55 protein-coding genes (2 of these 55 only partly in view) are annotated in these 54876 nt (G+C 65.9%); 28 read left to right on the top strand and 27 right to left on the bottom strand.

Features of this window, described 5'->3' with window-relative positions:
* Positions 1-578, bottom strand: partial view of an APH(6) family putative aminoglycoside O-phosphotransferase gene (locus ACSYAO_RS10005; protein ID WP_049460784.1) — the 5' portion only. 235 nt of this gene lie to the left of the window's left edge; the window shows 578 of its 813 coding nt (coding positions 1-578); the start codon lies at positions 576-578; the stop codon falls past the left edge of the window.
* Between the two features lie 138 nt (positions 579-716).
* Here ACSYAO_RS10005 and clpA point away from each other — a divergent pair, with 138 nt between their 5' ends.
* Positions 717-3002, top strand: coding sequence for an ATP-dependent Clp protease ATP-binding subunit ClpA (gene clpA, locus ACSYAO_RS10010; RefSeq protein ID WP_049460782.1), 2286 nt, complete (start codon positions 717-719; stop codon positions 3000-3002).
* A 72-nt stretch (positions 3003-3074) separates the two neighbouring features.
* Here the strand turns inward: clpA and ACSYAO_RS10015 are convergent, their stop codons facing one another.
* The 4 genes from ACSYAO_RS10015 to ACSYAO_RS10030 all read right to left on the bottom strand — a co-directional run bounded on the left by ACSYAO_RS10015 (position 3075) and on the right by ACSYAO_RS10030 (position 5858).
* Complete coding sequence (locus ACSYAO_RS10015; RefSeq protein WP_049460780.1) at positions 3075-3455, bottom strand: hypothetical protein; 381 nt, start codon at positions 3453-3455, stop codon at positions 3075-3077.
* A gap of 203 nt (positions 3456-3658) precedes the next feature.
* Positions 3659-3877 (bottom strand): translation initiation factor IF-1, encoded by a 219-nt coding sequence (gene infA, locus ACSYAO_RS10020; protein ID WP_005409596.1) that lies wholly within the window; start codon positions 3875-3877, stop codon positions 3659-3661.
* Between the two features lie 86 nt (positions 3878-3963).
* A complete protein-coding gene (aat, locus tag ACSYAO_RS10025; RefSeq protein WP_049460792.1) occupies positions 3964-4704 on the bottom strand; it encodes a leucyl/phenylalanyl-tRNA--protein transferase in 741 nt (246 codons plus the stop codon).
* 65 nt (positions 4705-4769) lie between these two features.
* Entirely contained in the window at positions 4770-5858 is a 1089-nt protein-coding gene (locus ACSYAO_RS10030) for a GNAT family N-acetyltransferase (RefSeq protein WP_440566976.1), read from the bottom strand.
* A 227-nt stretch (positions 5859-6085) separates the two neighbouring features.
* On the opposite strand from ACSYAO_RS10030, the gene ACSYAO_RS10035 reads away from it, so the two are divergent.
* Positions 6086-7594: an N-acetylmuramoyl-L-alanine amidase family protein gene (locus tag ACSYAO_RS10035; RefSeq protein ID WP_053092856.1), complete on the top strand. Its 1509-nt coding sequence runs from the start codon at positions 6086-6088 to the stop codon at positions 7592-7594.
* Between the two features lie 99 nt (positions 7595-7693).
* Here ACSYAO_RS10035 and trxB read toward each other — a convergent pair whose 3' ends face one another.
* The gene (gene trxB / locus ACSYAO_RS10040; protein ID WP_005416486.1) at positions 7694-8665 is read right to left on the bottom strand and encodes a thioredoxin-disulfide reductase; all 972 of its coding nucleotides are present in this window, start codon (positions 8663-8665) and stop codon (positions 7694-7696) included.
* 233 nt (positions 8666-8898) lie between these two features.
* Between trxB and ACSYAO_RS10045 the strand changes: the two genes are divergently transcribed.
* The 5 genes from ACSYAO_RS10045 (at position 8899) to ACSYAO_RS10065 (ending at position 16189) form a co-directional block, all read left to right on the top strand.
* Positions 8899-11259 carry a DNA translocase FtsK gene (locus tag ACSYAO_RS10045; protein WP_076738922.1) on the top strand — a complete coding sequence of 787 codons (2361 nt, stop codon included), beginning with the start codon at positions 8899-8901 and terminating at the stop codon, positions 11257-11259.
* Positions 11260-11298: 39 nt separating this feature from the next.
* Positions 11299-13242: a DUF3857 domain-containing protein gene (locus ACSYAO_RS10050; RefSeq protein ID WP_099562509.1), complete on the top strand. Its 1944-nt coding sequence runs from the start codon at positions 11299-11301 to the stop codon at positions 13240-13242.
* Between the two features lie 111 nt (positions 13243-13353).
* Entirely contained in the window at positions 13354-13992 is a 639-nt protein-coding gene (gene lolA, locus ACSYAO_RS10055) for an outer membrane lipoprotein chaperone LolA (RefSeq protein ID WP_005413289.1), read from the top strand.
* A 364-nt stretch (positions 13993-14356) separates the two neighbouring features.
* Positions 14357-15655, top strand: coding sequence for a replication-associated recombination protein A (locus ACSYAO_RS10060; protein ID WP_224481979.1), 1299 nt, complete (start codon positions 14357-14359; stop codon positions 15653-15655).
* A gap of 144 nt (positions 15656-15799) precedes the next feature.
* On the top strand, positions 15800-16189 hold the full coding sequence (locus ACSYAO_RS10065; RefSeq protein ID WP_005413291.1) for a DUF805 domain-containing protein: 390 nt from the start codon (positions 15800-15802) through the stop codon (positions 16187-16189).
* A 73-nt stretch (positions 16190-16262) separates the two neighbouring features.
* Here ACSYAO_RS10065 and ACSYAO_RS10070 read toward each other — a convergent pair whose 3' ends face one another.
* On the bottom strand, positions 16263-16637 hold the full coding sequence (locus ACSYAO_RS10070) for a hypothetical protein (protein WP_043033556.1): 375 nt from the start codon (positions 16635-16637) through the stop codon (positions 16263-16265).
* A 320-nt stretch (positions 16638-16957) separates the two neighbouring features.
* Here ACSYAO_RS10070 and ACSYAO_RS10075 point away from each other — a divergent pair, with 320 nt between their 5' ends.
* From ACSYAO_RS10075 to ACSYAO_RS10115, 9 genes are all read left to right on the top strand, one after another.
* Positions 16958-17986 carry an alpha/beta hydrolase gene (locus tag ACSYAO_RS10075; RefSeq protein WP_059034410.1) on the top strand — a complete coding sequence of 343 codons (1029 nt, stop codon included), beginning with the start codon at positions 16958-16960 and terminating at the stop codon, positions 17984-17986.
* 122 nt (positions 17987-18108) lie between these two features.
* The gene (locus tag ACSYAO_RS10080; protein ID WP_076738925.1) at positions 18109-19485 is read left to right on the top strand and encodes a YncE family protein; all 1377 of its coding nucleotides are present in this window, start codon (positions 18109-18111) and stop codon (positions 19483-19485) included.
* Between the two features lie 51 nt (positions 19486-19536).
* The gene (locus ACSYAO_RS10085; RefSeq protein ID WP_060380375.1) at positions 19537-20586 is read left to right on the top strand and encodes a heme/hemin ABC transporter substrate-binding protein; all 1050 of its coding nucleotides are present in this window, start codon (positions 19537-19539) and stop codon (positions 20584-20586) included.
* Positions 20583-21626, top strand: a complete 1044-nt coding sequence (locus ACSYAO_RS10090; RefSeq protein ID WP_076738926.1) for a FecCD family ABC transporter permease — start codon at positions 20583-20585, stop codon at positions 21624-21626. The genes ACSYAO_RS10085 and ACSYAO_RS10090 overlap by 4 nt, the downstream gene beginning before the upstream one ends.
* Positions 21623-22384, top strand: coding sequence for a heme ABC transporter ATP-binding protein (locus ACSYAO_RS10095; RefSeq protein WP_076738927.1), 762 nt, complete (start codon positions 21623-21625; stop codon positions 22382-22384). Before ACSYAO_RS10090 ends, ACSYAO_RS10095 begins: the two co-directional genes overlap by 4 nt.
* A gap of 64 nt (positions 22385-22448) precedes the next feature.
* On the top strand, positions 22449-23198 hold the full coding sequence (locus ACSYAO_RS10100) for a hypothetical protein (protein WP_076738928.1): 750 nt from the start codon (positions 22449-22451) through the stop codon (positions 23196-23198).
* A 468-nt stretch (positions 23199-23666) separates the two neighbouring features.
* Positions 23667-25703: an elongation factor G gene (gene fusA / locus ACSYAO_RS10105; protein ID WP_060380914.1), complete on the top strand. Its 2037-nt coding sequence runs from the start codon at positions 23667-23669 to the stop codon at positions 25701-25703.
* A 251-nt stretch (positions 25704-25954) separates the two neighbouring features.
* Entirely contained in the window at positions 25955-26227 is a 273-nt protein-coding gene (locus ACSYAO_RS10110; RefSeq protein WP_005409616.1) for a hypothetical protein, read from the top strand.
* Positions 26228-26337: 110 nt separating this feature from the next.
* Positions 26338-27093 carry a SapC family protein gene (locus ACSYAO_RS10115; RefSeq protein ID WP_005409617.1) on the top strand — a complete coding sequence of 252 codons (756 nt, stop codon included), beginning with the start codon at positions 26338-26340 and terminating at the stop codon, positions 27091-27093.
* Here the strand turns inward: ACSYAO_RS10115 and ACSYAO_RS10120 are convergent, their stop codons facing one another.
* The 12 genes from ACSYAO_RS10120 to ACSYAO_RS10175 all read right to left on the bottom strand — a co-directional run bounded on the left by ACSYAO_RS10120 (position 27094) and on the right by ACSYAO_RS10175 (position 38932).
* Positions 27094-29400, bottom strand: a complete 2307-nt coding sequence (locus ACSYAO_RS10120; protein WP_076738929.1) for an ATP-binding protein — start codon at positions 29398-29400, stop codon at positions 27094-27096. It lies immediately after the preceding gene.
* 2 nt (positions 29401-29402) lie between these two features.
* The gene (locus tag ACSYAO_RS10125; protein WP_224119204.1) at positions 29403-30260 is read right to left on the bottom strand and encodes a response regulator transcription factor; all 858 of its coding nucleotides are present in this window, start codon (positions 30258-30260) and stop codon (positions 29403-29405) included.
* A 30-nt stretch (positions 30261-30290) separates the two neighbouring features.
* Positions 30291-30839, bottom strand: a complete 549-nt coding sequence (locus ACSYAO_RS10130) for a GNAT family N-acetyltransferase (protein WP_224481980.1) — start codon at positions 30837-30839, stop codon at positions 30291-30293.
* A 54-nt stretch (positions 30840-30893) separates the two neighbouring features.
* A complete protein-coding gene (locus ACSYAO_RS10135) occupies positions 30894-31427 on the bottom strand; it encodes a lipocalin family protein (RefSeq protein WP_076738930.1) in 534 nt (177 codons plus the stop codon).
* Between the two features lie 8 nt (positions 31428-31435).
* A complete protein-coding gene (locus ACSYAO_RS10140; protein ID WP_049397267.1) occupies positions 31436-32509 on the bottom strand; it encodes an SAM-dependent methyltransferase in 1074 nt (357 codons plus the stop codon).
* Entirely contained in the window at positions 32506-33291 is a 786-nt protein-coding gene (locus ACSYAO_RS10145; RefSeq protein ID WP_012480154.1) for a DUF1295 domain-containing protein, read from the bottom strand. The genes ACSYAO_RS10140 and ACSYAO_RS10145 overlap by 4 nt, the downstream gene beginning before the upstream one ends.
* Positions 33288-33833 carry a DUF2878 domain-containing protein gene (locus ACSYAO_RS10150; RefSeq protein ID WP_012480155.1) on the bottom strand — a complete coding sequence of 182 codons (546 nt, stop codon included), beginning with the start codon at positions 33831-33833 and terminating at the stop codon, positions 33288-33290. Before ACSYAO_RS10150 ends, ACSYAO_RS10145 begins: the two co-directional genes overlap by 4 nt.
* A gap of 1 nt (position 33834) precedes the next feature.
* On the bottom strand, positions 33835-35094 hold the full coding sequence (locus ACSYAO_RS10155) for an SAM-dependent methyltransferase (protein ID WP_012480156.1): 1260 nt from the start codon (positions 35092-35094) through the stop codon (positions 33835-33837).
* Entirely contained in the window at positions 35091-35858 is a 768-nt protein-coding gene (locus tag ACSYAO_RS10160) for a DUF1365 domain-containing protein (RefSeq protein WP_012480157.1), read from the bottom strand. Before ACSYAO_RS10160 ends, ACSYAO_RS10155 begins: the two co-directional genes overlap by 4 nt.
* Positions 35855-37132: an NAD(P)/FAD-dependent oxidoreductase gene (locus ACSYAO_RS10165; RefSeq protein ID WP_076738931.1), complete on the bottom strand. Its 1278-nt coding sequence runs from the start codon at positions 37130-37132 to the stop codon at positions 35855-35857. The genes ACSYAO_RS10160 and ACSYAO_RS10165 overlap by 4 nt, the downstream gene beginning before the upstream one ends.
* 1 nt (position 37133) lies before the next feature.
* Positions 37134-38084 carry an acyl-CoA desaturase gene (locus ACSYAO_RS10170; RefSeq protein ID WP_043033535.1) on the bottom strand — a complete coding sequence of 317 codons (951 nt, stop codon included), beginning with the start codon at positions 38082-38084 and terminating at the stop codon, positions 37134-37136.
* 80 nt (positions 38085-38164) lie between these two features.
* The gene (locus ACSYAO_RS10175) at positions 38165-38932 is read right to left on the bottom strand and encodes a hypothetical protein (protein WP_005409628.1); all 768 of its coding nucleotides are present in this window, start codon (positions 38930-38932) and stop codon (positions 38165-38167) included.
* A gap of 134 nt (positions 38933-39066) precedes the next feature.
* Here ACSYAO_RS10175 and ACSYAO_RS10180 point away from each other — a divergent pair, with 134 nt between their 5' ends.
* From ACSYAO_RS10180 to ACSYAO_RS10190, 3 genes are read left to right on the top strand one after another with little or no spacing between them, the layout of a single operon-like run.
* Entirely contained in the window at positions 39067-39690 is a 624-nt protein-coding gene (locus ACSYAO_RS10180; protein ID WP_005409629.1) for a sigma-70 family RNA polymerase sigma factor, read from the top strand.
* Entirely contained in the window at positions 39687-40361 is a 675-nt protein-coding gene (locus tag ACSYAO_RS10185) for a ChrR family anti-sigma-E factor (protein WP_005409630.1), read from the top strand. The genes ACSYAO_RS10180 and ACSYAO_RS10185 overlap by 4 nt, the downstream gene beginning before the upstream one ends.
* Before the next feature lie 11 nt (positions 40362-40372).
* Entirely contained in the window at positions 40373-41065 is a 693-nt protein-coding gene (locus tag ACSYAO_RS10190; protein ID WP_005409631.1) for a hypothetical protein, read from the top strand.
* Between the two features lie 2 nt (positions 41066-41067).
* On the opposite strand, the gene ACSYAO_RS10195 is transcribed toward ACSYAO_RS10190, so the two are convergent.
* From ACSYAO_RS10195 to ACSYAO_RS10205, 3 genes are read right to left on the bottom strand one after another with little or no spacing between them, the layout of a single operon-like run.
* Positions 41068-43467 (bottom strand): hybrid sensor histidine kinase/response regulator, encoded by a 2400-nt coding sequence (locus ACSYAO_RS10195; RefSeq protein WP_076738932.1) that lies wholly within the window; start codon positions 43465-43467, stop codon positions 41068-41070.
* Positions 43460-43930: a response regulator gene (locus ACSYAO_RS10200; RefSeq protein ID WP_005409633.1), complete on the bottom strand. Its 471-nt coding sequence runs from the start codon at positions 43928-43930 to the stop codon at positions 43460-43462. The genes ACSYAO_RS10195 and ACSYAO_RS10200 overlap by 8 nt, the downstream gene beginning before the upstream one ends.
* Positions 43927-46164: an ATP-binding protein gene (locus ACSYAO_RS10205; RefSeq protein WP_012480164.1), complete on the bottom strand. Its 2238-nt coding sequence runs from the start codon at positions 46162-46164 to the stop codon at positions 43927-43929. The genes ACSYAO_RS10200 and ACSYAO_RS10205 overlap by 4 nt, the downstream gene beginning before the upstream one ends.
* Before the next feature lie 251 nt (positions 46165-46415).
* Here ACSYAO_RS10205 and ACSYAO_RS10210 point away from each other — a divergent pair, with 251 nt between their 5' ends.
* On the top strand, positions 46416-46709 hold the full coding sequence (locus ACSYAO_RS10210; protein ID WP_005413314.1) for a hypothetical protein: 294 nt from the start codon (positions 46416-46418) through the stop codon (positions 46707-46709).
* A 10-nt stretch (positions 46710-46719) separates the two neighbouring features.
* Here ACSYAO_RS10210 and ACSYAO_RS10215 read toward each other — a convergent pair whose 3' ends face one another.
* Positions 46720-47205, bottom strand: a complete 486-nt coding sequence (locus tag ACSYAO_RS10215) for a TspO/MBR family protein (protein WP_044571331.1) — start codon at positions 47203-47205, stop codon at positions 46720-46722.
* A gap of 72 nt (positions 47206-47277) precedes the next feature.
* Positions 47278-49473: a hypothetical protein gene (locus ACSYAO_RS10220; RefSeq protein WP_076738933.1), complete on the bottom strand. Its 2196-nt coding sequence runs from the start codon at positions 49471-49473 to the stop codon at positions 47278-47280.
* A gap of 133 nt (positions 49474-49606) precedes the next feature.
* Between ACSYAO_RS10220 and ACSYAO_RS10225 the strand changes: the two genes are divergently transcribed.
* Positions 49607-50086 (top strand): GNAT family N-acetyltransferase, encoded by a 480-nt coding sequence (locus ACSYAO_RS10225; protein ID WP_076738934.1) that lies wholly within the window; start codon positions 49607-49609, stop codon positions 50084-50086.
* 22 nt (positions 50087-50108) lie between these two features.
* Here ACSYAO_RS10225 and ACSYAO_RS10230 read toward each other — a convergent pair whose 3' ends face one another.
* Genes ACSYAO_RS10230 through ACSYAO_RS10240 form a run of 3 tightly spaced genes read right to left on the bottom strand, consistent with a single transcriptional unit; the run spans position 50109 to position 51784 of the window.
* On the bottom strand, positions 50109-50633 hold the full coding sequence (locus ACSYAO_RS10230; RefSeq protein ID WP_224481987.1) for a sensor histidine kinase: 525 nt from the start codon (positions 50631-50633) through the stop codon (positions 50109-50111).
* 24 nt (positions 50634-50657) lie between these two features.
* On the bottom strand, positions 50658-51227 hold the full coding sequence (locus tag ACSYAO_RS10235; protein ID WP_224481995.1) for an RsbRD N-terminal domain-containing protein: 570 nt from the start codon (positions 51225-51227) through the stop codon (positions 50658-50660).
* A 32-nt stretch (positions 51228-51259) separates the two neighbouring features.
* On the bottom strand, positions 51260-51784 hold the full coding sequence (locus tag ACSYAO_RS10240; RefSeq protein WP_414574374.1) for a DUF3693 domain-containing protein: 525 nt from the start codon (positions 51782-51784) through the stop codon (positions 51260-51262).
* A gap of 132 nt (positions 51785-51916) precedes the next feature.
* Between ACSYAO_RS10240 and ACSYAO_RS10245 the strand changes: the two genes are divergently transcribed.
* The 7 genes from ACSYAO_RS10245 to ACSYAO_RS10275 form a co-directional block, all read left to right on the top strand.
* Entirely contained in the window at positions 51917-52147 is a 231-nt protein-coding gene (locus ACSYAO_RS10245; protein ID WP_329916220.1) for a hypothetical protein, read from the top strand.
* Entirely contained in the window at positions 52140-52334 is a 195-nt protein-coding gene (locus ACSYAO_RS10250) for a hypothetical protein (RefSeq protein ID WP_329916219.1), read from the top strand. Before ACSYAO_RS10245 ends, ACSYAO_RS10250 begins: the two co-directional genes overlap by 8 nt.
* Complete coding sequence (locus tag ACSYAO_RS10255; RefSeq protein ID WP_329916218.1) at positions 52324-52458, top strand: hypothetical protein; 135 nt, start codon at positions 52324-52326, stop codon at positions 52456-52458. The genes ACSYAO_RS10250 and ACSYAO_RS10255 overlap by 11 nt, the downstream gene beginning before the upstream one ends.
* Complete coding sequence (locus tag ACSYAO_RS10260; RefSeq protein WP_329916217.1) at positions 52448-53545, top strand: replication initiation factor domain-containing protein; 1098 nt, start codon at positions 52448-52450, stop codon at positions 53543-53545. The genes ACSYAO_RS10255 and ACSYAO_RS10260 overlap by 11 nt, the downstream gene beginning before the upstream one ends.
* A 13-nt stretch (positions 53546-53558) precedes the next feature.
* On the top strand, positions 53559-53858 hold the full coding sequence (locus ACSYAO_RS10265) for a single-stranded DNA-binding protein (protein ID WP_329916216.1): 300 nt from the start codon (positions 53559-53561) through the stop codon (positions 53856-53858).
* Between the two features lie 209 nt (positions 53859-54067).
* The gene (locus ACSYAO_RS10270; RefSeq protein ID WP_329916215.1) at positions 54068-54205 is read left to right on the top strand and encodes a major capsid protein; all 138 of its coding nucleotides are present in this window, start codon (positions 54068-54070) and stop codon (positions 54203-54205) included.
* 119 nt (positions 54206-54324) lie between these two features.
* On the top strand, positions 54325-54876 hold the 5' portion of the coding sequence (locus ACSYAO_RS10275; RefSeq protein ID WP_329916214.1) for a virulence factor TspB C-terminal domain-related protein. Its footprint extends 378 nt past the window's final position; the window shows 552 of its 930 coding nt (coding positions 1-552); the start codon lies at positions 54325-54327; its stop codon lies off the right edge, out of view.

The following is a 54876-nucleotide window of genomic DNA, read 5'->3' on the forward strand; positions in this document are numbered from 1 at the left end:
ATCGTCGTGTAGTCGAACGCACGGTCGCCCAGCAGCCGCTTCGGGTCGATCGCCAGCCAGCCGCGCGCGCCGAAATCGAGCACGTTGTCGTGGTGCAGGTCGCCATGCAGGGGCCGGACCTCGCGCTCTTCCTGCAGCAACCCCTCCGCCAGTGATCTGCACTGTTCCAGCAGTGGCTGCAGCGCAGCCCTTGGCTGCAGCAGATCGGCGAACCATGTACGCAGCCAGACCAGTTCCGCTGGCGGCGCGCTCCGTGGCCGGTGCAGCCGTTGCAGGACCTGGCACAGGATCGTGGTGCAGGCCTCATCGTCGCCCTCGATCGAGCGTTGCCGCAGCGAGTCGCCGCCGGCACGCTCGATCAGGATCGCCGGCCCGGCGTGGGCCAGCAGGCGGGCAGCGCCGTCGCCGTCCCACCAGCGCAGCAGGCGATGGCTGTTCTGCTCCTCCGCTTCGCTGCTGATCTTCAGCATCGCCGGCGTGCCGGCAGCGGTCAGCACCGGCCAGAGCCGGGCATGGGCCGTTTCGATGGCCGGGCCATCACGCCGCAATCGCCAGCGGCTCAGGTAGGGTTCGCTCATGCCGGTTGAGGTCTTCTGGAGTGAACGAAGATCAAGCGTTCTGCAGTGCTAACGCCATCTGAACGCAGCAATCCGCTAGGGTGATGGAAATCGCGTAGTCAGGCCGCATATTGTTCCCATCTGCCGCCGGAGTAATCCATGTTCAGCAAAGACCTCGAACACACCATCGGCCAGTGCTACAAGCGCGCCCGTGAGGCCCGGCATGAGTTCATGACGGTCGAACACCTGCTGTTGGCACTGCTCGACAACCCGTCCGCCCAGGCCGTATTGAAGGCCTGTGGTGCCGACGCCGAACGCCTGCGCCAGGAGCTGGAGCAGGCCATCGAGGCCTCCGTGTCGCGCCTGGCCGAAGATGACGGCCGCGATACACAGCCGACCCTGGGCTTCCAGCGCGTGCTGCAGCGGGCCGTGTACCACGTGCAGTCCTCGGGCAAGAAGGAGGTCACCGGCGCCAACGTGCTGGTCGCCATCTTCGGCGAGAAGGACTCCCACGCCGTCTACTACCTCAACCAGCAGGATGTGACCCGGCTGGATGTGGTCAATTACCTGTCCCACGGCATCGCCAAGCTGGGCGAGGAAGGCGAGCAGCCGTCCTCCTCCTCCGACGGCGAGGGCCGCATGGAAGGCGGGGAGGGTGAGCCGAAGGGTGATGCCCTGACCGAGTTCGCCAGCAACCTCAACGAACAGGCCCGGTCCGGCCGCATCGATCCCCTGGTCGGTCGTGGCGACGAGATCGAGCGCACCATCCAGGTCCTGTGCCGTCGCCGCAAGAACAACCCGCTGTACGTGGGCGAGGCCGGCGTGGGCAAGACCGCCATCGCCGAGGGCCTGGCGCGCCGCATCGTCGAGGGCTCGGTGCCCGACGTGCTTGCCGACGCGGTGATCTATTCGCTCGACCTGGGCGCGCTGGTGGCCGGCACCAAGTACCGTGGCGACTTCGAGAAGCGCCTGAAGAGCGTGCTGACCGCACTGAAGAAGGTGCCCAACGCGGTGCTGTTCATCGACGAGATCCACACCATCATCGGTGCCGGTTCGGCCTCGGGCGGCACCATGGATGCGTCCAACCTGATCAAGCCGGCGCTGGCCTCCGGCGAGCTGCGCTGCATCGGTTCGACCACTTTCCAGGAATACCGCGGCATCTTCGAGAAGGACCGGGCACTGGCCCGCCGCTTCCAGAAGATCGACATCGTCGAGCCGACCGTTGGCGAGACCTACGAGATCCTGCAGGGCCTGAAGTCCAAGTACGAGCTGCACCACGGCGTGACCTACTCCGACGAGGCGCTGCAGGCGGCGGTTGACCTGTCGGTGAAGCACATCGGCGACCGCCTGCTGCCGGACAAGGCCATCGATGTGATCGACGAGGCCGGTGCCCGCCAGCGCCTGCTGCCGGAAGGGCAGCGCAAGGAGCTGATCGACGTCGAGGAAGTGGAGGCGATCGTCGCCAAGATGGCGCGCATCCCGACCAAGCAGGTCAGTGCCACCGACAAGGATGTGCTGCAGCACCTGGAGCGCAACCTGAAGATGGTGATCTTCGGCCAGGACCCGGCCATCGAGACGCTGTCCTCGGCAATCAAGCTGGCACGTTCGGGCCTGGGCAATCCGGAAAAGCCGATCGGCAACTTCCTGTTCGCCGGCCCGACGGGTGTCGGCAAGACCGAGGTGACCAAGCAGCTGGCGCTGCAGCTGGGCATCGAGCTGGTCCGCTTCGACATGTCCGAATACATGGAGCCGCATTCGATCAGCCGCCTGATCGGTGCCCCTCCAGGCTACGTCGGCTTCGATCAGGGCGGCCTGCTGACCGAGAAGATCGTCAAGACGCCGCACTGCGTGCTGCTGCTGGACGAAATCGAGAAGGCGCACCCGGACATCTTCAACATCCTGTTGCAGGTGATGGATCGCGGCGTGCTGACTGATACCAACGGTCGCGAGGCCAACTTCAAGAACGTGGTGCTGGTGATGACCACCAATGCAGGTGCGGCGCAGGCCTCGCGGCGCTCGATCGGCTTCACCAAGCAGGACCACGCCACCGACGCGATGGAGACCATCCGCCGCAGCTTCACCCCGGAATTCCGCAACCGCCTCGACGCGGTGGTGCAGTTCCAGGCGCTGGGCTTCGAGCACATCCTGCGCGTAGTCGACAAGTTCCTGATCGAGCTGGAGATGCTGCTGCAGGACAAGCACGTCAGCCTGTCGGCCACGCCGACCGCGCGCGACTGGCTGGCCCACCACGGCTTCGACCCGCTGATGGGTGCGCGTCCGATGGCCCGGGTGATCCAGGACAGGATCAAGCGTCCGCTGGCCGACGAGCTGCTGTTCGGCAAGCTGGTCAACGGCGGCAAGGTGAGCATCGATGTGCGCGACGACGAGCTGGTGGTCGAAACCCAGGCCGAACCGGAGCGCCTGCTGCCGGTCACGGTGGAATGAACTGACCCCCGGCCGGTTTCGGCGGACCTGAAATGACAAGGGCGGCTTCGGCCGCCCTTGTTGTACGCGACGTCAGCGGCTGCGCTGGCGGGCTTTCTTCTTGAAGGTGGCCTCGTCAACTGGTTCGATCTGCGACACGATGCAGCGGCTGGAATCGGTGTTCAGCTGGCTGCGGCCGGCAGCGCACAGCAGACCCTGCTGGCCGTCCGTAGCGAAGCTCAGTTTCCGCGAGTAGCCTGCCGCCGAGCAGTCGTCCTGGAAATGCACGACGTAGTGGTCCTGGCCATTGCGCAGCAGGATGTTGCGCGAGGCGCCGGCGCGCACCAGTTGCTGGTCGCTGCCCAGCTGGACGCAGTCACTGGAGGTGGAAAGAGTGTCGGCGGCGTGCACGGGCGCTGCGCTGGCGGACACGGCAAGGGCGACGAGCAGAGCGGTCAGCGGGAGCATGTTCATGGCGGGGCAGGGGGGTGGCGGTCCGGACTGGACCGGGTCCCACGATGCTGCTATGGATGCAGATGCGAATCTGCCGCAAGCAGGGCTGACCGACGTCACGGTGAGTTCGGTCACGATGACCTCCGGCAGGGCCGGATTGCAGGCATGACAAAAGGCCAGCAACCAGGGCTGGCCTTGTCGAAGTGGCGCAGCGCGCCGACCGCTTACTTCATGCGGTAGGTGATACGACCCTTGGTCAGGTCGTACGGGGTCATTTCAACCTTGACCCGGTCACCGGTGAGGATGCGGATGTAGTTCTTGCGCATGCGGCCGGAGATGTGGGCGATGATTTCGTGCCCATTTTCCAGACGAACGCGGAAAGTGGTGTTCGGCAGCGTCTCGCTGACGGTGCCCTCGAACTCGATGGAATCGTCTTTCGACATGTAGTCCTGTGCGGTTCAGAAAACGGCCACGCTGGGCCTAAGGCGCGGTATTTTACGCGTGACCGGCCCAGCTTGCAAAGTTTGTGTTAACCGCCGGCCAAATGCCGGGCTGGCAAGCGTCCGACGGCCTGTGTCCACGAGCCTTCACGGCTGTCACGGCGCACGGCCTGGCGCACGTGCTGCAGGAATTCCGCGCGCGGCAGGTGTTCGGCGCCCATCCGCAGCAGGTGCGGATTTTCCACCTGGGCGTCGATCAGCTCCCAACCCCAGCCGTGAAGCGTGGACGCCAGTGCCGCCAGCGCGATCTTGGAACCACCGCTGGCGCCACTGAACATGCTCTCGCCGAAGAACATTGACCCGATGGCTACCCCGTAGATGCCGCCGACCAGCGACTGACGGTCCCAGACTTCGAAGGAATGGGCGAAGCCGAGGTCGTGCAACTGGCTGTAGGCCTCGACCATGGCCGGGCTGATCCAGGTGCCGTCCTGGCCGGGCCGAGGTGCCGCCGCACAGGCGCGCATCACCTGGCTGAAGGCGGTGTCCGCGCTGACCTCCCATGTACTGCTGCGCAGCTGGCGGCGGAAGCGGCTGGACAGGTGCACGCCGTCGGTGCGGAACACCATGCGCGGATCAGGCGACCACCACAGGATCGGCTCGCCCTCGCTGAACCACGGAAAGATGCCGCCTGCGTAGGCGTTGAGCAGACGCGCTGGATGCAGGTCACCACCCACCGCGAGCAGGCCGTCGGGCTGGCGCAGGGCGGTCTCGGCAGGAGGGAAGGGAGCGTCCGGCGCATCGGCCAGGCGCCAGGGCAGCTGGCGGGTCATGCCGGCATTGTAGTCGTCGCGGCCCCGCGCGAATGCCGTGGTAGATGCCAACGCTGGTTGGCTGGTCACCCGTCCGCGCGAAATGGGCTGTGCCCCAACAGCTCCTGCCGGTACCGCCGCACATCGCGCCGCTCCTGCCGGCACCACTCCTGCAGCGCCTCGGCGAAATCCGCGTCGGCCACCCAGTGCCGGCTGCGTACCAGCGTCGGCAGGAAGCCTCGCGCCAGTTTGTGCTCGCCCTGTGCGCCCGGCTCGAAACGGCTCAGCCCTTCGCGCAGGCAGTATTCGATGCCCTGGTAGTAGCAGGCTTCGAAATGCAGGCCGGGCAATGTGGCGCCACCCCAGTAGCGACCGTACAGCGTGTCACCACCGCGCAGGCAAAGTGCGCCGGCGATTGGCTGGCCTTCCTGCTCGGCCAGGAACAGCACCAGCCCACGTCCCAATGAAATGGCCAGATGGCGCAGGAAAGCCTCGGTCAGCGCCGGGGCATTGCCGTACTCAAGGAAGGTCTGCAGGTAGAAGCGATACATCGCCTGCAGGTCGGCGCGGCTGGCCTCGTCGCCATGCACCACGCGGAACGTGATGCCCTGGCGGGTGACCTTGGCCCGTTCCTGGCGGATGTTCTTGCGGTGCTTGTGGTTCATCGCGCCGAGGAACTGGTCGAATGTCGCCCAGTCACCCGGGTTCTGCCACTGGAACTGCACGTCCTCGCGCAGCAGCCAGTCATCGCCGAACAGCGCCTCGTCCGCTGCGGTGTGGAAATTGATATGGGCCGATGACACCTCCAGTGCTGGCAGTGCATCACGCAACACCGAAAGCAACGCGGTGCGATCTGAATCGTGACGGGCCAGCAGGCGCGGCCCGGTGACCGGCGAGTACGGCACCGCGCCCAGCCACTTCGGGTAGTAGTCGCGGCCATGGCGGGCATAGGCGTTGGCCCAGGCATGGTCGAACACGAATTCGCCGTGGGAGTTGGTCTTCAGGTAGCCCGGAATGGCGCCGATCAGGCGCTCGCCCTCCCACAGCGTGAAGTGCCGGGGCTGCCAGCCCCAGTCCTCGCGCAGGCAGCCGTGCTGTTCCAGGCCTGAGAGGAAGGCGTGGCTGACGAACGGGTTCTGGCCGTCGTGCAGGGCGTCCCAGTCCGTGGCGGGAATGGACTACAGGGAGTCGAGGAAGCGGGGGGAGGGCATGGTTGGCAAGGATAGGCCAGGTGGATCACGAATGGTGTTGGCGGGGCTGGGTTGGTTTGTTTCGGTTGGAGGTGAGGAAAATTTGAATTCTCCATCCGTGTGCGCTGGGTTGCGGAATGCCTGAATTCGAAAGGACAGAGTGAGCTGCGCCGCTGGAGCGGTGCATTCACGCTTTGCATGGAGTAGCCAAAATGAACCAGAAGCTTCGCCTTGGATCCCTTTCTGTTCTGCTGTCTCTTGTGGGCGGCGGACTGTTGATCAGCCCCGCGCAGGCCGTTGACGCTCCTCGTGCGGTGGAGCAGGACACTGGGCTCGACATCCTCTTGACCCAGAAGGCGCGCGACATTCTGGAGCGCGTTCGTCTTGTGGATGGCCAGGCGCGCAGTCGCCGGGTTGAGGTATCAGCAGATATCGCCAACGGTGTAGTGACCGTGGCGCTGGAGCGGGTCTTCCTTCCTGCCGATTACGGGCCGTCGTTCGAGGATCAGCGAAGCGAGATCAGTTTTGGACTACTGCATTGGGCCGAGCGGGCGGCTCCGTTCAGTCGTGTCGTTTTTCTGTATGACGGGAAAGAGATCGAATACTACTTTCCTGAGATAAAGGCTGCGGACGATGCGGCGCGGGAAGCGGGGGAAGCGCTGCGGCGGACGCGTGGAACGCCTGGGTCCGGGATGGCGTTTGTCGCAGCCGGGCATGGGTATTTCTACAGCTACAAGGACAACCGGTGGGTGACCTCAAGGGATGAATGGAATGGCGTCTCGGAGGGGCTCTTGACTCCGTCGTACGCCGCGGACCTGAAGGCGATGATCGAGCAAAGGAGCCAAATGCCTGTCATCCGCCCGCGCGTTCAGATCACGGGAACGACTCATCCTCCGAGTGGTGAGGAGTGGTGGACCATAGCTGCGCGCTACGCGATTGCCGAGCAGTATCCGGCCGAGACAAAGATATGGAACACGTACGCAGGCAGTACGCTTTGGGATCGGGAGGAGCGTGAAGACATCAACAGTCGGCCGCTTCTCGCAAACCACCACGGAGCTGAGGTGGCGATTCATCTGCACAGCAATGGAGAACCCTCGGGGGCCGCGCGCGGTACTCGTGTGATCGTGCAACCTGGTAGGCCGATGGATGCTGCTCTTGCAGAGAGTGTCCTGTGCTCGATGAAGGAGCTGATCCACTCGCTACCTGAGTATGCGGCATTCACCGTGGCTCCCGCTCCGCACGCGCTGGACAAGGGGGAGAACCGAGAGGCGCACATGCCATCGATCATCGTAGAGACGGCGTTTCACACGAATCCGGATGATGCCAAGGCGCTGCAGGACCCCGTCTTCCGCTTGGCGTCGATGAAAGGGGTGGAGAAGGGCTATCGCCTGTGGGCATCAGGAAAGACCTGCGAGCCCCTGGCATTGCATCCGGTGCCGGATACCGACGTGCCGATCCAAGCGGCCCGGGACATTGAACTTGGATATGCCGGGAATCCCCAGTATCCGGTGTCGGTTGAGCTCTCGCTGGCGTCCTGTTCGGAGGAAGGTGCGTGCACTCCATCGGCGACGACGTTCGATGACCCTGCCAAACCGCTGACCATCAATCTCGCCTGCAATGGCCCAGACCCGGGTGTCGCGCGCTGGAGTGCTGTACTGCGCGACGCGGATGGCGTTGCCACGGCACCGGTCGAGTTCTCGCAGGCGTGCGTACGGGCGTGAGGGCAGGCTTCGGTCTGCCAGGCATGGCCTGGCACTACTGAAAGCACAAAGGCCGGCGCTCTCGCGCCGGCCTTTGGTCGGGGTCGAGCATGGCTCGACTCAGCTGGCCTTGCCCTGTGCGTCCAGGTAGCGCTCGGCGTCCAGTGCGGCCATGCAGCCGAAGCCGGCCGAGGTGATCGCCTGGCGGTAGTGCTGGTCGGCTACGTCGCCGGCGGCGAACACGCCTTCCACCGAGGTCTGGGTGGCGTTGCCGCCCAGGCCCGAGCGGATTTCCAGGTAGCCGTTGTTCATCGCCAGCTGGCCGTCGAACAGGGTCGTGTTCGGATGGTGGCCGATGGCCACGAAGAAACCGTGTGCGTCGATGTCGCGGGTGCTGCCGTCCAGGGTGGACTTCACGCGAACGCCGGTCACGCCGGCATCGTTGCCCAGCACTTCCTCCACCTGGTGGTGCCAGACGGTCTCGATCTTGCCTTCGGCGACCTTCCTGAACAGCTTGTCCTGCATGATCTTCTCCGCCTTCAGGGTGTCGCGGCGGTGGACCAGGTAGACCTTGCGGGCGATGTTGGACAGGTACAGCGCCTCTTCGACGGCGGTGTTGCCGCCGCCGACCACGACCACGTCCTGGTCGCGGTAGAAGAAGCCGTCACAGGTGGCGCAGGCGGAGACGCCGCGGCCCTTGAAGGTCTCTTCGGTCGGGATGCCCAGGTACTTGGCGGTGGCGCCAGTGGCGATGATCAGTGCGTCGCAGGTGTACTCGTGACTGTCGCCGATCAGCTTGAACGGGCGCTGCGACAGGTCGGCGGTGTGGATATGGTCGAAGATGACCTCGGTCTCGAAGCGCTCGGCGTGCGCCTGCATGCGCGCCATCAGGTCCGGGCCCATCAGGCCGTGGGCGTCACCCGGCCAGTTGTCCACCTCGGTGGTGGTCATCAGCTGGCCACCCTGCTGCAGGCCGGTGATGACGACCGGCTTCAGGTTGGCACGGGCGGCGTAGACGGCGGCGGTCCAACCGGCCGGGCCGGAACCGAGGATGACGAGGCGCTGGTGGCGGGAGGGCAGGCTGGTGCTCATGTAAACTCGCGAAAAGGTAGATGGGACAAGGCGCTGGCGATGTTTGCGCAGCATCCATGGCTGCTCATAGAGTGGCGGCTGGGGCAGGGCGATTCAAGCCGATGAACAGAACGCCGTCATCCAGCGGTGGTTCCGGGCCTCGGATTGCCTTGCCGGACGTCGCATAACTGAAAACTGACGCCGTCTCATTTATTATCAATCACTAACAGCGCATTCCAAAGGTATGGTCTAAGGTGGCGAAGCAGGTCCCTGAACGCTCCAAGTCGGACGACAGCAAGGCGTCACGTCGCACGGCCGCGGCGGCGACGACCGACAATCCACGCCGCCAGCGCCTCTGGCGCGATCTGGGCCTGATCGCCATCGCGCCGGCCCTGCTGTATCTGGCGGCCAGTCTGTTCACCTATTCAGCCACGGATCCGGGCTGGTCGCATACCGGCAGCGTGGTCGCGCCGGTGCATAACCTCGGCGGCCGCGCCGGGGCCTGGATTGCCGACGTGCTGCTGCAGCTGTTCGGCTACATCGCTTTCCTGTTGCCGGTGGTGCTCGGCGCACTGGCGTGGATCGCCATGTTCGGCCTCAAGCGCGAGAGCAAGGGCGAGAACGATCTGGACCCGGCGCTGCGCCTGGTCGGTCTGGTCGGTTTCCTGATCGCCGGCACCGGCTTCCTGCACGTGCGCCTGTTCAGTGGCGATGTCGCCAGTGCCGGCGGCATTCTCGGCAAGCTGGTGGGCAATTCGCTCACGGTGGGCTTCGGTGCGCTGGGCGCCAACCTGTTCGTGCTGGTATTGCTGCTGGCCTCGATCACCCTGGCCACCGGGCTGTCCTGGTTCACGGTGATGGAGAAGATCGGCCGTGGCGTAATGTCGCTGGCACCGCTGCTGGAGCGCAAGAAGGAAGAAGTCAGCGAGTGGAAGCAGACCCGGGTGATGCGCGAGGAGCGCCAGGAAGTGCGCAAGGCCGACGCCGAGGTGCGCGCCAAGCGCGAGCCGGTAAAGATCGAACCGCGCCCTGAGCCGGTGATCGAGAAGAGTGATCGCGCCAAGCGCGATACCCAGATTCCGATGTTCCGTGGCGTCAACGGCGATGGTTCCGACCTGCCGCCGCTGGCGCTGCTGGATGATCCCAAGCCACAGCCGAAGGGCTACGACGAAGAGACACTGGAGACCCTGTCGCGGCAGATCGAGTTCAAGCTGAAGGACTTCCGCATCGATGCGCAGGTGGTCGGCGCCAATCCCGGCCCGGTCATCACCCGCTTCGAGATCGAGCCGGCACCGGGCATCAAGGTCAGCCAGATCAGTTCGCTGGACAAGGACATCGCGCGCGGCTTGTCGGTGAAGTCGGTGCGCGTGGTCGACGTCATTCCGGGCAAGTCGGTGATCGGCCTGGAAATCCCCAACGTCACCCGCGAGATGATCTTCCTGTCCGAGCTGCTGCGCTCGAAGGAATATGACAAGTCGGCCAGTGTGCTGACCCTGGCGCTGGGCAAGGACATCGCCGGTCGCCCGACCGTGGCCGACCTGGCACGCATGCCCCATCTACTGGTGGCCGGTACCACCGGTTCGGGCAAGTCGGTGGCGGTCAACGCGATGGTGCTGAGCCTCTTGTTCAAGGCCTCGCCGAAAGACCTGCGGATGCTGATGATCGACCCGAAGATGCTCGAACTGAGCGTCTACCAGGGCATCCCGCACCTGCTGGCACCTGTGGTCACCGACATGAAGGAGGCCGCCAACGGCCTGCGCTGGTGCGTGGCCGAGATGGAGCGCCGCTACAAGCTGATGAGCGCAGTGGGCGTGCGCAACCTGGCCGGCTTCAACAAGAAGGTGAAGGAAGCCCAGGACGCAGGACAGCCGCTGATGGACCCGCTGTTCAAGCCGAACCCGGAGCTGGGCGAGGCGCCGCGCCCGCTGGAAACGCTGCCGTTCATCGTCATCTTCATCGACGAATTCGCCGACATGATGATGATCGTCGGCAAGAAGGTGGAAGAGCTGATCGCGCGCCTGGCACAGAAGGCGCGTGCGGCCGGCATCCACCTGATCCTGGCCACGCAGCGCCCGTCGGTGGACGTGATCACCGGCCTGATCAAGGCCAACATCCCGACCCGTATCGCCTTCCAGGTCAGCTCCAAGATCGACTCGCGCACCATCCTCGACCAGTCCGGCGCGGAAACACTGCTGGGCCACGGCGACATGCTGTACCTGCCGCCGGGCACCGCGCTGCCCGAGCGCGTGCATGGTGCGTTCGTGTCCGACGATGAAGTGCATCGCGTGGTCGAGCACCTCAAGGCGATGGGCCCTGCCGACTATGTCGACGGCGTGCTGGACGAAGTGCAGACGATGGGCGACGGCGTGGTCGTCGGCGCCACCGGCCTGCCCGAGAACAGTTCGTCCGGCGACGAGTCCGACCCGTTGTATGACGAAGCGCTGCGGGTGGTCACCGAGACCCGCCGTGCATCGATTTCCGGCGTGCAGCGCCGGCTGAAGATCGGCTACAACCGTGCAGCGCGACTGATCGAGGCCATGGAAGCGGCCGGCGTGGTCAGCCCGCCCGAGCACAACGGCGACCGCACGGTGCTGGCACCGCCGCCGCCGAAGTAGGACCCGACGTATCCCCCACGACGTCCAAGGAACCGACGCATGCTTCACCCCGTACCAAGCGCGCTGGCACTGGCGCTGGCAGCCTTCCTGGCTGCCGGCCCGGCACTGGCAGACACCGCCACCTCCGCGCCCGCCACGGCGCCGCCTTCCACCAGCGGCGATACCGAAGCCAGCAATAACTTCAGCATTGTCCGTTACCGCGCCGACTACCAGGTGCGGCCGGATGCCGGCAATGTGCAGACCGAAACCTACGAAGTGCTGCTCAAGACCAAGGCCTCGGTCGAGCAGTTCAGCCAGGTGCGGCTGAGCTACAGCGAGAAGATGGAAACCCTGGAGGTGCTTGGCGCCTACACCATCACCGCCGACGGCCAGCGCCGTGACGTGCCGGCCGACCGCATCTACACCCAGGAAAGCTACTCCAGCGCCTCGGCGGCGATGTATGCCGACCGCAAGGTGCGGGTGATCGTGTTTCCGAACCTGGCCCCGGGCACCCGCCTGTACTACCAGGTGCGCCGCACCCAGGCCACGCCGCACTTCCCGGGCTATTTCGGCCTGTGGGAGACCTTCAATGTGTTCACCGAGTACGAGGACGCCGAAGTCACCCTGAGTGCGCCGGCCAACCTGCCGATGTTCATCGACAGCCGCGGCGTGCAGGGCAGCGATCGGCCGACGGTGAAGAATGGCCAGGCGCAGTGGCGCTGGCGCTACCAGCGTCGCGAGGCGATGTCGGCGCAGAACTGGTCGGCGGCGGGCTGGGAGTTCGGTCCGAACATCATGGCCAGTACCTATCGTGACTGGTCGCAGATGGGTCGCGCCTACCAGCTCAAGGCGGGCCCGGCGGCTGAGGTGACCCCGGCGCTGCAGGCGTTGGCTGATGAGATCACCGCGGGTATCAGCGACCGCCGCGAGCAGGCTGATGCGCTGTATCGCTGGGTTGCGCAGAACATCCGCTACGTGGCGGTGTACCTGGGCAATGGCGGGCTGGAGCCGAACAGCGCGCAGAGCATCCTCGACAACCACTATGGTGACTGCAAGGACCATGTGACGATCCTGGAGGCGCTGCTGGCAGCCAAGGGCATCGCCAGCTCGCCGGTGCTGATCGGCGCCGGCGGCGGCCCGACGCTGCCGAAGATTCCGGTGCTGGGCCGCTTCAACCACGCCATCACCTACATTCCCGAGTTTGATCTGTACCTGGATTCGACCACCGCGTGGGCGCGCTTCGGTCAGCTGCCGGAAGGTGATCTGGGTGCGCCGGTGATGCGTACCCGCGACGCCACGCTGGCACGCACCCCGGCCAACACGCCGGAGCGTAACGCCACCTCGATGGAAGTACGTTTCACCTTCGACGCCAACGGCAACCTGCGTGGAGAGACCATTCCGAAGCTGGGCGAGAACGCCGAGATCGGCATGCGCGCCCAGTTCTCCCAGCTCAACGCGCAGAACCGTGCGCGCGCTGAAGAGCAGATCATGGCCGCCTCCGGTTTCGATGGGCGAGGGCAGCTGCAGATCCAGGGCGTGCCGGTCGATCTGACCCGGCCGTTTGGCTATCGCATGGCGTTCCAGGCCGAGGACTACGCCGACTTCAGCGTGGCCGGCGGCATGGCCGTGCCGGACCCGCCGGGTGGCGAGTCGGTGCGTGGCTTGTACGCCACCGCCTCGGCGCCGGCCAACGAGACACCGTTCTACTGCAATGCCAGCCTGCGCGAGGAAACCTATCGCCTGCAGTTCCCGGCCAATGCGCCGATCATCGCCATCCCGGCCAGCCAGCGTTTCGCCAATGCCGCCGGCGAGTACCGGGTGGACTGGAGTCGCGAGGGTCAGGAGGTGATCGTGCACCACCGCTTGCAGCAGAATGCAGTGCGTGGGCCAGAGGCGTTGTGCCAGCCGCAGGACTATCCGGCGTTCCGCGCGCTGTATCGCGAAGTGCGGCGTGGCTTCCGCGGCCAGGTGCTGTACGGCAAGCTGCCGGGATCCGGTGGCTGAATCGCCGATGGACGTTCAGGGCGGCATAATGTCGCCCTGATCGCCCATTCATCTTTCCCCGGGCACACTGGCAACCACCTTTCCTGGCGCCCGCGCCCACAGGATTCCCGCATGAACTTCCGCTTCCGCCGTTTCCTTGCCACCACCACCCTGGCCGTGGCCTGCGCCGCCGCCGGCAGCGCCTGGGCTGGCGCCCGCGATGACCTGAAGACCTTCACCAGCGGCCTGAAGGGCCTGGATGGCCAGTTCAGCCAGCAGGTGTTCGACAGCCGCGGCAAGGTGAAGGAATCGACCAGTGGTCGCGTGGCCCTGTCGGCGCCGCGCCTGTTCCGTTGGGAATACGTGCGCCCGCACGAACAGCTGATCGTGGCCGACGGCAAGAAGGTCTGGATGTACGAGCCGGACCTGGAGCAGGCCACCGTGCGCGAGCAGGGCAAGGAAGAGCAGAACAGCCCGCTGACCGCGCTGATCAACCCGGCGCTGCTGGAGCAGCAGTACGACGTCAGCGAAGAGGCCGCGCAGCGCGACGGCCTGCAGTGGCTGTCGCTGTCGCCGAAGCGCGAGACCGAAGCCAGTTTCCAGTACGCCGCGCTGGGCTTCAACGCCCAAGGCCTGGCCAAGATGGAAATCACCGATGCGGTTGGCCAGCGTACCGTGATCAGCTTCAGTGGCTGGAAGCGCAATCCGGGCTTCGCGGCCGGCACCTTCAGCTTCACCCCGCCGAAGGGCACCGACGTCATCGGTAATTGATGGCGGACGCCGGGCATGGCCTGGCCCTACCTGCTCGGGTGGGTGCCAACCGGCACCGCCTTGGTGGGTGTCAACCTTGGTTGACATGCTTTTGATCTGCCGGCCAGCGGCCGGCACTACCGAATCCTGTGGCCCGGCGCCAACTGCTCTGGTGGGTGCCAACCGGCACCGCCTTGGTGGGTGTCAACCTTGGTTGACACGCTGTTGATCTGCCGGCCAGCGGCCGGCACTACCAGACATCGCGTCCCGCCCGCCGGGCACGGCCCGGCGCTACCGTTGGGCGGCGCGGTACAATGACCGGGTGCCAAGACATCGCTCCACTTCATTCCCCGGACCCGATCTGCTGAGCGTCGATCGGGAACACATGCGCCCGCTGGCCGAGCGCATGCGCCCCCGCACCCTGGATGAAATGGTCGGGCAGAAGCGCCTGCTGGCGCCGGACAGTGCGCTGCGCCGCGCGGTCGAATCCGGTCGCGTGCATTCGATGATCCTGTGGGGGCCGCCGGGCTGCGGCAAGACCACGCTGGCGCTGCTGCTGGCCGAGTACGCTGATGCGGAATTCCGCGCCATCTCTGCCGTGCTGTCCGGCCTGCCGGAGGTGCGCCAGGTGCTGGCCGAGGCCGCGCAACGCTTCGCCGAAGGCCGCCGCACCGTGCTGTTCGTGGATGAGGTGCACCGCTTCAACAAGGCGCAGCAGGATGCGTTCCTGCCGCATATCGAGCGCGGCACCATCCTGTTCGTCGGTGCCACCACCGAGAATCCATCCTTCGAGCTGAATTCGGCGCTGCTGTCGCGTTGCCGCGTGCATGTGCTGGAAGGCGTTTCGCCGACCGACATCGTCGAGGCGCTGGAACGTGCGCTGGGCGACCGCGAACGCGGCCTGGGCGAGGAGGGCATCGAGGTCGCTCCCGAACTGCTGCTGGAAATCGCCACCGCCGCCGATGGCGACGTGCGCCGTGCGTTGACCCTGCTGGAAATCGCCGCCGAGCTGGCGGGCGGGGAGGGCGGTCGCATCACGCCGCAGACCCTGACCCAGGTGCTGGCCGATCGTACCCGCCGCTTCGACAAGGGCGGCGAGCAGTTCTACGACCAGATCTCGGCGCTGCACAAATCCGTGCGCAGCTCCAACCCGGACGCCGCGCTGTACTGGCTGACCCGCATGCTCGATGGCGGCTGCGATCCGTCTTACCTGGCGCGCCGGCTGACCCGCATGGCCATCGAGGATATCGGCCTGGCCGACCCGCGTGCGCAGAGCATGGCGCTGGAAGCGTGGGACATCTATGAGCGACTGGGCAGTCCGGAGGGCGAACTCGCGTTCGCCCAGCTGGTGCTGTACCTGGCCAGCACCGCCAAGTCGAACGCCGGCTATGCGGCCTTCAACCAGGCCAAGGCCGACGTGCGCGAGAGTGGTACCGAAGAAGTGCCGCTGCACCTGCGCAATGCGCCGACCAAGCTGATGAAGGAACTGGGCTACGGCGCCGAGTACCAGTATGACCACGATGCGGAGGGTGGCATCGCGCTCGACCAGACCGGTTTCCCGGATGCGATGGGCGAACGGGTGTACTACAACCCGGTGCCGCGCGGGTTGGAAATCAAGTTGAAGGAAAAGCTGGATCGTTTGCGCGCCGAGCGCGAGGCTGCGCGCGCCGCGAAGGGCCGCTGACCCGGTTCATGTGGCGTCGAGCCATGCTCGACTGCTTTTCGCAGCACTTCACGGCTCCCGACAGCCGAGCATGGCTTGGCTCTACATTGTCCTGCACGCGTTCATTTGGCACACTGCGCGGCTACTTTTTCAAGGATCGATGCCGTGCAGGAAATGATTCTGCCGTTGAAGCGCTACGCCCAGTTCGAGGGTCGCGCGAACCGCCGCGAGTACTGGATGTACCAGCTGTTCCTGTTCCTGGTCGCAACGGCAGTGATGCTGCTGGCCGGCGTGCTGGCGATCCTCCTGCGCAACAGTGCCGAAGCGCTGGCCGGCATCCTGATCGGCATGGTGGTGCTGCTGTGTGTGATGTGGCTGGCCACGATCGTGCCGCTGATCGCAGTGACCGTACGCCGCCTGCATGACTGCAACCAGTCGGGCTGGCTGTTCCTGCTGGCGCTGGTACCGGGTGGCGGGATCGTGATCATGATCTTCTCGCTGCTGCCGGGCACGCCGCAGGAGAACGTGTATGGTCCGGTGCCTACGGGGCCGTGATGATGCATGAGTCGAGCATGGCTCGACGCTACAGAGGCAAAGAAATGAAGCCGGCATTTTGCCGGCTTCATCTTTACTTGATGGTGCAATCGCCGAAGGACAGGTAATCGGTGCCCGAGCTGAACTGCAGCGTGCAGCTGGCGGTGAAGGTCGCGCCTTCTTCCAGTGCGCCCAGCTTGGCCGCCTGCTGTTCGTCGTCGCTGGTCAGCCGGGCCAGGACATTGCCCTGGTCATCGCCGGCCTCGATCAGCGGCTCGCCCGCCAGGTTGCTGGAAACGCTCAGTGCTACGGCAGTGAATGTCACCGTCTGGTTGAGTTGGTCCATGCCCAGTGACGAATTGCCGGCCTCTTCAAAGGCCTGGTAGAGCGTTGGCAGGTCCTGTGCGGCATGGGCGGCCAGCGGTGCGAGCAGGCCAAGGGAAAGGACGATCAGGGTGGTGCGCTTCAAGGCGTTCTCGCAGTCACGGGATCCATTCCCGTGGGTGGTGGTCAGTAGATCCACGCCATGCGTGGATAGGTTTGGCAAGGACAGGGCGCGGCCGATGGCTCGATCACCCATCCATCCGCAGCCCTGCGAGGGTAGGGCGCTCCTGCGCCCCGCTGCCGGGCAAAATAGTGGATTCAGTGTTTCCGGTGCAACCGGGAAAATGAACGTATCGCGCGCGTGATACACAGTGTGACGTTTGATCGATGTGATAATCATTCGCGTTTAAGGTAGACTGCGGTCCCCTATGAACCGGCGGCCATTGGTCGCTCCTGCCGCCGCTGATGATGCATTTCGTCCCGCCTTCGCGCCGTGGTCCGCTGGCCCGCGGCCTGGCCGCCTTGATGATGGGTCTGCTCCTGGCCACCCCGTACGCCCATGCGCAGCAGCGCAATCCGCTGCAGAAGATCGGCCATACCGTACTCGACGAGCCGGCGGCCAGCTATCGCTTCGAGCATTTCGTGGTGGACAGTCCCGACCAGCAACGCCGCTGGCGGGTGAACCTGGCGATTCCGGCCAAGGCCGGCAAGACGCCATCCCCGGTGCTCTACGCGCTGGACGGCAATGCCGTCGCCATGGTGCTGGACCAGCCGCTGCTGGCCGAACTGGCCGCGCGCAAGGCGCCGCCGGTGCTGGTGCTGATCGGCTACGACAATGACCTGCGCATCGATTCCAAGGCGCGCACCCGCGACTACACCGCGTGGATCGACCGCGCCGACGATGAGAGCGGTACGACCCAGGCGGTCGGCGGTGGTGCTGCGGCCTTCCTGGATGTGATCGAACGCCGCATCAAGCCGGAAGTCGAGCGTCGCGCACGCATCGATACGCAGCAGCAAGCGCTGTGGGGCCACTCGCTGGGTGGGTTGTTCGTGCTCAATGCGCTGTACACCCGTCCCGCCGCCTTCCAGTCCTATCTGGCGGCCAGTCCCTCGCTGTGGTGGAGCCAGGGCGCGGCGCTGGGTGATCCGGAACAGCAGTTCGTGCAGAACGTGCATGGCCAGCCGGCAAAGCTCTGGTTGATGCTGGGCGGTGCCGAGCGTGTTGGCGATCGTGGCAAGCGTGACATGAGCAACCCACGGGTGGTCGCGCACCTGCGCCGCATCGGTGGCGCCACGCCGGATGCGGCGATGCAGTTGTCAGAACGGTTGGCCAAGGTGCCGGGCATGAGCGTGCAGTACCGCGAGTTCCCGGGGCTGGGACACGGCCCGATGCTGCCGGCCTCGTTCCATGCCGCGCTGCATGAACTGTACGGCGTGACCGACCGCAGCGCCGGTGACGGTGCCCCCACGGGTGGTGACAACGCCGCCGAGTGAATCCCTTCGCACGCGATGCCGTGCGACCCCACTACCCAGGCGAGGCTGCCGGCGTGCAGCGGCCCAGGCAACCGATGAATCCCGCGTCACGTGGCGCGGCCTACGTGTGCAAGGAGCCTTCCATGTCGTTCCGTCCGTCATTCCGTCTCACCTCTCTCGCCGCCGGCCTGTTGCTGGCGGTGACCGCCACCGCGCAGCCGGTGTTCGACCAGCCGGCCAACGCCACCTTCAAGGGTGAAGTCGTCTCACGCGGTGAGAACGTGGTTCCCGGCAGCACTGCCGACGTGGTCGGCCGTGGGTTCGTGCCGGGCCAGAAGGTCAGCCTGCTGCGCGGTGACAGCGTGCTCAACGCGCAGCCGCTGGTGGTCGACGCGGATGGCAACTTCAAGGCCCAGTTGAGCATTCCGGCCGACGCGGTGCCGGGCACCCATCCGGTGGTGGTGCGCGCCAGCCAACCGGCTGCGGCCACCGTGCTGAAGCTGCGCGTTTCGCCGCAGCTGCCGCTGTCCGGCCAGGCGCAGTTCGCCACCCAGTCCAACAAGCTGGTGCCGGGCCTGTACCAGTCCGCCTACAGCGCCGCCAGCAACGCAGTGTTCGTGACCTCGGCGGTGGGTCGCCCGCCGGTGACCCAGTCGCAGCTGCTGAAGCTGGACCCGAAGTCGCTGAAGGTGACCAAGGCGATCACCCCGGCGCAAGTGCCGGGCAGCACCAATGGCGCGGTGTACGCGGTCTACGGCGTGGGCGTGGATGACGCCAACGGCAATGTCTGGGTCACCAACACCCGCCAGAACTCCATCGCGGTCTATCGCCAGAAGGACCTGTCGCTGGTCCATCAGTTCCCGGTCGATGCCGTGCCGCACGCGCGCGACGTGGTGGTCGACGGCACGCGCGGCAAGGTGTTCGCTTCTGCCACCGGCGAGGACCACCTGTCGGTGTTCGATGCGAAGACCTTCAAGGAACTGCCGCAGGTGACGCTGGAATCCGGCGTGGACGACGGCAAGTTCACCCCGATGAGCCTGGTGCTGGATGAGAAGGGCGGCAAGCTGTTCACCGTCAGCATCGGCACCCCGGAAGCGGCGGTGATCGATGTGGCCAGCGGCAAGGTCGAGAAGGTCATCGATCTGGGCAATTCGATCAGTGCCTCGGGCGTGGCCTACGACGCGGCACGCAACCGCCTGTACGTGGCCTCGCAGGGCACCGACAACCTGCTGATCGTCGACGTGGCCGCCGGCAAGGTGCTGCACGATGTGCCGGTCGGCGCCGGCGCGCTGAACGTCGCCTTCGATGATGCCTCCGGCCTCGCCTACGTCAGCAACCGTGGCGCTGGCACGGTCACCGTGGTGAACGGTGACGGCAAGGTGGTCGCCAATCTTGATGGCGGCACGCTGCCGAACCACGTCCGCGCCGATGGCAAGGGCAACGTGTTCGCGGTGAACAAGTCGCGCGGCGCTGAAGACCCGAAGGGTGACCGCATCACCCGCATCACCCCGAAGCAGTAAGTCACAGGGCAGGGTGGCGTGCGCGTCGCCCTGCCAGCAAGGAGAATGTGCATGAACATCGCGTCCCGTCTGCGCCTGTGTGCGCTTCCGTTCGCTGTTTCGCTGGCGTTGGCTGCCTGTGGCGGCTCGTCGGCTCCCTCTGATGCCAATACGCCTGCCGAGTCGCCCGCAGCAACGGCGGCCGCTGCGGAAACCGTGCTGCCGGTAGGCTGGCAGCGCGTGGCAGGAGCCGAAATGCCGGCCGTGCACGGCCAGAAGGCGGTGCTGCCGGCCAAGGTGCATTCCGATGATGGCGCCGATATCGAAGTGGCCGACACCAGCCGGATCATCGCCGGTGGCGACGACGTCATCGCGGTGATCGAAGCACTGGGGCTGGGCAAGCAGGTATTTGCCGCGCCGACCAACACCACCACCCAGGCCGGCCTGGCCGCGCCGCACCAGTTCCTGTTCAACCGAACCACTGGCGTGGAGGGCGTGCTGAGCCTGCAGGGCTCGCTGTTCCTCGGCAACAGCCTGCGCCGCCATACCGAACTGGCCAAGAAGCTGCGCGAAGTGGGCGAGCCGGCGGTGGTCATCGATGACCTGCAGCCGGCGCCGGACAAGGTGCGCAAGGTCGCCGCTGCACTAGGGCTGGCCGAGGCAGGGCAAGCACTGGCCACGCAGGTGCAGCGTCAGCTCGACGAGGCTGCAGCGATTGGCAAGGGCCTGGGCCATGCGCCACGACTGATCCACGTGTCGGCCACCGGCGCTGGCGGCTCACCGACTGTTGCCGGTGCCGACAGCGCCTCGGCGCAGCTGATCGCGCTGGCTGGCGGCGTCAACATCGGCACCGAGGCGGGGGTGAAGAACTACTCGCAGCTGAGCAATGAAGGCGTGGTCGCCGCAGCGCCGGAGGTGATCCTGGTGACCGAGCATGACCTGCAGCTGTTCGGCGGTGCCGAGGGCCTGTGGAAGGCGTACCCGACGCTGAAGCAGACCCCGGCCGGGCAGGCCAATCGGGTTTGGGTGATGCCGGACGTGCAGCTGAAGTACACCAGTGTCGGTTCCGGTGCGGGCGCGCTGGCGCTGGCCAAGGCCCTGGCGGCGTTGCCGAAGGCATGAGTCCAGCGGATCGGCGCCGCCGTCGCGGGCGGACGATGTTGCTGGTGGCGTTGCTGGCACTGCTGGGTGCGGTGCTGGCCTCGTTCGCCGTGGGCCCGCTGCGGCTGCCGCCGCTGGAGGTGATGCAGGCGTTGGCGGTGAAGCTGGGGCTGCTCGATCCGCAGGCGGTCAGCGGCCGCGACCTGGCCGTGGTCTGGCAGCTGCGCATTCCGCGTGCCCTGTTGGGCGCGATGGTCGGCGCGTCATTGGCGATGGCCGGCGCCAGCCTGCAGGGCCTGTTCGGCAATCCGCTGGCCGACCCCGGCATCGTCGGTGTCAGCCAGGGTGCTGCGCTGGGTGCAGTCGCAGCCATTGTTCTCGGCGCTGCGGGCGCAGCCGGTTGGCTGGTGCCTGTAGCGGCATTCGCCGGCGGTGCGCTGGCGATCGGCCTGACCTACGCGCTGGCGCGACCCGGCAAAGGCAGTGGCAATGCCACGCTGCTGCTGGTCGGCATCGCGATGGCCGCGTTCTGCTCGGCGCTGATCGGTTTCCTCACCTACATCGCCAGCGAAAGCGAACTGCAGTCGCTGGTGTTCTGGCAGATGGGCTCGCTGGCGCGTGCCAACTGGGCCGATGTGGCGGCGGTGGTGCCCCTGTTTGCCATCGGCGTGTTCGCGTTGCAGCGGTTGGCCACGCCGCTGGACATGCTGGCGCTGGGCGAACGCCAGGCGCAGCACCTCGGGCTGGACGTGACCCGCACGCGGCGTCGCCTGGTGGCGTTCAGTGCGCTGCTGGTGGGCGCGGCGGTGGCCTTTGCCGGTTCGATCAGTTTCGTTGGCCTGGTGGTGCCGCACGTGGCGCGCCTGCTGGTCGGCCCCGGGCATCGCTGGCTGCTGCCGTTGTCCGGCCTGCTGGGCGCGCTGCTGATCGTGGTGGCCGACACCGCGGCCCGCACGCTCGATCCGCCGGCGGAGATTCCGCTGGGCTTGTTCTCGGCCGCGCTGGGCGCGCCGTTCTTCCTCTGGCTGGTGCTGCAGCAGCGCCGCAAGGCGGCGCCATGAGCGTACTGCTGAAGCTGCACGAGGTGGTGGTGCGCCGCCAGCAGCGCGAGATCCTGCATGGCATCTCGCTCGCGTTCGAGCCGGGTACGGTGACCGCGCTGGTTGGCCCGAACGGCGCAGGCAAGTCCACCTTGCTGGCGGTAGCGGCCGGCGACCTGCGCGCCGATGCGGGCGAGGTGAGCCTGTTGGGCAAACCGCTGGCCAGCTACAAGGCCGGGCCGCTGGCGCGCGAGCGCGCGGTAATGCCGCAGGAGCACGGCGTTCGTTTCGCCTTCAGCGTAGAGGAGGTGGTGGCGATGGGCCGGTTGCCACACCCGCCGGACCCGGTCACGGACGAAGCCCGGGTGGAAGCGGCCATCGATGCCGCCGAACTGCAGGCGCTGCGCCTGCGCGAGGTGCAGCAGCTGTCCGGTGGCGAGTCCGCCCGCACCACGTTCGCGCGTGTGCTGGCGCAGGATACGCCGCTGCTGCTGCTCGATGAGCCGACCGCCGCGCTGGACCTGCGCCACCAGGAGCGCACATTGCGTAGCGTGCGTGCCAGTGCCGAAGCTGGTGCGTGCGTGATCGTGGTGCTGCACGATCTGAACCTGGCGGCTGGCTACGCCGATCGCATCGTGCTGCTGGAACAGGGCAGGGTGGCGGCCGATGGCACGCCGCTGCAGGTGCTGACCGAAGACAACCTGCAGCGGGTCTACCAGCAGGATGTGGTGGTGCTGGAGCACCCAAGGCGCGGGGTGCCGCTGGTGGTGGTGACCTGAGCGAGGGCCCGCCAGGTTGCTCCGGGTATCATGATTGCTTCGTCTTCTTCAATGGACTGATGCCATGTTCCGCACCGTTACCTGCAGCGTGCTGCTCGCGGCAATGATTGCTTCCGCTTGCGCTGCCAATGCGGCTTCGACCTCTCAGGTTTCGCTGACCGACGCGGCCGAGAACGCCTCGCTGATCGAGACCCGACATTCCAATAGCGACGGTGCCGCTGTGACGTCGATGAAGACGCAGTACTTCGCCAACGAGGAAATGTCGGTGAGCTGGGACGACCAGCAGGTGCTGGTGCTGTGCAGGGAGACGGCGTACCTGAAGATTCCTGCGACCAAGCTCAAGGCCGGTGCGTTGACCTCCGAACAGCGGCAGATGATCGTCTATCAGGCGCTGATGTCAGGCCTGGGGGCTGTCGCGGGCGTCATCGGGCCGGCCGGCGAGGTGGTGGCCGTGGCCGATGACGGCAGCGAGACCCGCAGCGTTGGCGAAAGCAGCTGGGCGTATGGTGTTGAGCGATACGAGGTGATCACCCAGCGGCTGCCGGACGGTGCACTTCGGGTCCGGACCCACAAGACGGAAACCGTGAATACCACGCCTCCGGCGGGCCCGGACGACATGTTCAGTACCGAGGACGATCAGGCGGCACGCCTGTCCGAGCTGGCGCCGGTGGGGAGCTGGACCGAAGTGCTGATCCAAGGTGGCGCACGGCTGCCGCACATGGACCCGGCGACGTCGCTGAAGGGGTGGATCTCGATGGGCGACGACCAGGCGGCGACCGTGGGTGAGGCGCGCAAGCTGCACGACTGCAAGTAGGACATGGCAGGGGCAGAGCCCTTTGCTTTGGGCAAAGGGATCCGACCCCGATGTCGGTCGGCCTCATCGTTCTATTATTGTGTGCAATATTCACTTGCGCGCCAGATTGGCAGGTCTAGAATGCGCCCCATGAACCGGATGCCGCTCCTGAAGTTTTTCACCCTGACCCGCGCAAGCGCGGAACGGGCGTGTCTGCCTGGAGCCCCACGAGGCCGTTGAAGCGGTCATCGCTGGACCTTCGACAGAGCGCCCTCCGGGGCGCTCTTTTTGTTTTTGTTTCTCATTAGTCGACTAACAGTCGACTCTACCCAGTCGACGCTACCCAGTCGACGCTACCTACTCGACTCTACCCAGTACTGCGAAGGAGAACGTGCCATGCACCAGATCGCCGAGACCGAACGCTAGCCGCGCACCCTGTCGCCAACCGGGGTGTGCGGCCCCTGAAGTTGGCTTTGCAGGAACCTCTTTATGAACACCCACGTCCTTTCCCGCCGTCGCAACCTCGGCATCATTGCCCACATCGACGCCGGCAAGACCACGCTGACCGAACGCCTGCTGTGGAAAAGCGGCGAGATCCACCGCGTCGGCGAAGTGCACGACGGCAATGCGACCACCGATTTCTCGGCGATCGAGCGCGAACGCGGCATCACCATCGGCGCTGCCGCCGTGCAGGCGCAGTGGGCGCCACGTGACCTGCCGTCGCATCGGCTGACCCTGATCGACACCCCCGGCCATATCGACTTCGCCATCGAAGTCGAACGTTCACTGCGCGTGCTCGACGGTGCCGTGGCCGTGTTCTCGGCCGTGGACGGCGTGCAGCCGCAGTCCGAGACGGTATGGCGCCAGGCGCGTCGCCATCGCGTGCCGCTGATCGCCTTCGTCAACAAGATGGACCGCGTCGGTGCTTCGTTCGAGCGCGTGCTGGAGCAGCTGCAGGACAAACTGCAGGCGCGACCGTGGGCGTTGGGCGTGCCGTTGGGCAGCGAAAGCGGCTTCAATGGCTGGGTCGACCTGGTCGATGAGCGCGTGCTGCAGTGGCAGGATGGCGCCGCAACCACGGTGGCCCCGTGGGACGACGCGGCACGCGCGCAGTGGCAGGCTCAGCGCGATGCGCTGGTCGAGGCCGTGGCCGATCACGATGAACAACTGGCCGATGCCTGGCTGGAAGGTCGCGTGATCGATGCCGAACAGCTGCGCGCGGCGATCCGCCGGGCGACGCTGGCGGGTGCGGGCGTGCCCGTGCTGGCCGGTGCTGCGTTCAAGGACAAGGGTATCGAGACGCTGCTCGATGCCGTGGTCGATTACCTGCCGTCGCCGCTGGATCGCCCTGCCGTGACCGCCGAAAGCGAGAGCGGCGAGGTGGTGCTGCCGCCGGATCCGGACGGTCCGCTGGCGGGCCTGCTGTTCAAGATCACCCACCAGCAACACGGCGCGCTGAGCTTCGTGCGGCTGTACTCGGGGACCTTGAAGGTGGGCGACGCGGTGGCCAGCTCGCAGCACCCACAGGGACGGCGTGTCAGCCGGCTGGTGCGGGTGCAGGCCGACCAGACCCACGACATCGAGCAGGCCGTGGCCGGTGACATTGTCGCGGTGCTGGGCTGGAAGGATGCGGTCAGTGGCGAAACGCTGAGCGGCCGTGCGCAGCCGCTGCGCCTGGAGAACATCCAGGCCCAGGCGCCGGTGCTGGCGTGGCGCCTGGAGCCGGCGCGTGCGGCCGACCTGATCAGGATGGCGCAGGGCCTGGCCAGCTTGGCCCAGGAAGATCCGTCGTTCCGCGTCGAAACCGATCGCGACACGGCGGAAACCCTGGTCTGGGGCATGGGCGAGCTGCACCTGGAGGTGATGGTCGAGCGCCTGCGCAGCGAATGGAAGGTCGACGTGGGCGTAGGTGCGCCACGCGTGGCCTACCAGGAGACGCCGCTGCGTGCGATGACCGGCGTCGTCGGGCGGCTGGTCAAGCAGACCGGTGGCCAGGGCCAGTTCGCGCACGTGGTGCTGGATGTGTCGCCGCGCGAGGATGACAAGGTGGTGTTCAACGACCGCATCGTCGGTGGCGTGGTGCCGCGCAGCTTCATCGCTGCGGTGGAGAAGGGCGTACGTGCCGCGCTGTCGGAAGGGCCGCAGGGTCATCCGGTGGTCGGCATCGAGGTCAGTCTTGTCGATGGCCAGACCCATGCCAAGGACTCTTCGGAGATGGCGTTCCATCGCGCGGGTGCCGAGGCGATCAAGGCCGCGCTGGCTGAAGGTGGCACGCAGTTGCTGGAACCGGTGATGGCGGTGACGGTGCATTCGCCATCGGCGTCGGTGGGCGATGTGGTCGGCGACCTCAACCGGCGCCACGGTCGCATCGCCCGCATCGAGGACCAGGACGGTCGCGCTGAGGTCAGTGGTTTTGCGCCATTGGCGCAGCTGGTGGGTTACACCACGTCGTTGCGTTCGCTCAGCCAGGGGCGGGCGAGTAGCGAGGCGCACCTGCACGGCTACGAGCCGGTACGCGCTGCATGAGGAAAGGTGGGGGGAGCCCGTTCGCGGGCGCCCCTTTTTTGTGTTCGGGGCGCGCATCCACGCATGGCGTGATCTACAGGGCGATCGGGTCGCGAGCTCTGCAGTAGATCCACGCCATGCGTGGATGGGGCCCTCGGGATGCGATTTTTTTGCATTGCATCGCAACAAAACTGCAGAAAAAGCTGGATTAAAGTGATGCCTCACGATAAATTGCGCACCCCCCGTTGCTCGCCGCCGCCCGCACCCTTCTCATGCGTGATGACAAAGACCCCGGAACCCTGGAGCTGACCCTGCCGCGAAAGCGCGGCCGTCCGCCCAAGTTCGGGTACGCCATGAGTGACGCGCAACGGGCCGCGCGCTACCGCGCGCGCCGGGCAGGGCAGGCCAACCACGCGGATGTGCGCTCCTGTTCGGACATGGTGCTGCTGGACAAGATCCGCGCAGCGGTCAGCGCGCGTGACACCGAACTGGCCGGTTTCCTGGTCCATGTGCTCTGGCAGCGGTACCCCCTGCAGCTGAAATAGGCCGACGATGGGGTGGCCGTTGTCATCGAGCTTGTTGATAATGCGGGATTCAGGTTGTTCCCGCTGGCGCGCCCGGGATGGCAGGCGCGCATGATCGAACGGTTCCCAAGATGACCACCACCAGCGACACCACCACCGAAGCGGCGCCGAGCAACGCCCCCCTGTTCTACACCCGTCCGGTGCCGCTGCAGGCCGATGTGCACGCCGACCTGCGCATCCTGCCGGGCAGGCTCGAGTTTGCCGCGGGCAACAACGCCATTCCGCTGGTGCTCGGCGAGTTCTCGCTGGCGCTGCACCACTTCCCGATCCTCTTCGCTGGCCCGACCGCAGTGCCGATGGCTGCCGTTGGCGTATCCGACCAGAACCTGTTCATCAAGGATGGCCTGTGGGAAGACGAGGCCTATATCCCGGCCTACCTGCGTCGCCACCCCTTCATCTTCATCGACACCGGCTCGGACAATGATTTCCTGCTGGGCATCGACGAAGAGAGCTCGCGCGTGGTCAAGGGCGGTGACGAAGGCCAGCCGCTGTTCGTCGATGGCAAGGCCACCGACATGGTGCAGCAGGCGCTGGAGTTCTGTGGCCAGTTCACCCGTGAGCACGAACAGACCCAGGCCTTCTCCAAGGCCCTGATCGACAACGGCCTGCTGGTCGAGCGCAACGCCACCGTGCGTACCCCGGATGGCCGTGAATTCAACCTCAATGGTTTCCAGGTCGTCGACGTCGAGAAGTTCGTCGCGCTGCCGGAAGCCACTGTGATCGAGTGGCATCGCAGTGGTTGGCTGGCGCTGATCCACCAGCATCTGATGTCGCTGGGTCGCTTCAACGACCTGACCCGTCGCCAGGTCGAGCGTCTGGCGGCCTGATCAGGCCCCGGGCATGGCTTCCGCAGCGCGGGAGCCATGCCATTGCTGAAGGACGCGCAACAGGCGTCGCGCATCGGCCCAGTCGGGTGTGGCGTCGCGACCCAGCTCCCACAGGTCGCCCGCCGTGTCCGCCTCTGCGGCAGCCCCGTATATCTGCAGGGCCCCCTGAAGCCGATGCGCGTGATGGCATAGGTCAGTGGCACTGGCGTCATCGATGGCCTGTTCGATCCGCAGCAGCTCGTGGCCGATGTCCGTGATGTAGTCGGGGTCGCCTGCGGCTGTGCCCGTTGCGATGGCCTGTCCGGTCGCCGGCAGCTCCAGCGCCCGCAGCAGTGACTCAAGCTGTAGTGGCTTGGTCAGGGTGGCGTCGAACCCTGCTTTCCGGCAGCGCGCCACATGCCGACGATCACGGCGTGCCGACAGCGCGATCAGTCGCAGCGGGGCGCGCGCCTGCCTGCGCAACTGCATGGCCAGCGCATAGCCATCCATGTCCCCGAGCCCGATGTCGAGCAGGATCACGCTGCGCGGTCTCACGGCCTGCTCGGCAAGCGCGCTGGCGGCGTCGCCAGACGCGTGTACATCGGCACCCAGGCGGCGCAGCTGCTCGCTGATGACCCGGCGATTGAGGGCGTGGTCCTCCACCAGCAGCAGCTCAACCCCGCCCAGCGGCGTTCCCGCGCCGGCGCTGGCGGTTGACGTGACCTTGGCCTTGGCGGGGCGTACCGGCAGGCGCAGGGTGAAGCGACTGCCGCGCCCGGGGACGCTGTGTACTGACAGGTTGCCGCCCATTGCGCGGGCAAGCGCATGCGCGATCATCAGTCCCAATCCGCTGCCTCCGCGCTCCTTGCCGTCTCCGCCCTGCTGGAATGGCTGGAACAGCACGGTGAGTTGCTCTGCAGTGATGCCGATTCCGCTGTCGATCACATCCAGCATGAGCTCACGAGGGTGGTTGCCTGGCGTCAGTTGAAGGCGCAGCTCGATGCCGCCGACGTCGGTGAACTTGAGTGCGTTTCCCAGCAGGTTGTCGATGATCTGGCGCAGTCCTTCCGGATCGATGGCGACAATGGGGCAGGGCTCGGGGAGGCAGTCGAAGCGAAGCGCCAGCCCGCGCTGCCGAGCCTGGGGACGAATTGCATCCAGCGATTGGCGGCAGAGTCGTGCAATGTCGCAAGGTTCTACGTGCGGCTTGAAGGTGCCGCTGGCCAGGCGTGAGAACTCCAGCGAGCGGTTGAGCAGGTTGCGCAGCGAGGAGCCCGCGGCATGTGCAGCCGCCAGCGCTTCTCGCTGCCCCATGGGCGCCGACGGCTGGCTGAGCAGGTCGATCGAGGCAAGGACTGCCTGGGCCGAATTGCGCACCTCGTGGCTCAACATGCCAATCGCGCGGGCGCGGGCACGGCCTTCAGCACGCAGGCGCCTGTGCCAGGCATGCCACAGGAACGGGGCGACTGCCAATGCGGCAGCCAGGGCCGGCAGCCACTGCGGGGGCAGCTGACGCATCCAGTCCAGGACGTGCTCCAGCGAGGCGGGGGCCGCCTGTTGGGCCCATAGCTGCAACAGGCCGGCATGTTCCTCCAGCGTAATGTCGTGCAATGCCCGCTCGATGCGCTCCAGCAGCTGGCGATCTTCGTGGCGCGCAAGCAGGTGCAGGTCGGTGGAGAAATCGCTGTCGAAAGGCTGCAGGTGCAAGTGCCCGGCGAAATGCCGACGGATCAGGGGCCGCAGGGTCGTTTCCAGGCCGATTGCCAGATCGGCGGTGCCGTTTTCAACAGCTGCCAGCGTGGCGTGCCGATCGGCCAGGTGTAGCAGGCGGACGTGCGGATGGCGCGCGGCCAGCCATCCCGCATACGGCCCCCCTTCGAGCACGGCCAGGACCTGGTGGTCCAGTTCCGTGATATCGCGTGGCAGGCGTTCGCCGCTGCGGCCGGCGAGCATCGTCTTGCCACCGCGGAACGTGCTGGATGCCACCAGGCCGGGGCAGGGTGGCTGCAGGTGGTTGCCAATCACCAGTACCAGATCCGCTTCGCGTCTGCAGACGGCAGCCACCGATGCGCCGGTGCTGGGATGCTGGTGCTCCTGGAACTGCAGCTGCGAACGCCGTGCAACCAGATTGGCGTAGCCATGGGCCAGGCTTGGCAACGTCGTGCCGCCAGCGAGTGCAGCGGGTACCGGGTGCAGCGACGGCGTGGTCGCCACCCGGACTTCGCGCCCCGGCCCCCATTCAAGTGATGACGCATCCTCGGCCGACGCGGCGGGAAGCAGGATGAGCGCCAACAGCAGGAGGGTGGATGTACGCATTCGATCGCGCATCTTCACGGTGATTCCAGCTGCTGCCGCATGGCGTAGATCTCGGCATCGTTGCGCAGCCTGAGCTTGCGCAGGGCCGCAACCTTCTGTGTGCTGACGGTCTTGATGCTGCGATGGCGGCGGAGCGCGATTTCCGAAACGGTCAGGCCCGCCAGCAGGAGCTCCAGTACTTCGCGCTCGTTGCGGCTGAGCTCTTCGCAGTCTCCCGGCAGCGTGCAGTCGGGTGGCAGTCGCGGAAGGCCCTGCGATACCCGCACGATCGCGTCCGCGAGCATCGGCAGTGGTTCGGCCTTGCTGACCACGCCGCTGACACCCGTGGCGATGAGCTGGTTGATGTGGATCGAGGGTGAAAGGGTCGCAAAAGCGAGCAGGGTGACGCGAGGAAAGTGCTCGCGCAGCAGCGGGGTCAGCTCGGACGCGCTGCGATCGTCGCGGGCCAGGGTCAGATCGATGATCGCGACATCCACCCGCATCTGCTGGAGGCTGTCGATGAGTTCGTCGCTGCGGGCGTGGCTGGCGACGATACGGAAGCGGGCGTCGCGGGAGAGGTGCAGGGCAGTGCCGCGACGGACGACTTCGTGGTCGTCCAGTAGTGCCAGTCGCAGCGGGCGCGGGGCAGGAGGTCCATTCATGCGCAGGGAGGTGATCGGCGCCCATGGGGCGTGATGACCATTCTGGCGCTGCTGTCGCGGCGAACATCGAAAATGCTTGATTTTTGCGATTATTCCTAAGAATCGATGCGCTTTATCCATCGATTCGGGGCTATCCATTGGCGGGATGGATTGCCAGGGCGGAAACAAGCCGTTTCCGCAAGCGTGATGGCGCTTGGCGTGGATGTCATCGGGAAGCTTCCGGTGCGGCATGCCACCGATCCGCACCGGCCGGGATCGACTTCAGGGCGTTCGCCCCTCGTCGCGCAGGCTGCGTGCCATCTCGCTGGTTCCGGCCCAGCCAAGGTCGGCGTACAGCGGCTTCCCTTGCGCGGTGGCATGCAGGACCGCGTAGGTGGCGCCACGCTCGGCGAAGGCGTGGTCTGCCAGGACCATCAGCTTCCGGGCGATGCCCCGGCGGCGGTACTCCGGTTCCACATACACGTTGAGGACGTAGCCGCGGCAGCCCTGTTCCGGATGGGCAGGGTGGGGTGGCCAGTCGATCAGCATCAGGCCAATGCCGGCGATGGTTCTGCCCTGGTCTGCAAGAACATGGCCGAAGTACTCGCCCGAGGCCAGGCGCGGCGCCAGCCAGGCACGGAAAGGAGCCGCCATCGCCCGCAGGACCTCCTCGGTCCGCCCACTCTCGCGGAACATGGCTTCGCGGTGGGCACAGATCACATCCAGGTCGCTCGCACGGATCTGCCGCACTTCAAGCCCGTTCCATGTCGCTTCTGCGTGGCTGCCCATCGTGCTGATCCCCGGCTCAGGTCTGTCCGGGAATTCTGGCATCCTCTGCCGGGTGATGCATGACGCAGGGCGCAATCGGGTCGTTGTTGCCACGCACTACCGGATGGATTGCGGCACGCGCCGCAGCCGGCGGATGTCGTAGCCCATTTCGGCGATGCGCTGCACGGCTTTCTGGTAGTCGCCGTCGGACACCTGCGGCGTACGCGCCATGTACCAGACATAGTCGCGCTTGCTGCGCGCCACGATGGTCTGGCGGTAGTCGTCATCCCGCCAGGCGATCACGTACTCGGCCTGGATCGGCCAGATGAACTGCATGCCCCAGATCGCGCCATTGCCTTCCTTCTCGACACGGCCGACGGGGTGCATCGACTTCTGCGGCGCATCGAAGCTGCCCTTGCGATAGGTGAAGGTGGTCTGGATGCGCCCGTCGGGCTTCAAGGCATAACTTTCCACCGCATCGTAGGCATCGCGTTCGGGCCAGGACGGAATATGGGCGATCACGTACCAGTCGCCGATGAAGCGTGGCACATCCACCGACGGCGCACGCGGAAGCGGCCGGGTGTCGCTGGAGGAGCAGCCTGAGCCGAACAGGCCGACTGCGATCAGCGGAAGCAGCGAGAACATGCTCATGGGGCACCTCAGCGGGGTCGGAACAGATAGTGGGCGACCAGCCACTGCTGGCCGTCGTCGTAGCCGAACAGTTCGGCACATGCCATCCAGAACATCCGCCAGCGCTGCCACCAGACCTTCGCTGCAGCCTGGCCGTAGGTGGCGATCAGCACCGGCATCACCTGCTCGCGGGCGGCATCCTGGTTGGCCAGCCAGTGGTCGGCCGTGCGCTGATAGTGGGTGCCGTCCAGCAACCAGCGTTGATCCAGGCTCAGGTCGCGCTGGAAATGCAGCAGCGTGTCGGCGGCCGGCATCAGGCCGCCGGTGAAGAAGTGGCGGCCCATCCAGTTGTCGCCACCCTCGGTCTCGAACGGATACATCAGTGTGCGATGGGCGAAGATGTGCACGAACAACGCGCCATCCGGTTTCAGCCACCGTGCGATGCCTGCCAGCAGGCGCTCGTAGTTGCGTACGTGCTCGAACATCTCCACCGAGACACACCGGTCGAACCGGGCTGTCGGCAGATCAAGTTGGTTGACGTCACAGGTCAGCACCTTGACGTTGTCCAGGCCGCGCGCCTGGCACTGCGCCATGATGTGCTGGCGTTGGCTGTGCGAGTTGGAGACGGCAGTGATATGCGCCTGCGGGTAGCGTTCGGCCATCCACAGGGTCAATGAGCCCCAGCCGCAGCCCAGCTCAAGAATCTGCTGGCCATCGGCCAGTCCGGCGCGCTGGCCGTACAGTTCCAGCATGGCGTCCTCCGCCTGGTCCAACGTTTCGCGCCCGGTGGGGTAGTAGCAGCTGCTGTACTTCAGTCGCTTGCCCAGGCAGGCCTGGAAGAAGGCTGCCGGCACTTCATAGTGTTGGCGGTTGGCTGCGTCGGTATGCAACGCGAGCGGGCTGTCGGCCAGCTCGACGATGCGCCGGCTGAAGCGTGCCGATTGGCCTTCGATGCCACCCTCGCTTTCTTCATGCAGGCGCTGCGCGCACAAGCGGCGGATGCCCGCACGCAGCGCCGCATCGGGGATCAGCCCGCGTTCGGCCCAGGCGATCAACCCGGTTTCCGCATCTTCGGCTGGGTTCAGTGACGGGATCGCGCTCATGCGGAATGCTCCTTGGAAGAACGGGGAAACCAGGGAAAGAACATCGGTGTACTGCGCTGGTAGGCGCGATAGTCGTCGCCGCGGCTGCGCAGTGCCTGTTTCTCGGTGAATGGAACGCCGCTCAGATAGCGCAGGAACACGTACATCAGCAGCGGGCCGGCCCAGGCCAGCCACCACAGTGGCGAGCCGACCGCGAGCAGGACATAAGTGAACCAGTGCAGCCACTCGAAGAAGTAGTTGGGGTGGCGGGAATAGCGCCAGAGCCCGGCGCGGCAGGTGCGGCCCCTGTTCGCCGGGTCGGCGCGGAAGCGGGCCAACTGGCGGTCGGCCAGGCTTTCGCCGCCGACGCTCAGCAGCCAGGCCAGCGCTGCGGCCACCACCCACAGGGTCAGGTCGGCCCGAGGGTTGGCAGCCACCGCCACGAAGGGCAGGGCGAACAGGAGGATCAGCAGCGCCTGCGCCATGAAGAAGCCGAAGATCTTGCCCTGGTGGCCGTGCCAGTATTGGCGCAGGTAGCGGTAGCGTCCGTCCTCTTCTTCGTGACGGACCCGGTGCCACAGATGCAGGGCGAGTCGACTGCCCCACAAGCCGCCGAGCACGCCCAGCGCGATCCGCGGCATCACCGCACCGTCGCCCAGCAGCGCCAGCAACAGCGCCGAGGCGCCCACGCCCTTTGCCCAGAGCACATCGACCACGCCGATGTTGTGGTGGCGGCGCTGCCAGGCCCAGCCCCAGCTCATCACCAGTACGGCGTACAGCAGGACCCACATCAGATTGATCATGACGACGCTCCTGCGAAGGGCGGCTGCGGGATGTGCATGCCGCGACGGGCGGTCCGGCACAGCAGGGAAAGCGCAATGCTCCAGCCCGCGCCCAGCACCAGCAGTCCTGGCCATACGGGATCTGCGAACCGCACTGCGTCGAAACCGCGTGCGGCAGACAGATAGGCCAGCGGTGCCAGCAGCAGGCCGAACAGGGCCGGTAGGGCCGGGTGGTGCTGCAGGAAGCGCATCGACGTGGTCAGCGTCATCGCGAACGCCGCCCACAACGCCATGATCCACGGCGGTGGCGCCCAACCCAGTGGGGCCGCCGCGTAGCGCACCGTGCCGCTGGCGGCGGCACTGGCGTCGACCAGCCATGCGCAGGCCAGTGCCAACATCAACAGCCGCAGATCCAGCCGGGGGCGCGGTGAGGTCAACAGCTGGCTGCCGATGTAGAGCGAAGCGGCCAGTAGCGCGGGCCACTGCCAGCCGCGGCTCGCGCCGGCCACGGCACACAGCCAGACCAGCTGGTTGCCGAGCAGATTGGCCCAGAAGCGATGCATGTCAGTGGCTGTCGGTCGCAGCGAAAATGGGCCGGTGGTCCGGACGGGCCAGCAGCAGATGCGAGACGCCGATCGAACGTTCCAGGAAGCCACCCTCGCAATAGGCCAGGTAGAATTCCCACAGCCGGCAGAAGCGCGCGTCAAAACCCTGCGCCTGCACTGCCGGCAGCTGGGCCAGGAAACGTTGGCGCCAGGCGCGAAGGGTCAATGCGTAGGAGTGGCCGAAATCCTGCTGGGCGATCAGCTGCAGGTCGCTGGATCGGCTCTTGGCGGCCATGATCGCGTTGATCGATGGGATGAAGCTGCCCGGGAACACATAGCGCTTGATGTAATCGACGCTGCGCCGGGCCTGTTCGTAGCGGTGGTCCTCGATGGTGATGGCCTGCAGCAGGGCAACGCCATCAGGCTTGAGCAGGCGCTGCAGCGTGGCCATGTAGGTGTCCAGGTATTCGGCGCCGATCGCTTCGATCATCTCGATCGACACCAGCTTGTCGAACTGGCCCTGCAGGTCGCGGTAGTCCTGCATCAGCAGCGTGACCTGGTCCTGCAGGCCCGCCTCCCGTACGCGCCGGGCGGCCAGCGCATGCTGTTCTGCAGAGATGGTGGTGGTCGTGACATGGCAGCCATAGTGCCGGGCGGCATGGACCGCGAAACCACCCCAGCCGGTGCCGATTTCCACCACGCGGTCGCCGGGTTTGAGCTGCAGCTGCTGGCAGATGCGGTCCAGCTTGCGCCGCGAGGCCGATTCGAGTGGTTCGGACTCACTGGCGAACAACGCCGACGAGTACATCAGGTCCGGCGACAGGAACAGGGCAAAGAAATCGTTGCCCAGGTCATAGTGCGCGGCGATGTTGCGGCGGCTGCCCTCACGGCTGTTCCGGCGCAGGCGGTTCCAGCCCCGCAGCAGCCAGCCACCCACGCGGGCCGGGCCACGCTCCATGCCGTCCAGCAGGTCGCGATTGCGTACCAACAGCCGGATCAGTGCCACCAGATCATCACAGTGCCATTCGCCCTGGATGTAGCTTTCACCTGCGCCCACACTGCCTTGCGCTGCAACCTTGCGATAGAACCCAGGGTCATCGATGGTGACGGTGACATGCAGTTCGCCACAGGCATCGCCCAGCCAGACCTCGCCCAATGCGTCACGTACGCACAGGCGACCGTCGCGCATGGGGGCAAGCTGGGCCAGCAGGCGGCGGCGCAGGAACGCATCCAGGGCGCCGGGGCGCGGCAGGGCGACCAGAGGGGTCATCGAGTTCATCGTGGTTTCTCGGCAAGAGCAGGGTGGTCGTGCACGGGGTTGCGTTTCATCCACAGCCGAAGTGCATGCCAGTGGATGGCGGCCACCACCTGGGTGGTCATCAGCGGATAGCAGGCCAGCACCCGGGCCAGCCCACGGCCGTTCAAGGCATGTCGCTGCATGGCCTGGGTCGCATCAAACTGGCGCACCCCGTCGCGCCAGACCTGCATGTGCACGCGCAGGTCCTGGTCCGGTCGGTTGAAGCGCCAGTCGTAGCGGCAATCCATCGGCATGAACGGCGAGACATGGAAGCGCTTGTCGAACTGCCAGCGCAATGACGCCCCTTCGTGGAGGGCCGTGGCGACCGGCAGCACATAGGCGTGCCGTTCCTTCCAGGGGGTATTGGTGATCTCGGCCACGATGCAGTCCAGCGTGCTGCCGTCGGCCTGGTAGCAGTAGTAGAAGCTGACCGGGTTGAAGACATGCCCGGCGAAGCGGAGATGGGTGAGCAGGCGCACCGGACCGGTTGGCCGGTAGCCAAGCGTGCCCGCAGCGTGATCGCGCACCGCATCGGCCAGCGGCCGCGCGGGATCACCGAAGTAGTCGCTGCGGCGGAACTCGGCCAGGTTGCGGCGATTGACCGACCACAACCAGCGCCCGGCGAACACCGTGTCGAGTTCATCCAGGTCGAGCAGCAGCTGCGCGATGGGGTAACGGAATGCATGCGGATGCGGATGATGCCGGCGATGCATCACCTGCCCGATGTAGAGCGCGCTGGCACTCATGCCGCCACCTCATCCGAGGCGGATACGTTCCGATGTGGAGCGCAGGCCTGCAGGGCATCGACCACGTGGCGGGCACTGCGGATGCCATCCTCGTGGAATCCCCAGCCCCAATAGGCGCCTGCAAACCATGTGTGGCGGCGGCCCTGCAGTTCCGCCCAGCGCTGCTGTGCGCGTACTGCAGCGTGGTCGTGTACCGGGTGCGCGTAATGCAGGGTCCGCAGCACCTTGGCCGGATCGATTGCCTCGCTGCGGTTGAGGGTCACTACCAGGGGGATGTCGCCCGGCAGGCCCTGCAGCAGGTTCATGCAGTAGCTGACCGTGCAGGGCGCCGCGCGATCCTGTGGTACGTGCGCGTTCCAGGCCGCCCACGCCTTGCGGTTGCGCGGCAGCAACGATGCATCGGTATGCAGCACCGCCTCGTTGGACTGATAGCGGATGGCGCCGAGGACCTCACGTTCGATGGCATCTGCGTCGGCAAGCAACGCCAGTGCCTGGTCGCTGTGGCACGCCAGGATCACTTCGTCGAAGGCCTCCACGCCGGCGCTGCTGTGCACGCGTGCACCCCAGGGCATGCGCTCGACCCTGCTGACCGGGCATTGCAGCCGCTCATGCACGCGCCAGCGGCGACGCAGCGCATCCACGTAGCGCGTCGATCCCCCGCTGACCACCCGCCAGCTTGGCCGCCCGGTCATCTGCAGCATCTGGTGGTTGGCCATGAACTGGGCCAGGTAGCGCGCCGGGAACGCCTGCACGGTGGCCGTCGGCGAGGACCACAGCGCCGAGGCCATCGGCAGCAGGTGCTCGTCGATGAACGCCTCGCCATAGCGCTGGCTGCGCAGGTACTCGCCGAGCGTGGGACCGTCTTCTTCGGCCAGCAGCAACGGCGCGTCGCGATAGAACCGGCGCAGATCGGCCAGCATGCCCCAGAAGCGCGGCGATACCAGGTTGCGGCGCTGGCAGAACAGCCCATCCAGCGAGGTGGCGTTGTACTCCACGCCGCTGCGCTCGCTGTGCATGGAGAAACTCATCGTGGTCGGTTGCGAGGCCACGCCCAACTCGTCGAACAGCGCCGACAGCAAGGGATAGTGCTGGGGGTTGAAGACGATGAAACCGGTATCCACCGCCATGCCTCGGCCCGCCACCTGCACGTCGTGGGTATGGGTGTGGCCGCCGAGGTAATCGTTGGCCTCGAACAGCGTGACCTCGTGCTGGCCATCCAGCCACCAGGCACTGGCCAGCCCCGCGATACCCGAGCCGATGACCGCGATGCGCATCTCAGTACCTCGCCTTGGCCAGGACCCACTCGGGGATGGGCTTGAGCCCTTTGACCAGGCCCAGCGCCGCCATCGCGCGCAGTCCGTACCACGTCAGGTCCACCTCCCACCAGCGGAAGCCCTGGCGCACGGTGCCGGGGAAAAAGTGATGGTTGTTGTGCCAGCCCTCACCGAAGGTGAGCAGCGCCAGCCACAGGTTGTTGCGGCTGTCGTCGCGGGTCTCGAAGCGGCGGCGGCCGAAACGGTGGGCCAGCGAATTGATGGTGACGGTGGCATGGAACAGCACGATGGTGGAGATGAAGAAGCCCCACACCAGCAACTGCGGGCCCGTGGTGTGCAGGCCGGGCGCCCAGCGTTCCAGTGCTGCACCCAATGCATACAGTCCGACGGCCAGCAGCACGGGAATGGCGGTATCGAAACGGTCGAGCCAGCGCAGTTCGGGGAAGCGCGCCAGGTCAGGTACCCGCGACAGATCGGTCGCGAATGCCTCGCGGGTGAGGAACCAGCCCATGTGGCTGCGCCAGAAGCCGCCTTCGCGCGGCGAATGCGGGTCCAGTGGCTGGTCGGCATGCCGATGGTGGTGGCGATGATGGGCGGCCCACCACAGCGGGCCGCGCTGCACGCTGGACGCGCCGATGACTGCGAACACGAACTGCACCGGACGCGATGCCTGGAAGGTGCGGTGCGAGAAGTAGCGGTGATAGAACGCCGTGATGGCGAACATGCGCACGGCGTAGAGCGCCGTGGCCACGACGACCGCCGTCCATGACACGCCCACCCAGATCACCGCGATGCAGGCCAGGTGCATCAGTGCAAAGGGTACCGCGCGCACCCAGTCGATGCGTCCTGGCTGTTCGCCGGTGGTCTCTGTGGCGTTGCTGGTATCCACCCACCGCTGCAACGTACGCAGCAGGCGCCAGCGTCGACGGGGGAGGGGCGCTACAGAGGCCATGGCGGATCTCGGCGGGTGTCGTGTCTTCCTTTACGCAGCAGGGTGCGCAATGGATGCGCCACTTCGAACTGAATTTCGCTTCACCTGGGCGTCACGGCGCAACGCTCGGCCAGGGGCTGCGCCCACGCCTGTTGCCAGTCACCTGCCGGTCGCTCGGCAGCTGGCGACCGGAAGCGCACCGTCACCTGCGGATAAGTGCCGCGCGCATCGCGCAGGTTGCTGGTGCCGCGGAACTCCAGCAGGCGACGGTCGGCCGTGGCGTAGACCAGGGCCAGGCGCGGCGCGATGCCGCCGTACCAGGTGTCCAGGCTGACCTCGATGGCCTGGGCGTCGATGCCCTGCCAGCGTACCGGGCCGACGCGCCGCACCTGCACCGGGAAGTAGCGCTGGCGTGCAGGCACCAGGAACGGCAGTGTGATGCGTTCGCCGCGCAGCAGCGCCGGCCAGTGCAGGCGTACTGCGGCATCAAACCCCGCATCGATCACCGCGTCCGGCGGCTGTTCAAGCCGGCGCCTGCGCAGCTCACTGGCGGCATCCTCCTTCCATGCAATCGACACCGAGTCGCCGGCGGCGTCGACCTCGGCGGTCTGGCCGCTGCGGCGGTCCTCCAGCGAATATCCCCGTGCCTGTGGGCGGGCGCTGGCGGGCAGATGCTTGCGGGCGAAGGGTTGGCCATCCGGGCACTGGTACAGCACCCAGCGCTCGGCGCCCTCCGTTGCCTCGCGTCGCCAGTGCACTTCACGGTAGAGGAGGTCGCCCTGCGCGGAGGTGGCCACGCCCTCGCTTCGCAACCAGGGTGCCGCCAGCGCGGCTTGGGGCAGGCACAGCAGCAGCCAGGCAGTGCGCATGGGTCTTCATCCGGAAGAGGAGGGCCCAGGTCATACGGCGGGGGCGGCCGGTTGGATGCGTCGTGCCGTCTGCATCCAATTGCTGCCCCTGCGCGTACAGAGGACAGACCTTCACCCGCCCGCCGCGAACCCGGATGTACCCTGACGCCGCCAGCACACTCCTCAACTTCGATAGCGCACGCACCGTGTCCAGTTCCCAGCAGCCGAGCAGCGAGCCGACGAACTGGGCCGGTGACATGGACGGCGTGGCGCGCCTGCGCGACCGCGACTGTTTCATGCGGATCTATGACTACTTCATGCCGCGGCTGTGCGTGTACCTGCGCGGCCTGGGTGCACCCGACGGCGTCGCCGAGGAACTGGCCCAGGAATGCCTGCTGCGCCTGTGGCTGCGGGCCGCCGACTACGACGCAGCCCAAGGCGCCCTCAGTACGTGGCTGTACCGGATTGCGCGAAACCTGCATATCGATCGCATCCGTCGCGAGCGCAGCTGGATGCAGGTGCAGGCAGCGGTGGAGGACGCTGCAACGCTGGATGTGATCGAGCGCAGCAGTGCCGAGCAGTTCGCCGACCAGGCGCGTCTGCGCCAGCGCATCAACGAACTGCCCGCAGTACAGGCGCGGCTGGTGCGGATGTCCTATTTTGAGGCCAAGAGCCACAGCGAGATCGCAGAGGCGCTGGGAATGCCGCTGGGAACGGTCAAATCGCACCTGCGCCGCGCCTTTCTGCAGCTTCAGGCCAAAGTGGGAGGTGCGCTGTGAACCCGCACCACCATCTGCACGAATCGACCCTGATGAGCTATGCCGCCGGCGCGCTGCCGGCGCCGTTGAGCATCGTCGCCGGTGCCCATCTGGAGCAGTGCCCCCATTGCCGACAGCGCCTGCGCGACGCCGAAGCGATCGGCTCGGTGCTGCTGGAGCAGACCCAGCCACCTGCAGCGGAGACGCGACGCGAACAACTGCGCGAGGCGATGCTGATGCAGCTGGCCGCGGAAGCGCCGGTGCCCATGGCTGGGGTCGCACGCCCCGTGCCGAAGGAGCGCCCTGAGGCCAATCCGGACCATCTGCCTGCATCGCTGCATCCGTACTTCGGCGCCTCGCTCAGCGACCTGCGCTGGCGCTGGATGGCGCCGGGCGTGCACTGCATCCGTGCAGAGCAGATGCCTTCGCTGATCATGCTGAAGATCGCCCCGGGCAAATGCCTGCCCATGCACAGCCATGGCCGCAGCGAACTGACCCAGATCCTGCGGGGTTCGTACAACGATGCGCTGGGGCTGTTCGCGCCGGGCGACGTGGCAGATCTGGACGAAGACGTGGAGCATCAACCGGTGACCGCGCCCGGTGTCCCCTGCATCTGCGTGTCAGCGCTGGATGCGCCGCTGGTGTTCAGTGGCTGGCTGGCGCGGAAGATCCAGCGTTTCGTGAAACTCTAGCGGGGACGACGATGGCCGGGACGGGCGCATTACGGATTCTGTTGACCGGTGCCGCAGGCCTGGTCGGGCAGGGTGTGGCGCTGGCCTGCCAACGCTCACCGCAGGTGTCCCGCCTGACAGCGCTGGTCCGCCATCCAGGAAGTCTGAGCGGCGCCGGCAGCGAACTGATCGTTCCGGACTTCCTGCGTATCCAGGACCGGTCGGATGAACTGGCCGGGTTCGATGCCTGCTTCTACTGTGCCGGGGCGCCACCGGTCGGCACGGCAGAGGCCGAGTACCGACGCGTGACCCTGGACACCACCCTGGCGGTGGCCCGTGCCTGGGCGGCTGCGAATCCCGAAGGGTGCTTTCTGTATGTATCCGGTGCCGGCGCGGACCCTCGGAGCCGGCTGATGCCGTTGAGGATCAAGGGCGAGACCGAGGTCGCATTGCACGGCCTGCCGGTGCGCACCGTGATGCTGCGCCCGGGCGGTGTCAGGCCGGTCCCGGGCACCGGCACCCGTCATGCCCTGTTGAAGCCCCTGTACTGGGGCGGTGCGCCGCTGATGAAGCTGGCCAGCGCGATTGCGCCATCGCTGATGACCAGCAATCTGGCTCTCGGTCAGGCGATGATTGCACTGGCCGGCAGGGAGCATCCGCCGGCCACGGTGGAGTGCGCGGACATCAACCGGATCGCCGCTGGCCTAGGCGATCCGGCCTCCTGAGCTCAGTGCGGCGCGGCCTCCAGCGCAGTGCGTACCGCCAGCGCCAGGTCACTTCGCGTAAACGGCTTCGGCAGCAGGGCAACCGCGCGTCCCTGGCTGCCCGCCTGATCGTGGTCACGTGGATAGCCCGACGTGAACAGGACGGCGACTTCCGGCCAGCGTTCGCGGACTTGACGGACCAGCTCCCAGCCCAACATGCCGGGCATCACCACGTCCGAGAACAGCAGGTCCACCCTGGTGTCGGGGCGCTCCAGCAACCGTAGCGCGGAGGGGCCATCGTGGGCTTCCAGCACGCGGTAGCCGAGCAGCCGCAGCGAATCCACCGTGTAGGCGCGGACATCGTCGTTGTCCTCGGCCACCAGAATGGTTTCCTCGCGCGGCGAGTAGTCGGCCAGGCCGGTCTGCGGGGTGCGTGTTTCGCGGGGCAGGGTCAGCGGCGAGCGCGGAAACATCATGGTAATGCTCGTGCCGCCGCCTTCCACCGAATCGATCAGCACGTGGCCGCCGGACTGCTTGACGAACCCATGCACCATCGACAGTCCCAGCCCGGTGCCGCGGCCGACCTGCTTGGTGGTGAAGAACGGTTCGAACACCCGGGCCAGGGTGGCCGCGTCCATGCCATGGCCGTTGTCGCGCACCCGCAACATCACGTACTGGCCTGGTGTTGCATCCGGGAACAGGGCAGCGTAGTCGTGGTCGAGGTGGCTGTTGTCGACCTCGATCACCAACCGCCCGCCGTGCGGCATCGCATCGCGGGCATTCACCGCCAGGTTCAGTACGGAGGCCTCCAGCTGGCTGATGTCGATCTCCACGCACCAGATGTCCTCGGCGCTGCGGATCTCCAGCTGCACCAGCTCACCCAGTGCACGCTGCAGCATGTCGTGCATGTCCAGCAGGCGCTCGTGGAGGTTGGCGGCCTGGCTGTGCAGCGGCTGGCGTCGGGCAAACGCCAGCAGGCGCTGGGTCAGGCTGGCGGCACGCCCGACACCCTTCAGCGCGTTGTCCAGCGCCCGGCTGACCATCGCCCCGGCTTCCCCCGCGCGCTCATTCAGCAGCATGGCGTGCTCGACGTTGCCGGAGATGACCGTCAGGATGTTGTTGAAATCATGCGCGATGCCGCCGGTGAGCTGGCCGACCGCCTCGATCTTCTGTGATTGGCGCAGTGCATGTTCGGCCTGGAGGCGCGCCGTGGTTTCCACGGCCTCGGAGACCACGGCGGTGACCACGCCTTCGGCATCGAGCAGCGGGCGGAACGAAAAATCGAAGCTGCGCGGCCCGGTCGGGAGTTCCAGCTCCAATGAATGCAGCGAACTCCGGCCCTGCACGGCTGCAGCGACGGCCCGATCGATCAGCGCGCCGATGCCATCGGTTGTGGCGAACCAGAGCGATTCACCGAAGCGTTGGCCAAGCACGTCCTTCTTTTCCGCCAGCACTGCGGCCAGTGACGCGTCATTGGCATCCACCACGCGCCCGGACAGATCCAGCAGCATCTGATGCTGGAAGCTGGATTCGAAGATCGCCTGCAGGCGCCGTTTGCTGGCGCGCAACTCGGCCGTGCGCGCCTGCACCTGCTGCTCGAGCAGCTGGTTGTCCTCGCGCAGGGCCAGCTCGGCCTGTTTCAGCTGCGAGACGTCGCTACCCAGGCAGATGTAGCCGGCCACGCTGCCGTCGGCCGCATGCTCAGGCACGCAGTCCATCTGCACGAATCGTGATTGCCCGCTGCGGTGCACCAGTTCGACCTGGAAGCTGGTGCGCTCGCCCTGCAGTACCCGTTCCAGGCTCGGCAGGGCGTGTTCGAAGGCGGAAATGCCGCTGACCTCGCGCGCTGTCCGGCCCAGCAGCTCGGCCAGGCTGAATCCATGCCAGTCCAGGAACGCCTTGTTGGCGAACCGGTAGCGATGCGCGTTGTCGAGCTGGGCGATCAGCGCGGGTACGGCATCCGTCACCTGCTGCAGCTGCGCCTGGCTCTCATTCAGCGCAGCCTGCGCATGAAGCAGCTGGTTGCGCTCATGGGCTTCCTGGCGGGCGCGGCGAATCGCATCCGGCAGGCGCTGCAGGCGCTGCTTGACTACATAGTCGCGCGCGCCACGGGTCAGCGCCTGCACCGCCAGCTCTTCGGTCAGCGTGCCGGAGACGAAGATGAAAGGGGTCTGCGGAGTCCGCTCGCGTGCCAGTGCGAGGGCCGCATCGCCATCGAATCCGGGCAGCACGTGGTCGGCGAGGATCACGTCGAACGCACGGCTGTCGATGGCCTCGATGAACGCGTTGCGGGTCCACAGGCGCTCGGCCTCGAATTCCAGGCCGGCACGCCGCAGCTGTGCGGTGATCAGCTCCGCATCAAGCGCGCTGTCCTCCAGCATGAGGATGCGCAGGCGCTCGCTGCGGCGCGATCCATCACGCATTGTTGTGCTGCCCCGAGCCATTGGGCCGATGCGGTGGTGGCTGGTTGGTGATGCCCCAGAACATGCCCAGCCCCTGGATGGCGTCGAAGAATTCCTTGAAGTCGACCGGCTTGACCACGAAGGCATTCACGCCCAGTTCGTAACTGCGCACGAGATCCTGTTCTTCGCGCGAGGAGGTCAACATCACCACCGGCGTGCTGCTCAGCTGCGGGTCGCCACGCACCTGTTCCAGCACCTCCAGGCCATTGACCTTGGGCAGCTTCAGGTCCAGCAGCACCACCACCGGGCCGCCGTGCATGGCGCCGGCGAACTTGCCTTCGCAGCGCAGGTAATCCAGCGCTTCGGCGCCGTCGCGTACATGGATGACATCGTTCAACAGCTGGCAGCGCGCAAGCGCGGCCATCGTCAGCTCTGCATCCTTGGGGCTGTCCTCTACCAGGAGGATCGGCCGCAGGTCCCTCATGGGTGTTCTCCTGTGAAGCGGGGTAGGGTGAAATGGATCGTGGCGCCCTTGCCGGGCTCGCCCTCGGCCCAGGTACGGCCGCCATGGCGGCCGATGATGCGGCGGACATTGGCCAGGCCGATGCCGGTGCCTTCGAACTCTTCGACGTGGTGCAGGCGCTGGAACACGCCGAACAGCTTGTCCACGTAGCGCATGTCGAAGCCGCAGCCGTTGTCGCGCACGAAAAAGTGGTCTTCGTCGTCGTTTCGCTCGTGACCAACCTCGATCACCGCGTGTTCGCGCTCGCGGGTGAACTTGATCGCGTTGGCCAGCAGGTTCTGCCATACCAGGCGCAGCATCGTCGGATCGGCCTCGACCTCCGGCAGCGGTGCGAGCGTCCACTGCACGTCGCGGCCGGTGTAGTCCAGGGCCAGGCTCCGGCGCACATCCTCGGCCAGCGCGCTCATGTCCAGCCGCACACGCCCAAGCGTGGAGCGCCCCATCTGCGAGAAGCTGAGCAGGTCATCCACCAGTGTTCCGGCGGACTTGGCCGATTCCACGATCGTGTCCAGGAATCGGCGCTCGGTATCGTTCAGGCGCTCGCCCGCCGAGCTGCCCAGCAGCTCGGAATAGCCGACAATGTGACGGAACGGAGCGCGCAGGTCGTGGCTGACCGAATAGGAGAAGGCTTCCAGTTCCTTGTTGCTGCGGAGCAGCTGCTCGTTCAGTTCGGCCATTTCCTCGGCCTTGCGCAACACGATATCGACGATGGCCGTGCGCATCTCGTGTGCCGCGTCGCAGTCAGCGTCGCTCCACGGCAGGCTGCGCTGCTGCACGGTCTCCTTCCAGGCCTCGAACGAGTTGCGCGGGGACAGCGCCACGCCCGGTGCTGCTTCCTTGCGGGGATCGCCGCCCCAGCGCACGGTGCGCACCACTTCCGGGCGGAACCACATCAGGTAACTGTCATGCAGCTGCGAAATGGACACCGCCAGCAGGCCGCTGGCGACGTCGGCCAGGTGCGCGGCAGGCGACCAGTCGGCTGCCAGGTGATCGGTGCAGTAGGTTTCCTGGCCGGCCTGCTGCGTGGCCAGCCAGTTCGCCAGGGCCAGCACGTCGCTGGAAGAAGGGCACTGGCCAACACGCAGGCAATCGCCCTTGTGCACGATCGCCGCGCCGGCCGCGCCTGTCAGCGACAGCAGGCTGGCCTCGTCCTGGCGCAGGGCCGCCATGAAGTCCTCGTCGCCGGCCATGCGACCCAGTAGCTTGACCAGTATGGAACGACGGGCAACGCGCTCTTCGATCGCACGCGCACGCTCCTTCAACGCAATCTGCAGCGACAGGATCTGGCCCATGAACTCGCAGGCAGTGCGCACGTGGTAGGGCAGGCGGCGTGGCTGCACGGTGTGGCAGGACACCAGGCCCCACAAGCGGCCTTCATGCACCAGCGATACCGACATCGACGCGCCGGTACCCATGTTGCGCATGTAGTGCAGGTGCACCGGCGAGACGCTGCGCAGCACCGCCATGCTCAGGTCGGTGGGCGGCGCGTCGCGTTGATCCTCGGCCCGCATCAGCGGGGCCGGGGTGTAGCTGTTGTCCGCGATCAGGCGTACCCGGTTGCGGCGGTAGAGTTCGCGGGCCTGTGCTGGAATATCCGATTCGGGGAAGCGCAGGTCCAGGTAGGACGGCAACAGGCCGTTGCCATCCTCGGCCACCACGACACCGTTCCAGCCAGCATCGAACTGGTAGACCAGGGTGCGGTCGAAGCCGGTGAGCCGGCGCATGTGCGCGGCAGCCAGCTGGCAGAGATCTTCCACGGTGCTGGCCGACTCGATGCCGGCCATCAGCTCGCGGATGGCCGGATACAGCTCTTCCAGCGAGCCGGGCTGGCCCGGAACCGGTGCTTCCAGCTCGACCAGCAGATCGGTGGCGGAACGGTGCACCAGCAGCTGATGCCGGCCGTGGCCGTCCAGATGCACGGCACCGACATGGGCGCTGCTGCCGATCACGGCCTGCTGGAACAAGCCCTGGAACGGCGCCAGCACGCCGCCGAACACCTCACTGACGTGCCGCATCAACGGTTCGCCGAACTGCTGCAGCAGCCCGGGCTGGCTGATGGCGCGCTCGCGCACCTGCAGGGACTCCGGTTCAACGACCAGAAGCACACCGTAGGGCTGGATCGCGCCGGGGGTGTGGATCGGTTCGCGCGCGCAACTGGACAAGGCAGTGTCGTGCGCGGACTCAGCAGAAGGCATCAAGGGCGGGACTCATCATTCGTGGATGGCTGGAAAGGCCCAGTGGTACATCCGGTACCCCTCAATGGTGAAGCAAAATCGTGCATTCGCCTACCAGTGTATGCGTGTGAAGCGTGCTTCTGTCCAAGCTGAATTCTTCATGTAGGGACGAGGTCGAGCACTTGAGGTTTTCGCGAAGAATACATCTACGCTGCACATCAGCTCGACAGATCATTGCCTAGAGTGGATCCACTTCCCTGAGCGACCGCCCCGTGAACCTGCAGCCCGCGCCCCTGTCCCCGTACCGCATGCTGGCTGACAGCTGCCAGTTTGAACTGCTGGATGTGGACGCGCTGCAGGACCCGGCCAGTGGCCGGCTGCTGCACCTGTATTCGCTGGTTGCCCGGTGCCTGTCCTGCGAGACGATCTTCAAGGCCGAAGAAGGGCAGGGCCTGGTCAGCCACACTGCGGCGCGGGTGGTGCGATGCCCTACCGGCTGCGGGCAGCAGGCGTTCAAGCCGGCCCTGCTGCGGACCTGGCGCCCGCAGGTGGTTGCCCAGGCGTAAGCGGCGGAGATCACAGCAGCCCGGGATTGGCTCGCCATACCGCAAAGTTGAGCGCCGAGGCGAACGAGATCCAGGCCAGATAGGGAAGCAGCAGCGCCGCCGCAGTCGGACGGATGCGCGCAAACGCGACGATCGCTGCGCAAACCAGCGCAATCAATACAAGAATGTCAACGAAGGCCAGGGCGCCCAGCTTCCAGCCGAAGAACAGCCAGCTCCACAGCGCATTGACGGCAAGCTGCACCAGGTAGAGCATCAGCGCCGGACGTGCCCCGCGCCAACCGCGTTCGCGCCACACCAACCACGCGGCAATCGCCATCATGGCGTAGAGCAGGGTCCACACCGGACCAAAGACACTGGCCGGTGGTGCCCACGGGGGAAGATCGAGGGTAGCGTAGAAGCTGGCCGCGGATGTGGACGCCCACGCGCCCAGGGCGGCCGCGACGAAGGTGATCGCCACCCATCCCAGCAGCCCGAAAACCTGCGAACTCCGCTTCATACCGTACAGCTCCCTGATGCGCATGATCCGGTATACGCGCAGAGGCCGCGAATGGATGCAGGTCGCGGGCCTTCAGTCTGAAGATCCGGCGGCAGACGATCCCTGACCTGCTGGCAGCAGGGAAGGCCGTTGATCAAACCACTCGCGCGCCTTGGCCAGATGCCATTGGCGCTGATCGCCGTCCAGCTCGATGCCCGCACCCAGCAGCCCCCACCGGAGATAGAGATCACCGCGTTTGCGCTGTTCCAGCAGATCCAGCCGCGCGCGTACCGACAGCCGATCGTTCTCGGCCTGCAGGCCATCGATGACCAGATGGCCAGGGCGCCAGCGCAGCGTCGCCTGTGCCTGTACCTGTCCGGAATCCAGCAGCGACAAGGTCCAGCGCGGGTAGTCGGTGCGTTCTGCGAACAGCGCCAGCAACGGTCGCGCATCGCTGAGATCCAGGTCCGTGGTGGCATCCACCTGGAACGGAGACTGCGCATCGATACGGCCACGCTTGAAGGCCACGCGGCCTTTCCATGCCGTCGAGCCCTGCGTGTCCGCCACCTGCACGTTGCGCAGCTCGACCGTGGTGCCGGACAGATCGAAATGACGCTGATTGAAGTCACCGCGGCGCAGCGTTGCGTTCACGTCGATATCGCCGCCCATGTCCAACCCTGCCACCTTTGCACTGGCGTTGCGCCCCAACAGCCGGGCCATGCCATGGCCGACGCGCCCGTCGGTATCGAGGGTCGCATCACCGCTGACGGTGCCAGTGCCACGCAGCAGCCGCACCTGCGGTGAGCCGAGGTAGCGGTTGTAGGCGGTCAGATCAGGGATGGTGGCTTCACTGAAGCGCAGCTGCGCGCGGACGCCTTTGCGCAGTTCCTGCAGGCGGCCATCGCCGGTCAGGTCCAGGGCCAGATCCCGGCCGTCGAACAGGCGCACGTCCCTGGCATCGGTTGGCCGCGCAGTGAATCGCGGCAGCCGGACGGACAGCTGGGCCTGGCTGGGGCTGCCGGTCTTCAACTGGCCATGGGCGCTGGCCGTGCCCGCCAGGCGTACGCCGGCGACTTCGGCCACGGCCTCGGCAGCCGGGATGTCCACGGTGCTGCCTTCGATCAGTTCACCATTGCGCAGGTGCAGATCGGCTTTCAGCGTGCCGCCGCCGTCCAGCTGCAGCCACGGCTTGCGGACGAACAGAGCAGGGATCCAGTTGAGCGAGGTGAACGTCCATTCGCCGCGCACTGAGCCAGAGCTGCGTTCCAGCAGCTGGGCGGGCTGCTGGAAGGGAATGTCCCGGCCACTGATATGCAGATCGGCATCCACCTCGCTGCCTGAACCGGGCTTTGGCGGCAGGCGGGCCTGCAGGCGCAGGTCCTTGGCTACATTGAGCTGCAGTGCCAGCATGCCGCGATCGGGGGCGCCATCACCCAGATGGAGCGGCACCTGCCACAGCGCGTGGTCGCCGGGCTGCAGCTGGCTATCGATCAGGTGGAGCGCCAACTGCAGGCGCCCGGGCACGGGCGCGCTGGAGATCTTCGGCGTTGTGGCATCGGTGTCCATGCGCAGGCCCTGGCTGCGGGCGTCCACCTCGAGCTGGGCATGCAGCAGCTTCAACTTGGCCAGGCCGGGCGCCTGGTCCCGATAATGGCGCGGATAGCTGAAGCGCGCGGTGAGATCCATGTCGCCCAACAGCTGCACGCCGTCATAGCTGGTGTCTGCCTTGCTGAATGAGACCTCGGAATCGAACAGTTCGGATGGGCCGCCACGCAGCTGCTTCAGGAACCCCACGGTACCCTGGCCCTTGCCGATGATCAGCAGCTTGCCGAAGCGTGCGCTGCGGATGCTGTCGCTGTGGATGGCGTCGAAACGCAAGGTCCAGCCCTGGTCGCTGCGCGGCGGTGAAGGGATGGCCTCTTCGACGCGGCTGATCTCGGCGGAAACCCCGGTGGCCTGCAGCCTTGGCACCCGCACCTCGCGCTGGAACAGGGGCAGCACCGCCAATCGGGCGCTGGCGCGGTCTGCATGCAACACGTAGACGGTGTGGTTCACGTGGCCGCGCATGTGCACGTTCCAGGCGATCACGTGGCCGGGCAACAGCGTAATGGCCGGCCCAGTGGTCATTACGAACTTGTGCGGCTTGCGGTTGGTGACCTGGTCGAACAGGGGCGTGTTGAGGAAGATGTTGCCGGCCAGCAGATACAGCAGGTAGATGCCCAGCAGGACGTAGGCAGGAACGCGCCATCGACGAAGCCGGTGCGGGATGTGCGCGGAAACAGGGGGCATCTACTGCTCAAAAGGTTGGAATTTCCGCAACTATTACGGAGCGGATGGCGGTGGCGCGTGAAGCAGCTACGGGGCCGGAGCTCGATTCTGGTAGTGTGCGGCCTGGTCATGACCACAGATCTGCAGGAGACGCATGGAGATCCGGCCCGCCCGCGCAGGCGATTTCGACGTGATGTGGGGCATGTTCAAGACGGCCATTGCGACGCAGGATGCGCTGCCCTTTGCCGGCTCTTTCGCCGTCGAGACGTTTCGCGCGCATTGGTTCCAGGCCCAGGCGCCTCATGTAGCTGTGCTGGAGGGCCGGGTGGCGGGCATGTACAAGATGGGCCCGAACTTCCCTGATCTGGGGGCGCATGTGGCCAGCGCCACGTATGTGGTGGATGCGCCGGCACAGAGGCAAGGCGTGGGCCGGGCGCTGGTGGAACACAGCCTGGAGCGGGCGAGGGCGGAAGGATTCCTGGCCATGCAGTTCAATTACGTGGTCAGTACCAACGGCCCGGCGGTGGCGCTGTACCGGAAGCTGGGGTTCGACGTGGTCGGGACGTTACCGAAGGCGTTCCGGCACGGTCAGTTGGGGTTGGTCGATGTCTTCGTGATGCACAGGTTCCTGTAGTGCCGTCGCCGGGCCGGTCGCCTCAATCAGCGTTCTTTGGGAGCGTGATGACGAATGAAGTGCGACCATCCCGCCATCGCCCATGGACCTTGCCGCGGTGCGCGTGGCAGATTTCCCGCACCAGGAACAGGCCGAGGCCCAAGCTCGCGTGTTCGCCTTGTGACGCGTTGTGCGAGCCTCTGCGCAAGGGATCGAACAGACTGTTGAACGCTTCGTCCGATAGTTCGGCCCCGGTGTTGCTCACCGTGATCATGATCTGGTCGACGAGGCCCTCAAGGCTGATCCGCACATCGGTGCCGTGTTCTCCGTACTTTGCAGCGTTGGTCGTGAGGTTGTGAACCGCCTCGCGCAACGAAGAGGCATCGAAGCAACCGCGGGCATCGCCTTCAGCCTCATATTTGATGGGGACGTGGTGCAGGGCAGCGCGAAGCAATTCGACTTCCTCGCCAAGCGATTGGGCAAGATCGCAGTCCACCGGATGAATGGCCATGCCATCGCCCAGCTTGCTGCGGCTGTAAGCCAGCAGGTCGTCGAGCAGCTTGTTCATGCGCATGCTGCCATTGATGATCCGCTAGGCCTGCCTGGACAATGCCGGATCCTGCAGCCCACTGGCCAGAGTGTCCGCCGAGAACATGACCGCTGCCAAAGGACCTCGGAGATCATGCCCGAGCGCTGCCAGGAAGATCTGCCGCCAGGATTCGACCTCGGCAGAGAACTGAGCAAGGGATTCGGCGACCGCCTGGTCGATGGCCTCATTGAAACGAAGGATGTCATCGATCGATGAAGTTATCAGCTGCTGGTCGGATGCCCATCGCCGAAGTACCGAAGCCCGGAGTGCTCGATACTCAGCCACCATCTGGTTGAGACCAAAGCCGGCGATGGCGCGGGTTCGGCCATGATAGGACGCGGCGGACTCGGGGCCGGGTTTCAACGGTGCAAGCCCGTGGGACTTTGCGACCTGCTGGGAGGCTGTTTGAGGCGATCTGAGATCGTCTACGACCGCCTGAAGAATCTGGGGAAGATGATTCCGAAGTTGCTTTGCGCTGAACTCGACGGTATCGGGCGCCTGCGTTTCGGCGAATGCCACCGCGTCTTCGAGGATTTCCCGCGCATTCCGTTCGATAAAATCAGCCAGGCGCATCGCCAAACCCGTCCTTAAGTGGTGCGTCGAGCCTACACCGGCGGGCCTGCATGCTGGGTGAGAAGTTGGCGCCGTGGAGCCAGGTTCTGCGGGCGTTGGGAGGGTTGCTTGAAGGGGAGCAGCGTGCGGCCAGGACTGGACTGATTGGGGTTCGTATGGGTAGACCTCTTGGTAACATAATATACAGAATGGGTCAGCAGGCCCGCGCTAACCGCCTGATTTTGGGCGGTTTTTGCGTTTCCGAGGCTCGGCAACGACAGCGCCACCAGCGCGACGACCGCAGCCGCCGCGCCCATTCGGTCCAGCATCAACCGCCAGAGCGCACGTTCGGTTGCCGTCGTGGCGCGCTCTGCATGAATCATGGCGATCCAAGTCGGGCCATCGAGCTTCGCCAGCGCGCAAATTTGCGCAATTCGTTCATCTGAGAGCGGCTTCTCGCCCGCTCGAGCCTTCGACAGCAGCTGCCTCTGAATTCCCAATCGAGCCGCCAAAGCGTTGTCGGACGGGATTCCCGTGCGTTCGCGGGCGGCATCCAGCAGTTCACCTACGGCGGTCATGGTGTCCTCTTGGTTGACAACTTGTGGTCCTTTTAGATTACATGCTCCGCGTGGTCCAGATGGACCACACCCGCCACCGGCACCCCAAGGCCGATGGCGGGTTCTCTTGGGGCTTGGGGCAGGGGATCACGGATGTTCGACGCCATCTCATCCTTCGCGCTGCTGGGGGCCATTGTGGCCGTTTCCATCGGTGGCGCTCGCATCGTTTCGTGGCTGCTCGACCGGCGTGACTACACCGCCTCGCAGCAGTCCCGCGAAGCCCAGGTAATCGCAATCGCACGCGCTGAGATTGAAGCCACCAAGCGTGGCGACCTGCTGGCCGCTGCTCGCTTCGCTGAGCAGCAGGAGGTCCGCCGTGCGTAAGTTCGATTGGTGGGCCGTTCCCTTCGTCATCTTCATGGTCTGCGGGGCAGGGCTTGGCTTCTGGATCGGCACCGCGTTCGCGGCTGACTGGAATGCGGTCATGGCCGAGCGCGGTGAAATGCGCAACGCCTGCATCGCCGGTAACGACCGCGCCTGTCGCATGTACGAGGTCGATTATGGCCGTTGATCAGATCCGCGAGTTCCTCAGCGATCCGCTTGTTGTCGCCGTGCTGGGCGGTGTGCTGCTTACCGGCTTCTATTGGTCGCTGGTGTTCGCCCTGCGTGGCAAGGGTGGTCGCGATGGCCGGTGATCGCGCGGTGCTGGCCGGGTCGGGACTCCCCTCGTCTAACAGGGGAGTCAGTGAATTCAGGAACGCCGATGGAACCCTGACGGTCGGCATCGACTGGTTTTCCGCCTCAGTGGACATGTTCGCGGTCCTCAACGAACTCGCCTTCCGTGACGGCGATTCGTTCGAAGAGGTCCGTAACTGGATCGACTACAGCGCCGATAACGCCCGCGTCGTTGCGTTGCAGATGTTCTGCTGGTTCTTTGCTGGGCTGGGCCTTGAACTGGATGAGGTGGCCGGGGGAGGGCGCTTCTACCTGTGGCGAGTCAAGATCATCAATGCCGAAAAGAAGTTCGTCGGCATGATCGAGTTGGGCGGCGACAACTGCCGCCGTGCTGACGGCACGTATACCGCTCGTATTGAGCTGACCGGCGAGGGATGCAAAACCATAGCCGCTGCGCGCTGCGGCCATGCGCAGCGGTGGCTGGAGCTTCGAGCGAAGCTCGAAAGCTGCGGCGGGAGGATTACCCGTCTCGATGTGTGCGCCGATGATCTGATGGGCAAGTACCCATTGCGCCTGGCACAGAAGTGGTACGACGAAGGCGAGTTCGATAACCGTGGGCAACGCCCTAAGGCGCAGCTTGTGGACGACTACGATAGCGGGGACGGCAAGACCCTTTATGTCGGCGGCAAGAAGTCCGAAAAGCAGCTGCGTGTCTATGAGAAGGGGCGGGAATTGGGCGACAAGTCCTCTCCGTGGGTGCGCTATGAAGCGCAGTTCCGCGCCTCCAACCGCAAGGAATTGCCGCTAGACCTTCTTCGTGATCCCGCCGCGTACCTGCTCGGTGCGTACCCCGTTCTGCGCTTCCTGCGCTGCATCTCTTCGCGCATTGACGTCACCAAGGCTGCTGCGGTTGCCACGTTCAAGAGCGCATGCCGCCACTTCAAACGCCAATACGGCGGCTTCGTCAATTTCGTGTTTCGCACCTGCCCGGATGAAGAAGTGGCAGTGGCGGTATTCAAGTCCTGCACTTCGCCAAAGCTGCCGAAGTGGGCAACAGGAGACGTAGCAGCGAACTGGGCCACAAGCGTGGTCATACAACCAACCTGAAAGGGGTAACGAAATGATCAAGGTCACCGTACTGGATTCGCAGATCAACGAGCGTGGCGGCAGCTTCACCAATGACCGCAACGAGAACGTTGAATTCACCACCCGCAAGCAGCGCGGCAAGCTGGAGGCGGATGGCTTCGCCTATCCGTTCGACGTGCGCCTGGACAAGGGCCAGCCCGGCTATCAGGCGGGCGAATACGAGCTGGACGTTCCGGCCATGCTCCAGGTCAACAAGGGCGTTGCAACCCTGAGCAAGTTCACTGTGCTGCGCCCGTTGCAGAAGGCTGCACCGCGCCCTGCAGTGCAGGCCTAAGTCATGGCGCGGTACGTCTACGAATGCCTGCAATTCAACCAGCAGACCGGCACCTGTGAGCAGGCTGGATTCGTGCCGCGCACCGATATTCCCGCACTTACCACTGCCGAGGTGTCGGGAATCCTGTCCATGGTCGCGGTGTGTTTCGCCGTGGCATGGGCATACAAGCAAATAGGCAGAACCATCCGAAACTAACGAAGGGGAACACCATGGATCTTGATGCATCGAGCGCACTGACCATTCTGGCCGGACTGGCCGCCGTCCTGGGCACCATTGGCGCCGCCAAGCTCGCACCGGCTGCAATCTCGGTCGGCTTCAAGTGGATCAAGGGCGCGATCTTCGGTTGATCGCTGTAACACCGGGGCCGGGCAATCCGGCCCCTTTTCTATGGGGGATTCGTGATGCTCGGTCTATTCGTTCTCTGCGTCGGCAGTGCGGCGCTCTACATCGCCTTCGGTGATTGAGCATGTCTCGCTGGTTGACCCTTCTATTCCTGTTTGTGCTGCCTCAGATAGCGGCTGCGCTCGATCAGGGTGAGGCGGCTGCTGAGGCGCTCAAAGAAATTCAGGATCGATGCGCCAATTCGGCGCCATCGGTTTCGCCAACCATTAGCCCTGATTCCATCAAGTGGGTTGTCGGCCCGACATCCGTCAACGTCTCTGGTCAGTGCTTCTTCAATGATGGTCGATACCAGGGTTGGCACAGTGCTACCCGTGCGTTCGACGCGAAGTGCGATGCGCGCCCTGAAGAGCTGGGTTGGGAGGGTGGCAGCACCGCCGCCTCGGTCAACGTGTGTCATCGCGGCTGCATGTACACAAGTTCGCTCGATCCGCTGGGTACAGCTGGTTTCAGCTACTCGCCTACTGGCGGCGTTTGCAGTGAATCAGACGCGCCTGAGCCTAAGCCTGCTGGTGATGGCGGCGGTGACGATGGTGGCGGTACCGGTGGTGAAACGGGCGGTGGCGACGGGGATGGTGGTGGTGATGGCGGCGGTAACGGTGACGGCGGTGGTGATGGT

It is taken from the genome of Stenotrophomonas sp. STK16_22 (assembly GCF_051984505.1).
Taxonomy (GTDB): Bacteria; Pseudomonadota; Gammaproteobacteria; order Xanthomonadales; family Xanthomonadaceae; genus Stenotrophomonas; species Stenotrophomonas maltophilia_A.

Excerpts from the sequence above, each read along its gene's own strand:
- ACSYAO_RS10225 (WP_076738934.1), top strand. The coding sequence starts at position 49,607 with ATGGAGATCCGGCCCGCCCGCGCAGGCGATTTCGACGTGATGTGGGGC.
- ACSYAO_RS10110 (WP_005409616.1), top strand. The coding sequence starts at position 25,955 with ATGCGTGATGACAAAGACCCCGGAACCCTGGAGCTGACCCTGCCGCGA.
- ACSYAO_RS10260 (WP_329916217.1), top strand. The coding sequence starts at position 52,448 with ATGGCCGGTGATCGCGCGGTGCTGGCCGGGTCGGGACTCCCCTCGTCT.
- ACSYAO_RS10220 (WP_076738933.1), bottom strand. The coding sequence starts at position 49,473 with ATGCCCCCTGTTTCCGCGCACATCCCGCACCGGCTTCGTCGATGGCGC.
- ACSYAO_RS10180 (WP_005409629.1), top strand. The coding sequence starts at position 39,067 with ATGTACCCTGACGCCGCCAGCACACTCCTCAACTTCGATAGCGCACGC.
- aat (WP_049460792.1), bottom strand. The coding sequence starts at position 4,704 with ATGACCCGCCAGCTGCCCTGGCGCCTGGCCGATGCGCCGGACGCTCCC.
- ACSYAO_RS10150 (WP_012480155.1), bottom strand. The coding sequence starts at position 33,833 with ATGCATCGCTTCTGGGCCAATCTGCTCGGCAACCAGCTGGTCTGGCTG.
- ACSYAO_RS10075 (WP_059034410.1), top strand. The coding sequence starts at position 16,958 with ATGATGCATTTCGTCCCGCCTTCGCGCCGTGGTCCGCTGGCCCGCGGC.
- clpA (WP_049460782.1), top strand. The coding sequence starts at position 717 with ATGTTCAGCAAAGACCTCGAACACACCATCGGCCAGTGCTACAAGCGC.
- ACSYAO_RS10140 (WP_049397267.1), bottom strand. The coding sequence starts at position 32,509 with ATGAGCGCGATCCCGTCACTGAACCCAGCCGAAGATGCGGAAACCGGG.
- ACSYAO_RS10265 (WP_329916216.1), top strand. The coding sequence starts at position 53,559 with ATGATCAAGGTCACCGTACTGGATTCGCAGATCAACGAGCGTGGCGGC.
- ACSYAO_RS10200 (WP_005409633.1), bottom strand. The coding sequence starts at position 43,930 with ATGAGGGACCTGCGGCCGATCCTCCTGGTAGAGGACAGCCCCAAGGAT.
- ACSYAO_RS10060 (WP_224481979.1), top strand. The coding sequence starts at position 14,357 with ATGCGCCCGCTGGCCGAGCGCATGCGCCCCCGCACCCTGGATGAAATG.
- ACSYAO_RS10170 (WP_043033535.1), bottom strand. The coding sequence starts at position 38,084 with ATGGCCTCTGTAGCGCCCCTCCCCCGTCGACGCTGGCGCCTGCTGCGT.
- ACSYAO_RS10270 (WP_329916215.1), top strand. The coding sequence starts at position 54,068 with ATGGATCTTGATGCATCGAGCGCACTGACCATTCTGGCCGGACTGGCC.
- ACSYAO_RS10240 (WP_414574374.1), bottom strand. The coding sequence starts at position 51,784 with ATGACCGCCGTAGGTGAACTGCTGGATGCCGCCCGCGAACGCACGGGA.
- ACSYAO_RS10050 (WP_099562509.1), top strand. The coding sequence starts at position 11,299 with ATGCTTCACCCCGTACCAAGCGCGCTGGCACTGGCGCTGGCAGCCTTC.
- ACSYAO_RS10120 (WP_076738929.1), bottom strand. The coding sequence starts at position 29,400 with ATGCGCGATCGAATGCGTACATCCACCCTCCTGCTGTTGGCGCTCATC.
- ACSYAO_RS10015 (WP_049460780.1), bottom strand. The coding sequence starts at position 3,455 with ATGAACATGCTCCCGCTGACCGCTCTGCTCGTCGCCCTTGCCGTGTCC.
- ACSYAO_RS10215 (WP_044571331.1), bottom strand. The coding sequence starts at position 47,205 with ATGAAGCGGAGTTCGCAGGTTTTCGGGCTGCTGGGATGGGTGGCGATC.
- ACSYAO_RS10230 (WP_224481987.1), bottom strand. The coding sequence starts at position 50,633 with ATGAACAAGCTGCTCGACGACCTGCTGGCTTACAGCCGCAGCAAGCTG.
- ACSYAO_RS10130 (WP_224481980.1), bottom strand. The coding sequence starts at position 30,839 with ATGCCAGAATTCCCGGACAGACCTGAGCCGGGGATCAGCACGATGGGC.
- lolA (WP_005413289.1), top strand. The coding sequence starts at position 13,354 with ATGAACTTCCGCTTCCGCCGTTTCCTTGCCACCACCACCCTGGCCGTG.
- ACSYAO_RS10255 (WP_329916218.1), top strand. The coding sequence starts at position 52,324 with ATGGCCGTTGATCAGATCCGCGAGTTCCTCAGCGATCCGCTTGTTGTC.
- ACSYAO_RS10190 (WP_005409631.1), top strand. The coding sequence starts at position 40,373 with ATGGCCGGGACGGGCGCATTACGGATTCTGTTGACCGGTGCCGCAGGC.
- ACSYAO_RS10155 (WP_012480156.1), bottom strand. The coding sequence starts at position 35,094 with ATGAACTCGATGACCCCTCTGGTCGCCCTGCCGCGCCCCGGCGCCCTG.
- ACSYAO_RS10090 (WP_076738926.1), top strand. The coding sequence starts at position 20,583 with ATGAGTCCAGCGGATCGGCGCCGCCGTCGCGGGCGGACGATGTTGCTG.
- ACSYAO_RS10135 (WP_076738930.1), bottom strand. The coding sequence starts at position 31,427 with ATGAGCATGTTCTCGCTGCTTCCGCTGATCGCAGTCGGCCTGTTCGGC.
- ACSYAO_RS10195 (WP_076738932.1), bottom strand. The coding sequence starts at position 43,467 with ATGCGTGATGGATCGCGCCGCAGCGAGCGCCTGCGCATCCTCATGCTG.
- ACSYAO_RS10085 (WP_060380375.1), top strand. The coding sequence starts at position 19,537 with ATGAACATCGCGTCCCGTCTGCGCCTGTGTGCGCTTCCGTTCGCTGTT.
- ACSYAO_RS10095 (WP_076738927.1), top strand. The coding sequence starts at position 21,623 with ATGAGCGTACTGCTGAAGCTGCACGAGGTGGTGGTGCGCCGCCAGCAG.
- ACSYAO_RS10235 (WP_224481995.1), bottom strand. The coding sequence starts at position 51,227 with ATGCGCCTGGCTGATTTTATCGAACGGAATGCGCGGGAAATCCTCGAA.
- fusA (WP_060380914.1), top strand. The coding sequence starts at position 23,667 with ATGAACACCCACGTCCTTTCCCGCCGTCGCAACCTCGGCATCATTGCC.
- ACSYAO_RS10080 (WP_076738925.1), top strand. The coding sequence starts at position 18,109 with ATGTCGTTCCGTCCGTCATTCCGTCTCACCTCTCTCGCCGCCGGCCTG.
- ACSYAO_RS10100 (WP_076738928.1), top strand. The coding sequence starts at position 22,449 with ATGTTCCGCACCGTTACCTGCAGCGTGCTGCTCGCGGCAATGATTGCT.
- ACSYAO_RS10160 (WP_012480157.1), bottom strand. The coding sequence starts at position 35,858 with ATGAGTGCCAGCGCGCTCTACATCGGGCAGGTGATGCATCGCCGGCAT.
- ACSYAO_RS10125 (WP_224119204.1), bottom strand. The coding sequence starts at position 30,260 with ATGCCGCACCGGAAGCTTCCCGATGACATCCACGCCAAGCGCCATCAC.
- ACSYAO_RS10035 (WP_053092856.1), top strand. The coding sequence starts at position 6,086 with ATGAACCAGAAGCTTCGCCTTGGATCCCTTTCTGTTCTGCTGTCTCTT.
- ACSYAO_RS10145 (WP_012480154.1), bottom strand. The coding sequence starts at position 33,291 with ATGATCAATCTGATGTGGGTCCTGCTGTACGCCGTACTGGTGATGAGC.
- ACSYAO_RS10165 (WP_076738931.1), bottom strand. The coding sequence starts at position 37,132 with ATGCGCATCGCGGTCATCGGCTCGGGTATCGCGGGGCTGGCCAGTGCC.
- ACSYAO_RS10205 (WP_012480164.1), bottom strand. The coding sequence starts at position 46,164 with ATGCCTTCTGCTGAGTCCGCGCACGACACTGCCTTGTCCAGTTGCGCG.
- ACSYAO_RS10115 (WP_005409617.1), top strand. The coding sequence starts at position 26,338 with ATGACCACCACCAGCGACACCACCACCGAAGCGGCGCCGAGCAACGCC.
- ACSYAO_RS10175 (WP_005409628.1), bottom strand. The coding sequence starts at position 38,932 with ATGCGCACTGCCTGGCTGCTGCTGTGCCTGCCCCAAGCCGCGCTGGCG.
- ACSYAO_RS10245 (WP_329916220.1), top strand. The coding sequence starts at position 51,917 with ATGTTCGACGCCATCTCATCCTTCGCGCTGCTGGGGGCCATTGTGGCC.
- infA (WP_005409596.1), bottom strand. The coding sequence starts at position 3,877 with ATGTCGAAAGACGATTCCATCGAGTTCGAGGGCACCGTCAGCGAGACG.
- trxB (WP_005416486.1), bottom strand. The coding sequence starts at position 8,665 with ATGAGCACCAGCCTGCCCTCCCGCCACCAGCGCCTCGTCATCCTCGGT.